Raw genomic sequence first — 57,671 nt, 5'->3', positions numbered from 1 at the left:
TACCGCGAGGGACTACGGCACCGGGGAATGTGTGTCCTGACGCTGCAGTACCAATCATAGGATCAATATAGTTTAAAACGCCCATATCAATAATGGGTGTTGCCGGTAGGGTGACTTCAGCTTGGGTTTGATTATTGTTGTCGTTATTACACCCAAATAAGCCTAATGACAAGACCAGTGAAATAGCAATTGGAGTCAATTTAAACGTCATAATGTTCCACCTAACAAATATGTAGTGCAGGAATTTTCACATCGACCAAGAGTGAACATTCTCAAGAGGTAAGAGTAATAAGATGCTGTGTTAATCGCATAGTAGGGGGGAATCACTGTGGTAGTAAGATGATAAAACAATCATTTACTGGACTTTTGTACCGATTAAATTGAAACGTGATACTGCTTCATGGGGCGTTTAAGCAGAAATAATGTTTCCTTGATGAATTATATTGTTCGTGTGGATAAACAATATAATGATCGTTTTGCGATCTAGTTCATATTCTTGTGGATAAGTTGCAATGTTTTTTCAATGCTTGTTTTAGATCAAATAGATTTTTAAAACAAAGGCGTAAAAATACCAAAGAGGAATTAGTTGGTAGTGCCATTAATTAAATATGTTTTATAAGAAAGACCAATTTGATAATGAGTATTTGAAAAATAAGGTAAGTTATTATGAGCAGTGCATTTTATATCCCAAGTGTTAATTTTATGGGTGCTGGTTGTTTAACAGAAGCGGCAGATGCAATTAAGGCACACGGCTTTAAAAAAGCATTAATCGTAACGGATAAAGTATTAAACGAAATTGGTGTGGTTTCGCAAGTTGCGGTGCTATTAACTGAGCGTGGAATTGATTCAGTTGTTTACGCTGGTACTCAACCAAACCCAACTATTACTAATGTTGATCAAGGTTTAACACTGTTAAAAGATAACGGCTGTGACTTTGTTATTTCATTAGGTGGCGGCTCTCCTCACGATTGTGCAAAAGGTATTGCGCTATTAGCCGCGAATGGTGGTCAAATTGGTGATTATGAAGGTGTTGACCGTTCTGCAAAACCACAACTACCTGTTGTCGCTATTAATACCACCGCGGGTACTGCTTCTGAAATGACCCGTTTCTGTATTATTACAGATGAAGCGCGTCATATTAAAATGGCCATTGTTGATAAGAACACCACGCCGCTAATGTCAGTTAATGATCCGAAATTAATGCTAGCAAAACCCGCATCATTAACCGCAGCAACGGGTATGGACGCATTAACTCACGCTATTGAAGCTTATGTTTCTATTGCTGCTACACCAATCACGGATGCTGTTGCTATTAAAGCAATAGAACTGATTGAAGCCAACTTACGTACCGCTGTTAAAGATGGTCAAAACTTAAATGCGCGTGAGCAAATGGCTTATGCACAATTTATGGCAGGTATGGCATTTAACAATGCATCACTAGGTTATGTTCACGCAATGGCGCACCAGTTAGGCGGTTTTTATAATCTGCCACACGGCGTATGTAACGCTGTATTGTTGCCACATGTTCAACGTTATAACGCACAAGTTTGTCCTGAGCGTTTACGTGATGTTGCTGCTGCTATGGGTGTGAATGTGAATGAAATGACACCACAACAAGGCGCAGATGCTGCAATTGATGCAATCATGGCACTATCTCAAGATGTAGGTATTCCTGCGGGCTTAAAAGAGCTTAATGTGAAAGCTGAAGATGTTTCATTGTTAGCGGATAATGCATTAAAAGATGCGTGTGGTTTTACTAATCCTAAGCAAGCAACACATGAAGAAATTTCACAAATCTTTATGGCTGCAATGTAGTAATTACAAATATTACTACACATAATGCATAAAAAACGCCTCACTAGTTGAGGCGTTTTTGTTTTTATGTTTAAGCTATTATCGATTTATTATCAGTACATTAACTGTATTATAATAATGGACTAAACATATAGAAGAAGCGTTCACCAAATTTATTACGTACTGAACGTTTTTCCCATTGCTCTTTATCTACAGGCTCTGAGTCGGCAATGTAACTTTGCTGCAATTGGCTTAGTTTATGAGTGAATTCAAGATTATCCACCGCCATTGTGACTTCAAAATTAAGCCATAAACTGCGCATATCAAGGTTAACCGTACCGATTAAGCAGTGAGTATCATCAATCACTACTGATTTAGTGTGTAATAGGCCGCCATGAAAACGATGAATATGTACCCCTGATTTCAATAAATCACTAAAGAAAGAACGACTTGCCCATTCAACCATAGTCGAATCGTTTTTATCGGGTAGTACAATATGAACATCAATATTACGTTCAGCGGCACCTTTCATTGCGTGCAATAAGTGTTCACTTGGCACAAAGTAAGGTGTGGTGATAACAATACTTTTCTTTGCTTGGTAAATACTTAATAGCAACACCTGATGGATAATGTCATCGGGCATACCCGGACCTGAAGGGATCACTTGTACAGTGTCATACTGTGGTTCGTCTTCAGTTGGTATTTGACACGTTGGTAATGGCGGTAAAAAACGTTGTCCCGTCTCAACTTCCCAATCCCATGCTTGAATACAATTAAGCACCGAAACCGTAGGGCCACTGATTCTTACCATGACATCGACCCATTGACCGACTCCTGCATCAACTTTAAAGAAAGCAGGATCAACTAAGTTCATTGAACCTGTATAAGCAATGTTGTCATCAATAACCACTATTTTGCGGTGTTGACGTAAATCTAGGCGGCGTAAGAACATGCGGAACGGTGAAACTGCCAGTGCTTCGATAAGTTCAATACCCGCACCGCGAATGAGTTTCGGCCAATGAGAACGGAAAAAACGCATGCTACCAGCAGAATCAAGCAATACGCGGACTCTAATACCACGCTTTGCCGCTTTGATCAGAGCCACACCCACTTCATCAGCAAGGCCGCCTGGATTCCAGATATAAAATTCTAAATGAATCGAATCTTGAGCGTTATTTATATCATCGATAAGCGCCCGTAAAATCTCATCGGTTGATGATTTTAATGATAGATGATTGCCGACTAAACCGGGTAATCCAAAACGATTTTCACACAGATCGTTGATTGGCTTTGCAACATCACTCATTTTTTGAGGCATGTGCCCAGGGCAATCAGTCAGGCATTGAAACCAGCTTTCAAACGGGAAAAACATTTCGCGCGCGCGTTCAGCCCGTTTTTTTCCTAAATTAAGTTCGCCAAATAGCAGGTAGGCAATAACACCACCAATAGGGACGATATAAATAATCATCATCCATGCGAGGGAGACACCAACAGCTCGACGTTTGAAGACTACGCGTACAGTGACAGCGGCAATTAACAGCCAATAGGCGAAAATGCCGATCCACGTTAAGATTTGATAAAACTGTTCCATCGAATGACTTCATCAATATATAAATACAATTTGTATGTATAGTGCATTGAAATGAGAAAAAAACCTAATATTCAGTGCTCATTAATGCTTATGTTGAATGATCAAGGTTATTTTTGAGGAATCATTACCATTTTGATATAAAAAATAGCTGCTTAATAATGGACCGATATTATTATCGGTTGTTGTCTTTGAATCTGATTAGTGTTCTATAATAAATCGAATATGGGTCGCAAGACTTTTCTTTTTTGAGTGGCTGGTTATACTCGCGCCATCTTTGTACCGTAAAGGCGTTATTTGCATTATGTTTGATCTTGTTTACCAGCACTCTGATTTCTTAGTTATTAATAAACACCCTGGGATCAGTGTTCATAAAGATGATAATGATCAGCCATTACTGGCCGCTGTTGCTGAACAAACAGGTGATGAAAAACTGTATCTCATTCATCGACTTGATAAAATGACGTCAGGGTTGCTATTACTTGGGCGTAATAAAACGGCTGCTGCTGCATTATGTGCTAATTTTGCTGAGCGTCGGGTTGAAAAGTTTTATGTAGCAATTGCGACGAAAAAACCAAAGAAAAAACAAGGTGTTGTTATTGGTGATATGACCCGTTCACGTCGTAGTAGTTGGAAATTAGAAACGACCAAAGTAAACCCTGCTATTACTCAGTTTTTTTCTGCTGCTGGTGGTGAAGGACGGCGTATCTTTTTATGCAAACCCCATACAGGCAAAACCCATCAAATTCGCGTGGCATTGCGCAGTGTTGGTTCTGGTATTACGGGTGATGATATTTATGGTAATGAAGCGGCAGATCGTGGCTATTTACATGCTTATGGTTTACGTTTTCCTTATCAAGGTGAGCTGCAACAATTTTTATGTCCGCCTAGTATCGGAGAATTATGGTCAACAGCAGAGGCGCAGCAAGCATTTACTGAATGGCAGCAGCCTTGGACGTTATCATGGCCAGTATTAGCCTGTAAAAAATAGTAGAGTGAGTAAAGTATCAACAGTTGACCTGTAATTGATGGTATTATCAGCAATCGATTGGTAAAACGTGGATGCGCATTTCTTTTTGGTATTGATAATTTATACTATATACAGAATGTATTAGTTAGAGGTTTACAATGCGCAGTGCTCATTCACGTACGCTGAAAATGCGAGTTTCTCAACAAAAACGTCAATCCCATCATCGTCGAAATCGTGCTCAACAATATTTGATATTACCTGAAACTACTCCGCGTCATTTCCTTTCATCATCAGCAACATTGACACTACATTCCACGAGTTTACTTGATTATTCAGCTGAATATGTCTTACGTGCTAAACCTGAGTAAATGATTCTATTTTCTCCTGCAGTTGGTATTCTGGAGCGCAACGTATAGAATAGCCCGCCTTAATTGACTACTTTGAATGATATTATGGAAATTAGCGCGTTACCTACTTTAGAAGCCCATTTATTAACGGCTTTAGCAACACCACCGTCAGAAGTTCGCCGATTGTTTCATGGCCGCGGTCGCTGTTGGCTAGGGCTGGAACAAATTACGGTTGATTGGCTTCAAGGGCAAGTACTGGTTTCCTTATTCAAAGAACCTGATGCTGATTTTATGCAAGCATTGACGGATTTGTTGGTTAAATTGACGCAAACAGAAGCTTGGCAAGCTAGCGGTGCCCGTTCTTTACTACTCCAACACCGTGATCGTCAAGGTTCGCCAATGGAAGTGTTGTGGGGACAAAGTTCTGATTATCAAGATGTCATTGAAAGTGGATTAACCTATAAATTAGATTTAGGGCGTAATCAAAATAACGGTCTATTTCTTGATATGCGCTATGGTCGTGATTGGGTGCGTGAGCATGCTGCGGGTAAACGAGTACTGAATTTATTTGCTTATACTTGTGGCTTTTCTGTGGCAGCCATTGCTGGTGGCGCAGATTATGTGGTGAATCTTGATATGGCCAAAGCGGCATTAAGTCGTGGTCGTGATAACCATCATTTAAACAACCATGATTTAAAGAAAGTGAGTTTCTTAGGCCATGAGTTATTTAAGTCATGGGGTAAAGTACGCAAGATGGGGCCTTATGATTTAATCATTATTGATCCGCCATCATTTCAAAAAGGCAGCTTTGCTCTGACTAAAGATTACCAAAAGATTTTACGTCGCTTGCCTGAATTATTAACTGCTGATGGTGTTGTTTTAGCCTGCGTTAATGATCCGACGTTAACCAGTCAATTTTTGATTGATGGCATGGCTGCTGAAGCGCCAGATATGGTGTTCTCTCATCGTTTAGAAAACCCGGCTGAATTTAAAGATATAGAACCAGAAGCAGGGCTTAAAGCCTTAGTTTTTGAGCGCCAGAGCTAAGTTTATAGCGATGATATAAATCGTTAAAATAAGAAATCCCTTATCGACTCCACTAGTTTTAGTTAAGAGTAAATAAGGGATTTTTTTATCTAAAATTAGCAGTGATTTGTTTATTAGAATGAATTATATGACCTTTATTGTGGTGTACTTGTTGCGTTTTGGAGTTTGGTGACAAATACTAAAATAAGTGATTAACAATAAGATCAATTGATTCTATTTGCAGTGCAAGGGGTGCACTTAATCAAAATACATTAAGGATGTGTAGTTATGTTTAAATCGTTCTTTCTCGATCGTCGGTGGTTTTTATGGTCGATTGTCGGTAGTGCCATTATTTTATATGTTACTTGGTATAAAGTGCAGATAGACGTAGAAGTGAATGAATGGTTTGGTAGTTTTTATGATCTTATTCAAAAGGCATTAGCTAAGCCCAATGCAGTGACATTTGATGAGTTTTTAGCGGGGTGTATTGAGTTTTTCAATATTGTGTCAGTGTATATCATTATTGCCGTTATTCTTGATTTCTTCGTTCGCCATTATGTTTTTCGTTGGCGTACCGCAATGAATGATTATTACATGAAGCATTGGGACAAAATTAGTCATATTGAAGGGGCATCTCAGCGAGTTCAAGAAGATACGATGCGTTTTGCACGTATAGTCGAAAGTCTAGGGGTGAGCTTTATGCGATCCTTAATGACGCTAGTTGCGTTTTTACCTATTCTATGGACGTTAAGTGAGAATGTTACTGAATTACCATGGATAGGCAGTGTTGATCGATCATTGGTATATTTAGCCATTATCTCAGCATTATTTGGCACAGTATTATTGGCGATTGTTGGTATTCGATTACCAGGGTTAGAATTTAAGAATCAAAAAGTAGAAGCCGCTTATCGTAAAGAACTCGTGTTTGGTGAAGATAACGCCCATCGCGCCAAACCTGAAACTGTAAAAGACCTCTTTTTTAATGTTCGTAAAAATTACTTTAATCTTTATCGTCATTATTTATATTTTGATATCGCAAAATGGTCATATATTCAATATACCGTGATAGTTCCTTATATCGCATTGGGCCCAGCTATTATTTCAGGCGCATTAACTTTGGGTGTATTACAACAGATACTCAGGGCGTTTGGAAAAGTAGAAGAGTCTTTTCAATTTTTGGTGCACTCATGGAGTACGATTGTTGAATTAATGTCGATTTATAAGCGGTTGCGTGCATTTGAAGTGCAGATTAATGATGCTATTGATGTAGAAAGTATTCCGGTAGAATAGTTATGGCGGGATAAAAAATAAAAAGCCCTAACCAGCAATGCTCAATTATATTGGAGCAATTCATTGGTTAGGGATTTTTATAATATACGGCGTAGATTATTTTAGTGCTTCACAAGATTGTTCTGAAATAGTTTGTGAGACTAACTGTCGGCCGCTGACATCACGGATAGTAATAAGATAATCAACGCCATGTTTAAATAGTGGCATTAATTCAGCGTTGTTACAGTAATTAGCACTGGCCGTTTTTATCGCTGTTGTCGGTTTTACACGCCCATTACCACCATAGATGATGTTGATTTTTACCGTGTTTTTACTCGCATAAGCTTGAGTGATTTGGTAAGCATCTATTTTAGGATAGGGTGCTTTACTATCAATCGCAGCTGCTCGTGATTGTGCTAATGATTCAGCGACCATTTGTTGATCGTGTGAAGCACAGCCACCAAGGATGAAAAGGCCAACAGCGGCGATAAGCCATTTTTTTGTTGTAGTTAGGTTCACTGGTTAATCCTGAATAGATTTAAGGTAAAACTTTTTTGAATGGTTTAACAAGAACATTGGCGTAGACACCGGCATCAATATACGGATCAGCATTGGCCCATTGTTGTGCTTGTTCTAGCGATTCAAATTTAGCAATGACCGTTGAACCAGTAAAGCCTGCCTCACCTGGATTTTCATCATCAATGGCAGGCATTGGTCCTGCGACTAATAAACGATCTTGTTGTTGAAGTTCTTTTAAGCGAGCTAGATGTTGTTCACGTACGCTCATGCGACGCTCTAAACTATTTTCAACGTCTTGAGAAAAAATTACATACCACATCGTCGGCATTCCCTATTTAGTTATGGTTTAAACAACGAATTATTCATCGTGTTGTTTTTAGTATTCCCCATACTAACTAAATATTGAACATGGACAAGTAGATTTAAGCAAATAATAAAAAGCACTAACCGTCGTTAGTGCTTAGTATTTATTACGTGCTTTTTTATTGAGAAGGATTATTGCGTAATTTCAATTTTACGCGGACGACCTTCACTGTTAATAGCAACATAATTAAATGTCGCTTCACAGACGCGGTAACGTTCACCGATGCCATCAACGGCAACAGGTTTTACCCATACCTCAAGGCCGACACTCATAGATGTATTACCGATGCGCTTACATTCACCGTGACAACAAACCACATCACCAACACCAACGGGGGCTTTAAATTCTATTTTATCAACCGAAACGGTAACCACACGACCGCGAGAAATCTCTTTGGCTAAAATAGCGCCTGCAAGATCCAGTTGCGACATGATCCAACCACCAAAAATATCACCATTTGCATTGGTATCGGCAGGCATCGCTAATGTACGAAGTAGAAGCTGTCCACGAGGGATATTGTTTTCAGTAGTCATCGGCTATACAACTTTATTTATCATCAGGGCTTTTAGGTAGGTGGCGATAAATATAGCCACCCGTCACAAAAGTAAATAGCAGCGTTAACGCTAATAAACCAAATACTTTGAAATCCACCCAGACATCAAGCGGAAAATTGAATGCAATATAAATGTTTACAATAGCACAAACAACAAAAAATATTGTCCATGCAAAATTGATACGTAACCAAACGTTATCAGGAAGGGTGATCTCTTTACCTAGCATCGATTTAATTAATGGTTTATGCATGATCTGACTGACAAGCAGTGCGAGAGCAAATAGACCATAGATAATGGTAACTTTCCATTTAATGAAGTTTTCATCATGCAAAAACAGTGTTAATCCACCAAAGATAGCGACCATCACAAAGGTGATTAACTGCATTTTTTCTATTTTTTTATAGATAAACCACGTAACGATCAATTGGATTGCCGTTGTAATAATTAATGCACCTGTCGCGACAAAAATACCATTAGTTTTAAATAATACAAAAAAGATCAGTAATGGAATAAATTCTATAATTTGTTTCATTGGTACCAACTCATTAAAGATAATTAACAGGAGTATACCTGTTCCATGAGCTTAATGAAAAAATCGATTTTGATGGGGATGATGATACCGCTGTCACCAATATTTGATTGATGACAGCGATGGGTAGCGGATTATAGGCTAGCGACGTGTTGCTGCTTTCATGTTGGTTATAAATGTACTCAGTGCTCTGAGCAGTGCTGGATGGTCATCAACATGGGTTTCAATAATTTTAACGATGGCTGAACCTGAAATTGCTCCAGCAGCGCCTGCTTTTATGGCTTCACTCACTTGCTCTGGGGTTGAAATACCAAACCCGAGTAATGCTGGTGGTGCATTATGGGCTTTTAATGCGGCTAATAATGGCTCAATTGGCATTTCTGCTTTCGTTTCTGCACCTGTGACGCCTGCGCGTGAAAGTAGGTAAGTATAACCACCGCTAAGCTCTGAGACTGTTTTTAAGGTTGCGGCATCAGCGTTAGGTGGTGCGATAAAAATAGGGTGAATACCCTGTGCTTCTGCTGCAACTCTAAACTCAAGAGATGCATTGACGGGTACATCTGCAATTAATACTGAATCAATGCCAGCATTCGCACAGCGACGATAAAAATGATCGATACCTGTAGCAAAAACCAAATTAGCGTACATCAGTAGTCCAATCGGCAATTGAGGATATTTCGCTCGAATTTGAGTTAGCATTTCAAAACAAATGGTCGGGGTAGTGTCTGCGGCAAGAGCACGAATATTGGCTCCTTGAATCGTTGGACCATCAGCCAATGGATCTGAAAAAGGGATCCCTAGCTCTAAGGCATCAGCGCCAGCGGCAACTAAAGTATCAATAATATCCATTGAGCGTTGTGGTGTTGGATCACCCAAGGTAACAAAAGGGACAAAGGCACCTTCATTACGGGCATTCAATTGAGTAAATAAATTGTGGTAGCGATCCATTATAGAACTCCTTTTGCCGTTAAAATATCGTGCACAGTGAAAATGTCTTTATCGCCTCGACCGGAAAGGTTAACCACCAGTAATTGCTCTTTTTCGGGGTCATCTGCAATTATTTTTAGTGCATAAGCCAATGCATGTGCAGATTCAAGTGCGGGAATAATGCCTTCTTTACGGGCTAATAGTTGAAATGCATCTAATGCTTCATCATCGGTTACTGCACCATATTCTGCGCGACCAATAGCGTTAAGGTGAGCATGTTGAGGCCCGACAGAAGGGAAATCTAACCCTGCGGAAACAGAGTAAGATTCTTCAACTTGACCATGTTCATCTTGCATTAGCGGCGCTTTCATACCAAAGAAAATACCGAGCTTGCCGTGTTTCAATGGCGCGCCATGCATGTCGGTATCTAAGCCTTTTCCTGCAGGCTCAACGCCAATTAAACGGACACTACTTTCTTCGATAAAGTCAGCGAACATACCAATTGCATTAGAGCCACCGCCAACACAGGCAATAACGGCATCTGGTAATCGACCTTCTTTAGCGATAATTTGGGTCTTGGTTTCTTCACCAATAATTTTTTGAAACTCACGCACTATGGTTGGGAATGGGTGAGGACCCGCGGCGGTACCTAATAGATAATGGGCTTTGTCATAGCTAGCAGACCAATCGCGCATCGCTTCATTACATGCATCTTTTAAGGTTGCTGAACCTGATGTTACGGGAATAACCGTCGCGCCCATTAATTTCATTCTAAAAACATTAGGACTTTGACGTTCAATATCTTTCGCGCCCATATAGATGCGGCACTTTAATCCGAGTAAAGCACAGGCTAATGCCGTAGCAACCCCGTGTTGACCAGCTCCTGTTTCTGCAATGATTTCAGTTTTACCCATGCGTTGTGCCAGTAAAGCTTGGCCTAAAACTTGGTTAGTTTTGTGTGCGCCACCGTGAAGTAGATCTTCTCGTTTGAGATAAAGCTTGGTCTTTGTACCTTGAGTTAAATTTTGACACAAGGTTAACGCCGTTGGTCGCCCCGCATATTCTTTTAATAACGTTATAAATTGATGTTGAAATTGTGAATCTTGTTGAGCTTCAATAAAAGCATCTTCAAGTTGGTCCAAGGCTGGTACTAGAATTTGAGGGACATATTGACCACCAAATTCACCAAAGTAGGCATTCAATTTACTCATGATTATTTATCGTCCTTAATATATTTGATTGCCGTAAAGGCTGCCGCTAATTTATGGGGATCTTTTTTACCTGGTGCGCTTTCTACACCGGAATTTAAATCTAAGCCGCTAAAACCAAGCGAGGCGGCATGGTGTATATTATCTGGGTTGAGCCCACCAGCAAGTAAGCTGTTTGATCTGTTTTCTGGTGTAATTAAAGACCAATCAAAGGTGATACCTGTGCCTCCACTTTTGCCTTTGACTTTACTGTCAAACAGGTGCTTGTCGACTGACCATTGAGTAAGATCTGGTACGCTATCAGTGATGGAGTGGGCTTTCCATATTTGGCAGGTAGCCGGTAGCTCTTCACGTAATTGCGCAATATATTGTGGTGATTCATTACCGTGTAATTGCACCGCAGCCAAGGCTAAAGTTGTTGCTGTAGTCACAATGTCTGTCAATGGACTGTTTTGAAATACACCGACAAAATTAAGAGGTACTGATGAGATAACGGTCAATGCTTGGTCGAGATTAATCGCTCGCGGTGATGATGGTACGAAAATCAAACCACCATAGGTTGCTCCTTGCTGGTAAGCTTGATGGGCGTCTTCATTTGAGGTTAATCCACAGACTTTATGCTCACCAAATAAGACTTTTCGAACCGCTAAATCAAGGTTGTCAGCTGCCATTAATGAACTACCAATTAAAAAACCATCAGCATAAGATGAAAGTTCACGTACTTGCTGGTGGGTATAAATCCCTGACTCAGAAATAACAATTGTGCCTTTAGGTAAATCGGGCGCGAGCTGTTTGGTACGATTTAAATCAATACTCAAATCACGTAAATTACGGTTGTTAATTCCGACAACTTTTGCTTTGAGTTTGATGGCGCGCGTGAGTTCGGCTTCATTACTCACTTCGGTTAAAACGCCAAGTTGAAGTGATTCAGCCACTGCGGCAAGTGTTTGGTATTGTTCGTCATCCAGTACCGATAGCATCAATAAAATCGCATTTGCCTGATAATGACGCGCCAAATAGACTTGGTAGCTATCAATCATAAAGTCTTTGCATAATACTGGTTGGGTAACTTGACTGCGTACCTTCGGTAAGAACTCAATATTGCCTTGAAAATATTTCTCGTCAGTTAATACTGAAATAGCACTGGCGTATTGGTTATAAACCATCGCAATATCATCTAAATTGAAATCTTCTCTAATTAAGCCTTTTGACGGTGATGCCTTTTTACATTCGAGAATGAAAGCAGGGCGATGGCATCCATGTCGGTCAGTATTGGCGAGTGCGTGGTAGAAATCACGATCACTTGGTGTAAGCTGGTGACGAAAACTGGCGAGAGGTTGCGCTTCTTTACGTGCATCGACCCAGATTTTTTTATCTGCGATAATTTTAGCAAGGACTGTTTCCATGATTAACCTCGTGCTGCCAGTTGTTCTACAAGTTGATATGCGCTACCTGAACGCATGGTGGTGATTGCGCGTTGAGTATTGGCTTTAAGATCGTGATGACCAAAAAGGCGCAATAAAAGTGCAACATTGACGGCAACGGCACCTTCTTGAGCGGGTGTTCCTTTACCCGTCAGAATATGTTCAATGATGGTACGGTTTTCATCTGGCTCACCGCCACGAATGGCTTCTAAAGGGTAGCTTTGAAGTCCAAAATCAGCCGGAGTAAGCGTATATTCACTAATGACACCATCAATAATTTCTGCCACATGGGTTTCACCATGAATGGCAACTTCATCAAGTCCGCTACCATGTACCACCGCAGCACGTTTTAATCCCATTGTTGCTAAGGTTTCAGCAATAGGGCGAACTAGAGCGAGATCATAAACCCCCATTAATTGAATATTAGGTTTGGCTGGGTTAATTAATGGTCCTAACACATTGAAAATCGTGCGAGTTTGTAATGTTTGTCGTACTGGCATCGCATGACGTACGCCTCCGTGATATTCCGGCGCAAATAAAAAACAGACCCCAAGATCATCTAACGCTTGGCGTGCCGTTTGAGCTGGCATGGCTAAATTAATCCCAAACTTATCTAATAAATCTGATGAGCCTGATTTGCTTGATACACCACGATTACCATGTTTAGCCACTTTGACCCCACAGGCGGCAGCGACAAAAGCGGCGGTAGTAGAAATGTTGATGGTATTCGCGCCATCGCCACCCGTGCCAACAATATCTGCGAAATCATAATTTGGACGTGGAAACGGGTTGGCATTTTTAACCAATGCTTTGGCGGCACCTGCAATTTCTGCGGGGGTTTCGCCTTTAATTTTTAATGCTGTTAATACGGCTGATAATACAATCGGTTCAACTTCACCGTTGATGATTGCATCAAAGAGAAAATGGCTTTCTTCTTCGCTCAAGGGGTGTTGGGCGTAGAGTTTATCGGCAAGTTTAGCAATAGTAGCGTTCATCATCATCTTCCTTAATGGGTATTTAGGCATGTAGTGGGTGCTTTCATAACCCAAGCCAGTGTATGAGTAAGTAGTTCTGCGCCTTGAGTAGTAAGGATAGATTCTGGGTGAAATTGAAAGCCACAGACTTTGTCGTGTTCATTAACTACCGCCATCACTAATCCATTTACATCAGCAATCGTTTCAAGACTCGTTGGAACATGAGTTGCGACCAAAGAATGATAACGGGCAACAGCGAGTGGGCTGGCAAGTTGACCAAAAACGGGGTGTTGATTGTGAGTCATCATCGCAGCTTTGCCATGGACGATATCGCCAGCGCCAGCGACGGTACCACCATAAGCTTCAACAATGGCTTGATGTCCTAAGCAAATACCCAACATTGGGATTTTGCCTTTTACTCGTTGAATAAGTTCAGGCATGCATCCGGCATCAGCTGGTGCGCCAGGGCCTGGTGATAACACTAATACCGGATTTTTATGCTCAAGCAATGCGTGTTCGATTTGTTGCGCTGATAAATGATTACGATAAATCGTGACCGGAAAACCCAGACTTCGAAATTGATCAACAAGGTTGTAAGTAAAAGAATCAAAGTTATCTAATAGCACAATATGGGCATTATGGTGATTTTTCGTGATGGTCATCTTGTGCTCCTTAACCTTGATGGGCGTGACGAATGGCATTGATTACCGCTTGTGCTTTTGATTTTGTTTCATCTGTTTCAGCTTGTGGTATCGAGTCATAAACCACCCCTGCACCGGCTTGAACACTGGCGATACCGTTTTCGACATAAGCGGAACGGATCACAATGCAGGTATCCATATCTCCATGTCCTGTAATATAACCAACCGCACCGCCATAGCTTCCACGGCGACGTTGTTCAACCTCACGAATAAGTTGCATGGCTCTAATTTTAGGTGCGCCCGTTAACGTTCCCATGTTCATACAAGCTTGATAAGCGTGCAGGGCATCAAGATCATGGCGCAATTGACCCACGACTCGCGACACTAAATGCATCACATGGCTATAACGATCAACATGTAATAAATCAGCTACGTGGCGGCTTCCTGCTTGGCTAATACGGGCGACATCATTACGGGCCAAATCAACTAGCATCATGTGCTCAGCATTTTCTTTGGTGTCACAGCGAAGTTCTAGTTCGATACGCGTATCAAGGTCGAGATTAATGGAACCATCTTTGTTTTTGCCGCGTTGACGTGTACCTGCAATTGGGTAAATTTCAACTTGGTTAGACTGGGTACAATATTTCAATGCGCTCTCTGGAGAGGCACCAAATAAGGTAAAGTCAGTATCATGCAGATAAAACATATACGGACTTGGGTTACCAATCTTCAATGCTTTATATGCGTTCAGTGGCGAGGGACACGGCAGCTTAAATTGTCGAGATGGCACGACTTGAAATACATCACCTCGAATAACAAATTGCTTCAAAGCGGCAACGGTTTGATTGAAATCATGATCCGTTATTGTTGGAACGGGGACACAGGTGGTGATAGCGGGTGCAACGGGTAATGACTGAGGATTAAGACAACGGGTTTTAAGTGTGACTAAACGTTGTTGAAGATCATCCGCAATTGCCGGGGTATCATGCTCAAACAGGGTCGCTTGTAAATGTGCTTGTTGATATTGATGATCGATAATCAATAATGTTTCAGCAATATAGAAAATATAATCAGGGCAGCTATTGTCCGCATCAACGGCGATAAGTGGTTCAAAGTCAGCCACTAAATCATAAGCAAATAAACCACCAATGAATAATGCATCGCGAGGATGATTTTCGGTATCAAAGGCATGTTGAATCAGTCGTAATGCATCAAAAGATGATGTTTGGCGTAGGCGAGAGTCTTCATCTAACGTCTGCACATGGGTTGGAAAATGTAACCGCAGCGTATCAGCATTATAGGTGGCTTTAATATCAGACTTGAGATGGCTGTTTAGAACATGCAGGATGCGTTGGCCATTGTTAGATTGGGCTTCTAATATCACCTCTTTACCACGACAGACAATGCGTACGGCAGCATCAATCAATAATAAGCTTTTAAGATCTTGCTTAGAATCGACTTCGGCTGATTCTAATAATAGATGGCAAGGGCTATCACCACAGAGCGTAAAATAAGCATCAGTAGGGTCAGCCATGTAGGGTACATCAAGGTTAAGTACCTTAATTGGATGTTGATTTTCTGGTGTCGTGTTATAGATATGCGATCCAATAGAGTGAGTTGTCACAGCGTTCTCCTTGCCGTTTGTACCAATACAATCCTGCTTTTATTGTTCGATAGTGGCGTAAACTGAGTATTTGAGCAAGACTAGTTTTTTACTTTTACCGATAATTATTAACAAAGTGTGTTGCGATATTTTATTTTGGTCAAATATATAATAATCAATGCATTGAGTTGTGATTAGCTATATGGAGAGGACCAAAAAAAAGCCTTCGATAATGATAGGCTTGAGTAAAAGTACAGAATGTTACTGTATTTTACCGTTGCCATAACATTGCTTGCCACTCGTAAATAATCAAGAAAGGCGGTCGTTGTGTACTAATTTGCTGTAACATGGCGCTATCCTATTTGTCTGCTGCTATATCCAAGGATTACCAAGGTGTATAGCGGTGAATTGGTTTAAACTAGCTAAAGGTTATGATGTTAGAAGCCATATCACTCCTAGTAATTACGTACTAGTAAACTAGTTCATAAAAACAAAGTCAAGAAGTAAAGTTATGTTGTTTGATTTACATTGTCATACTACAGCGTCAGACGGCCGCTTATCGCCGCAAGATCTTGTTCGACGCGCCGTGGATATGCGGGTTGATGTGTTGGCAATTACCGATCACGATACGATTGATGGCCTAGCACAAGCGCATGCTGTTATTGAACAAGAACAATTACCGATTACATTAATTAATGGTATTGAGATATCAACGGTGTGGCAAAACTTTGATATTCATATTGTTGGGCTTAATATAGATCCTAATCATCCTGAGTTAATTTCATTTATTAACGCCCAAGCCGAACATCGACTTGCACGTGCAAAAGAGATTGGCGCACGGTTAGAAAAGAACAAAATGCCAGGTGCTTTTGAAGGTGCGATGGCATTAGCGGGCGACGCTTCGATTACGCGTGCGCATTTTGCTCGTTGGTTGGTTGAACAAGGTTATGCCAAAACTATGCAGGCGGTGTTTAAGAAATTCTTAACCCGAGGTAATCCTGGTTATGTGCCACCAAGTTGGTGCTCAATTGCCGATGCTGTAACCGTGATTCATGCCGCTGGTGGTCAAGCTGTTATTGCTCATCCCGGTCGTTACCAAATGACGGCAAAATGGATCAAGCGCTTAATTCAGCATTTTATTGACGCAAAAGGCGACGGTATTGAAGTTGCTCAACCTCAACAAGCACCGCAAGAACGACGTACTTTTGGGGATTACGCCATCCAATATAATTTACTCGCTTCACAAGGGTCTGATTTTCATTATCCATCCCCATGGACCGAATTAGGCCGCAATTTGTGGTTACCGAAAGATGTAGTGCCGTTATGGCAGAATTGGACGGTAGAGAAAAAGCGAGTAGAGGCAGAAATAACCACGGAGTTATCTGCCTCGAAGGAGGAAAAATGAGTCAGTTTTTTTATGTTCATCCAGAAACACCGCAAACGCGTTTAATCAATCAAGCGGTTGATATTATTAAAAATGGTGGGGTTGTAGTTTATCCTACCGACTCAGGTTATGCTCTGGGTTGTCAGATGGAAAACAAACAAGCGCTGGAGCGTATTTGTCAAATACGACGTTTAAACGATAAGCATAATTTTACCTTGTTATGCCGTGATTTATCTGAACTATCGTTATATACCCGCGTTGACAATATTGCGTTTCGTTTATTGCGAAATAATACTCCAGGTGCTTATACCTTTATCTTTAAAGGCACCAAGGAAGTCCCACGTCGATTAATGAACGCTAAGCGTAAAACGATTGGTATTCGTGTTCCTGATAATAATATTGCTTTAGCGCTGCTTGAAGCTTTGGGTGAACCAATGATGTCGACCAGTTTGATTTTACCTGGTAAAGAGACCACAGAAGCGGATCCTGATGAGATTCGTGACCAATTAGAACATGCTGTTGATCTAATCATGCACGGTGGTTATCTCAGTGAGCAGCCAACAACCGTTATCGATTTTAGTGACGGTAACATTGATATTGTACGTATTGGTGCTGGTGATATTACGCCGTTTGAATAAAATCGTTTAATTTCCACAGTAAATGCATTGGCGGTATATGCATTTTTATAAACGTATCATATTGTTTATGATACGTTTTTTTTATCGCTATTTTTATGGTAAATAACCGTTAGATTTGCGATAATAATCGGCTACATATCTAGCATGATAGATAATTGATTATCACGCTAGAATCCAAATTATTGCTATTCGCATTATTTCCCCTCACTTTCTTTTTTTGCGCAATCATTGCAACAATAAAAAGAGAACTGAGAAGAGGACTTTGATGAGAATTTCGACGCCTGTGAAGGCGACAAAGGTTTGTTTACAATGAGCGAAAAATTACAAAAAGTATTAGCGCGTGCAGGACAAGGATCACGTCGTGAAATCGAATTGATGATCCAAAACGGCCGTGTGAGCGTTGATGGTGTTGTTGCTAAACTTGGCGATCGTCTTGATGATCTTAGCGTTAGTGTACGCATTGATGGCCACAATATTGCATTAATTTCGTCAGATGAAGAAATCTGCCGTATTTTGGCCTACAACAAGCCAGAAGGTGAGTTATGTACTCGTCATGATCCTGAAGGTCGTCGTACTGTTTTTGATCGTTTACCACGTCTAACAACAGGCCGTTGGGTTTCAGTTGGTCGTCTAGATGCTAACACCTCAGGTTTATTACTTTTCACTACTGATGGTGAATTAGCTAACCGTTTAATGCACCCAAGCCGTACTGTTGAACGTGAGTACATGGTGCGTGTATTTGGTGAAGTAAACGAGCAGATGATTAAGAATGTCGTTAAAGGCGTTGAGCTGGAAGACGGCGTAGCACGCTTTGAAGATGTTGTTTATTCTGGCGGTGAAGGTATGAACCATACTTTCTACGTAGTGATCACTGAAGGTCGTAACCGTGAGGTTCGTCGTTTATGGGATTCTCAGGGTGTAACGGTTAGCCGTCTGAAACGTGTTCGTTATGGTGATGTTTACTTAACGAAAGACATGCCTCGTGGCGGTTGGAGCGAGCTAGAACTAAAAGAAGTGAATGAACTTCGTGCTACCGTTGAGCTACCACCTGAAACTGAAACAGTATTAACTGTTGAAGGTCAGAAGCGCAAAAAAGGTATTCGTCAAATTCGTCGTGCTGTTCGTCGTCATGAAGAGCGTGTAGAAACAACGGGTACGGGTGGTCGTCGCGGTCGTAATAATGATCGTCGTGCACCATCAAGTGCAAGCCGTAATGCTGAAGTTGATTCACAACAACAAGAGCAACGTGGTGGTCGTGGCCGTGCTAAACCAGCACCAACAGGCCGCGATAACGCTAAGCCTCGTTCAGATCGTGCTAAAGGTAAACCTGTACATATTGCAGGTAAGCCAAGAGATGATGAGAAGAAGCCTTATAATTCATCAGATAAGCCACAAAATGGTTCTGGCAAGCGTAAGCCTTCTGGCAATGCGGCAAATCGTCGTAACCCATTAGCAAATAAGCCCGCTAAACCTCGTACACGTAAGTAAGTGTTTAAACGCGACTAATGCATAAAGTGCACAATTGATATTAAAATGCCGACAGCGATGTCGGCTTTTTTATAACTACTATTTATTGTTCATTGCTAATGCCGGGCTTACGCTTAGGCTGAGCATCAAGACATTGCCCCGAGATATGGCGGCTTTCAGGTCCCATGAGATATAGGTAAAGTGGCATAATATCTAACGGTGTTTTGAGTAAACGAGCATCTTCCGCGGGAAAGGCTTGTGCTCGCATACCTGTACGGGTTCCACCAGGATTGATGGCATTGACCTTAATTGAAGTATCACTTAGCTCATCGGCTAAGACTTGCATCATGCCTTCTGTGGCAAATTTAGATATTGCGTAGGTTCCCCAAAAAGCGCGTCCAATGTGACCTACGGTAGACGAGGTAAAGATAATTCGACCATCCGGTGATTGTTTTATTAATGGTAAAATTGCCTGAGTAAGTAATAATTGTGCTTTTACGTTAACTTGCATCACATCGTCAAAAACGGATTCTTCAATATGATCAAGTGGGCTTAATGCGCCTAATAATCCTGCATTGTGTAGTACGCCATCTAAGCGCCCAAATTGCTGCTGAATGGTATTTGCCATATCAATGTAGTGTTGTTTAGTTGCACCCATTAAATCTAATGGAATAATCGCGGCTTGCTTGCTGCCATTTTTTTCTATTTCATCATAAACAGCTTCAAGCTTAGCGACAGTTCTGCCTAACAGGATCACGGTCGCACCATGAGCAGCATATTGGAGTGCGGCTTCTCGGCCGATACCATCACCAGCCCCAGTTACTAATATCACGCGATCTTTTAAATTATCCGCAGCAATTTGATAATCCACAGTAGCTTCCTTTTAAATAGTGTCTTTTTGTCGATATTTGAGTGTTTTTTCATCTAAGAACGCATCAAGTCTTGAGCTTGACTGTAATATCGATTACTACTAAAACATATCAGAATTTATATTCTGAGAGAATGTAGTTTTATGTGAATATCGTGTCGATGATATTGATTTATTATAAAGATAAATCGAACTAAGAATGGCGATAGTTAGTACATTTTTACAATAAATTATGGCGCTTTTTCTTGCCTAATAGAGGATTGAATCTTGGAATTTTTGTTTGAATATGGTTTGTTTTTCGCCAAAATAGCGACAGTTGTTATTGCGATTGTGGGTGTATTGGTATTAACAAAAGCGTTAAATGGTCGTCATGGTTCTCAAAAAGGTGAACTAGAAGTTACCGATTTGACTGAACAATATAAAGAGACCGTTGAGCAGTTAGAATCTCATTTATTTGACAAAGCATTATTAAAAGCCCGTGATAAAGCGGATAAAAAATCAGATAAAGAACAAGATAAAGCGCGCCAAAATGAAGTAAAACAAGCGGTGAAAAATGGTAATTTAACCACAACCCGTGATCCTCGTTTATTTGTTATTGATTTTCACGGCAGTATTGATGCACGTGAAGTCTCGTCATTACGTCAAGAAATTAGCGCTATTTTAGCCATTGCAATTGAAGGTGATGAAGTATTGCTACGTTTAGAAACAGGTGGCGGTATGGTACATGCTTATGGTTTAGCATCATCACAACTTGACCGTTTAAAAGCGGCTGGTATTACGTTAACGATAGCTGTTGATAAAGTCGCGGCAAGTGGTGGTTATATGATGGCGTGTGTTGCGGATAAAATTGTCTCAGCACCGTTTGCTATTGTGGGCTCTATTGGCGTTATTGCACAACTACCAAACTTTAGTAAGGTATTGAAGAAAAACGATATTGAGTTTGAACAAATTACGGCAGGTGAGTTTAAACGTACCTTAACTATGTTTGGTGAAAACTCAGATAAAGCGCGTGAAAAATTCAAAGAAGAGATTGAAGAAACACACGGTTTATTTAAACAATTTATTGCTGTTCATCGCCCTGAACTTGACTTAAATAAAGTGGCAACAGGTGAGCATTGGTTTGGTCAACAAGCCCTTGAATTAGGCTTAGTGGATCAGATTAGCACCAGTGATGATTTGATCACCGAAGCTTGTAAAGCGCGTGAAGTATTACAGGTTAAATATGTACGTCGCAAGAAGTTAATCGAGAAGCTTTCTGGTGCGTCAAGTGAAGCGGCAGATACGTTATTAATGAAGTGGGTTGCGCGTGGTCAGCGTCCATTTATGTAATAATGGTTAACCCCGTGAGATGAAAAAACCCGCCGTGATCGCGGGTTTTTTTGTTTAAATTTTGCTTAAACAAGTAATGTGTTTAGTGTGAACTCTGGTGATAATTTATGAGCCAAGAACTTAAACATATTAAATACAGCCGTTGTTTTAGCCGTTGGTAAGCCCTCATCATCAAGGAAGTATTCGCCTTTGAAGATTAATACGCCATCTTTTTCTATTACTGATGTCGCGCGCATACCTTCAACGTAATCTTTGTGATCTTGAATGATTTGATTGGCGATCATTAATAGCTCATTGATCGAAATTTCAGCTTTATTAGCCATGATAAATACTCATTGATAGTAGAATAAACACAGTCTAAGTAAGTTGCTATGAGAAAACAAATAACAGGGTTGTTAATTGGTTAATATCTATTCAAATATGGGCGGGTATTATATTAAAAAGCATAAATACTGTGATTAAATGCAAAAAAAATTAGTAAAGCTGACCAAATAATTCTATATCAATGATATTGATGATGCGGATTTTTGTTATTGCAGAGACAATAAAGCATCAAAGTGATTGTCATATAAGGTAAATTTTAATTTTATCATTTTGATTATCAGTACGTTGAAAGGGCTGTAAATGTTGCTTTTTGAATATTCACAACTTAATAACAAGTGCGGAAGGTACAACCAAATAGACGAAATTAATTAAAAAGCAGTTGACCTTCTTGTTTTCTAGCCCAATATGTAAAGAGTATTTTACGTAAATGAAGTGCAATAATTAATTGCAAATATGTATCATTCTCAAATTGTAACTCATCATATTAATTCACTGCTCTTAAATTTTTCGATTAGTGACTTAATGAGATTGGTCGAATGTTGTGGCGCTAATGATTAGCTAAGCAGTTATTTATATTTTTAGAATTAGCGAGCACGAGGACGTAATAGGGTCATTATGGGTAAATCTCTCGTTATCGTGGAGTCCCCAGCCAAGGCGAAAACAATCAATAAGTACTTGGGTAAGGATTTCATTGTAAAATCAAGCGTTGGTCACGTACGTGATTTGCCAACGGGCGCCCGCAGTGGCGGTAAAAAAGCTGTAGCAACATCGACTAAAGGGTTGAGTGTTGAAGAAAAAGCAGCAATTAAACAGAAGAAAGATCGTAAAGCGCTAATCAGTAAAATGGGTGTTGATCCCTATGATGATTGGAATGCGCATTATGAAATACTTCCTGGCAAAGAAAAAGTTGTTAGTGAACTTCAAAAATTAGCTGAAGATGCTGATTGTATCTATCTCGCAACGGATTTAGACCGCGAAGGAGAAGCCATTGCGTGGCACCTTCGTGAGATCATCGGCGGCGATGAATCACGCTATAAACGAGTTGTCTTTAACGAAATCACTAAAAATGCTATTCAACAAGCATTTGAACAACCAGGTGAATTGAATATTGATGGCGTGAATGCGCAACAAGCACGTCGCTTCCTCGATCGTGTTGTTGGCTTCATGGTATCACCACTATTGTGGAAAAAAGTTGCCCGTGGTCTATCTGCTGGTCGTGTACAGTCAGTTGCGGTAAAACTGATTGTTGAGCGCGAACATGAAATCAATGCATTTGATCCCGAAGAGTTCTGGGATATTCATGCAGATACACTAACGGTAGGCAAAGACGCTTTACGGTTAATGGTTGCACAACAGGCGGGTAAAGCATTCCGTCCTGAAAATAAAGTCGATACGATGGCTGCCCATGCGCTACTTGAAAAAGCAGCGTATGAAGTGATTGAGCGTGAAGATCGCCCAACTAGCAGCAAGCCCTCTGCGCCTTATATCACCTCTACACTTCAGCAGGCGGCAAGTACACGTCTAGGTTATGGTGTTAAGCGCACTATGGGCCTTGCACAGCGCCTATATGAAGCAGGTTATATTACTTACATGCGTACTGACTCGACTAACCTTTCAAAAGAGGCCGTTGAAGCAGCGCGTGAGCTAATTGGTAATGAGTATGGTAATGAGTATTTACCTGAAAATGCCAATGTTTATGGCAGTAAGAAAAATGCGCAAGAAGCGCACGAAGCAATTCGTCCTTCAAACGTAGAAGTGAAAGCTGAAAATTTAGAAGGCATGGATCAAGATGCAGTTAAGTTGTATGACTTAATTTGGCGTCAATTTGTGTCTTGTCAGATGATGCCAGCAAAATATGACTCAAGTACAATCAACGTTAAAGCAGGGGATTTCTTGCTAAAAGCGAAAGGCCGTACTTTACGTTTTGCTGGTTGGACATTAGTACAGCGTCCGTCAGGTAAAAATGAAGATACAACATTACCTGAAGTTAACGTAGGCGATGTACTGAAGTTAGAGCAACTTGAGCCTAAGCAACACTTTACTAAGCCGCCAGCACGCTTTACAGAAGCAGCATTGGTTAAAGAACTTGAAAAGCGTGGCATTGGTCGTCCATCAACGTATGCGTCGATCATTTCAACCATTCAAGATCGTGGTTATGTACGTGTTGATCAACGTCGTTTCTATGCAGAAAAGATGGGTGAGATTGTTTCTGACCGTTTAGACAATAGTTTTCCTGATTTGATGGATTTTGATTTTACTGCCCGTATGGAAGGTAATCTTGATAAAATTGCTGAAGGTGAGAAAAACTGGAAGAAAGTACTCGATGAGTTCTTCTCTGATTTCACGGCCGAGCTTCAAAAAGCAGAGCTAGATGAAGCAGAAGGTGGTATGCAGCCTAATAATATCGTGCTAACGGATATTCAATGTCCGACATGTTCACGACCTATGGGTATTCGTACTGCATCAACAGGTGTTTTCCTTGGTTGTTCTGGCTATGCATTGCCACCTAAAGAGCGTTGTAAAACAACGATCAACTTAGGCAGTGAAGAAGGCATTGTTAATGTTCTAGAGGAAGACGTTGAAACAGCTGCATTACGCGCTAAAAAACGTTGTCCTATTTGTAACACGGCAATGGATGCTTACCTTATTGATCAAGATCGTAAGCTGCACGTTTGTGGTAATAACCCAAGTTGTGATGGTTACATTGTTGAAAAAGGTGAGTTCAAGCTTAAAGGCTATGAAGGCCCGCTGATTGAATGCGACAAGTGTGGTTCTGATATGGAACTGAAGAACGGTCGTTTTGGTAAGTACATGGGGTGTACTAACGAAGAGTGTAAGAATACCCGTAAGATTCTAAAGAATGGCGAAGTTGCGCCACCAAAAGAAGATCCTGTACATTTGCCAGAAATTCCATGTACACAAGACACCAACGCGTACTTCGTTTTACGTGATGGTGCATCTGGTTTGTTCATGGCAGCGAGTACGTTCCCTAAGTCACGTGAAACACGTGCACCGTTAGTGGAAGAGCTTGTACGCTTTAAAGAGCGTTTATCACCTAAGTTCTTATACTTAACCGATGCGCCAGTGGCTGACCCTGATGGTCTACCAACAGTGATTCGCTTCTCACGTAAAACTAAAGAGAATTACGTGCGTTCAGAAGTAGACGGTAAGCCAACAGGCTGGACGGGTCTATTTGTGGACGGTAAGTGGGAAATTACCGATAAGCGTAAAAAGCCTAAAAAAGAAAAATCAGCAGAAGAAGAGTAATTCGTTATTCTGTGATTAAAAAAAACCGCCAAATATGGCGGTTTTTTTGTAGGTGTTAGTGATCTTATGATTTTAAACACAAGCGATAGCGGTGATAGGAATACCACTGTGAAAACGGAAAGTATCATCAGGAGTGGTAATTAACTCTGCTTCTTTGCTGCCAATTACTCGAATACGATCGGCAATATTTGTTCCCGCAATTTTTTCAGCCAGAGTTAGGTAATCTTGATAATGGCGCGCTTCTGAGCGCAATAATGAGATATAAAACTTCTTCAGTTCTGAATCTAAATAAGGGGCAAGTTTGGCAAATCGCTCACAAGAGCGTGCTTCTATGTATGCACCTACAATCAGTTTATCAATTAAGGTTGCTGGCTCATGAGTACGTACGGCTTTCATTAACCCTTTAGCATAACGTCCTGCATGAAGGTTACTATAAGGAATGCCACGCTTATCCATGATCTCTAACACTTGCTCAAAATGATGAAACTCTTCTTTAATTAATCGTACCATTTTATCGATTAATTCTTGGCCATGAGAAAAATCACTGCGCGGTGTTAGTGGGGCGAGTAGGCCATTTTTTTTACTGTGAAACTGGGCTGTTGAGCGGTTATGTCCACCGTAAACAAAATCTTCATAAGGTTTTGCCCATGCCATTAGTGCTTCACCACTCTGTTTGTCTACAGCGTATTTACGCACCATAAACATCGCAGTCTGACTTGCTTTTAATTCACAATTACAGTGATCGACTAATAATGGGATCAAATTCTCAGGTTTAATGGCTTCATTAATCCAGCTATCAGGGGTCTCACATTGAAGAAATTGGTTAATAGGCTTGAGTAATTCCTTAACCACTTGTTGAGTGTTGTCGTTATCCATAAGGCATGTCTTTATTTATTATTATCGAAGGCGTAAAAAAGGCCGCGATGGCGACCTTTATCGTTGAGCTAGTGTAAGACAAAGAGAATTAAATCACCATTTCCGTTTTGGCTGAAATAACACATCTAATTCATCATTATCTTTGTCGAGTAATTGTTGTCGTTCTTGTTCACTACTGACACTCATATTATTATCAATTTCATTGAGCATGTATTGAAGTTTCTGCTGCGCTTTTGTTGCATACTCATCATTACGAGAAGATAGAACATCAATCCCTTTCTTTAGTAATTGTTTAGCTGTACCAAATTGACGTTTTAAGCGAGCATCATTAGCGCGCTTAACGACGTTTTCAATATTAATTCTTAATTGCATGTTTTCTAAGCGCGTATTTTCAAGCACATAGGCTTGAGTGGCAATACGACCTTTACCATGCTCTCCTTTAATTACACTCTTTAAACGCTTTACGAGCTGTAACATACCAATGGCTTGGCGATCTGAATTAGGCACTTGGAAAGGGACAACATTGGTTTGATCAAAGTGTGTTTCTAAATGTGATATTTGTTCGGTTACATGATGGATGCGTTGTTTCAATGAACGATCTTTAGTGTCAACTTCAGCAATAGTTTCAAGTGCATAAAGAATGCGTTTATTGAGACAAACTAAGAGCTCTTTACTATAAGGTAAATGACTCGCATTACTAATGAGTTCTTCTGTGGCGTCAATGATTGCGACTTGCTTTGCCAATTCTTGCTGTTTAGCATTTTCTAGCCGTTGCCGGTATTGAATGATAATGCTGTAGCCAATAACTAGAATTAGCAGAAGACTGATTAAGCCAATAACGAGAGGGATACTCATAAAGTGTGTCTATCTTCCATGGTTGATGTATTACTTAGGAAGATACACTATCTCGTTGTTTGGTGGTAGTTTGTTAGTAAAAAATGCTAACTAAATAACGTGATAGAGAAAGATATGGTTTTTTAATTTAAATGCTTTGTTTTTATGCTGAAATTACTTCAACATGCAGCATTACAACGTAACAATGAGTGTTATTTTCCGGCAATAAAAAAGACTTGGAATATAAAGTTTTAACATTGCTTCATGCTTATTTGATGATGAAATAGTATTTTTATGGTGTAAAGTAAATAAATACTATGAAACAACGTTAATTCAATATATAAAATATTTATTACATGGTTGCACGATCATGCTTTGAGATGAAAATCAGTTGAAGATTTTAGGACTAAGTATGAAAGGTAACGGATTATTGATTGGGCGAGACCATGAAATTACAACAATTACGTTATATTGTTGAGGTCGTAAATCATAACCTCAATGTTTCATCTACCGCAGAGAGTTTATATACGTCTCAACCGGGTATTAGTAAGCAAGTACGTTTATTGGAAGATGAATTAGGTATTCAGATTTTTGAACGTAGTGGTAAACATTTAACGAAAGTAACATCAGCTGGCGAAGATATCGTACGCATTTCACGTGATATTTTATCTCGTGTTGAAAGTATTAAAGCGGTTGCGAGTGAGCATACTCATCCGGAAATGGGAACGCTAAATATTGCGACGACACATACTCAAGCACGCTATGCATTGCCTGATGTGATTCAAGGTTTTACAACGAGATTTCCTAAAGTTTCATTACACATGCATCAAGGAACGCCAAGTCAAATTGCAGATGCTGTGGGTAAAGGAAATTCTGATTTCGCTATAGCAACAGAAGCGCTACATTTATATCAAGATATGATTATGTTGCCTTGTTATTATTGGAATCGCTCAATTGTGGTACGTAAAGATCATCCTCTTGCGACTAAACCTACTATTACTATTCACGATTTAGCTGCTTATTCATTAGTTACTTATGTGTTTGGCTTTACTGGCCGTTCTGAACTTGATAGTGCATTTAACCGCTCAGGTCTAACACCAAGAATTGTATTTACAGCAACAGATGCCGATGTGATTAAAACCTATGTTCGTTTAGGCTTAGGTGTCGGTGTGATTGCAAGTATGGCAATGGATCCTAATGCTGATGATGATTTAGTTGCTCTGGATGCGAGTCATATTTTTGATTCAAGTACGACCATGATAGGCTTCAAAAAAGGGACATTCTTACGTACTTATATGTATGATTTTATGGAACGTTTTGCACCTCATCTTACTCGCAATGTTGTTGATCAGGCTATCGCATTAAAAAATGCTGCAGAAATAAATGATATGTTTGCTTCAATGGAATTACCGGTTAGATAACGTCTGAGTTGTTATTAATATAATTGAAACCGCTAGTGATAGCGGTTTTTTTATTTGGTTAATGTGTCAAACGTAAGCTTGATATACACTAGCCCCCAATTTTAGGTCGGTTAATGGTTGTTTATGTCTAACTACGTTGAGCTTTTTCGTCGTCTCGATGCTTTATTGGTAAAAAACAGGCAGTTTTGGCAGTTTATGCCTTTTGTTGAACGTGGCTTTGTTTGGCATCAAAATTTGCCATTTTGCCAATGGTTAACAGCTTTAGATGACAACCAGTTACAGGTATTAAGTTATGATATCAATGCCTTAACAACAGCTTTAATGCCCTGGATTGATGATGCAGAAGTATTAACTCAACTTGTTAGTAAAATCCAACCTTTAACGCGTACTGACAGATCAGTACCACAAGGGTTTGATAGTGGTATTCCTGGTCGCAAGTGGCAGCAAATTATCGCTTTTAATGAGGTGTTACCACCTTTAGGATTGCCATGGTTAGAGTGGTGTGCGGGTAAGGGGTATCTAGGACGTGTATTGGCTGCATCGCACCAACAGCCAGTGACGAGCCTTGAATGGCAATCACAATTATGCATTGATGGTGAAAAAGCGGCAAAGCAATTGGGGTTAGCGATTAATTTTATTCATGCGGATGCATTTAGTCGTGAGAGTGATAACGCAATCACGACTCGGCAACATGCTGTTGCATTACATGCTTGTGGTGATTTGCATGTATCATTACTGCAACGGGTCGCTGCTAATAAAGGGGCTGCAGTGAGTATTTCACCGTGCTGTTATCACCTCATTCGTCAATCACATTATCAACCAATGTCTACGATTGCGAAAACAAGTACCTTGGTTCTATCTAAGCATGATTTACGACTTCCTTTGCAAGAAACCGTTACTGCAGGTAATCGAGTTAAGCAACTGCGCTTTGTGGAAGTGAGCTTTCGATTAGGGTTTGATTTATTACAGCGAGAAGTTAGCCAAACTGAGACATACCTTTCTGTACCAAATGTACAAAAAGCATTGCTTAACCAAGGGTTTGAAGCCTTTTGTGTGTGGGCTGCCGCAAGAAGGGGTGTACAGTTACCTGAGAATATTGATTTTGATAAGTGGCAGCGCCAAGGTGAAAAACGATTTGCTATTATTGAACGAATGGAATTAGTTCGACAATTATTTCGACGACCACTTGAAATTTGGCTAGCACTTGATCGCGTTTGTTTTCTTGAAGAGCAGGGTTATGAGGTTGTGCTTGGTACTTTTTGTGATAAACCAATAACGCCACGTAATTTATTAATTCATGCTGAGCGACGGGATATCGCCTAGACGACATAGTAAGTTCCCTATCAAATTAATGATAGGGAATAGTATATTACTATGATTGTGCGGCCATGCTCATTTCAGGGGTGTGAAAATACTTTTCTTCAAGTTCATAAACCGGCAGAGGTCTGCTAAAGAAATATCCCTGACAATAATCAAAACCACATTGGTTGATATAATTAAGCTGTGCCTGCGTTTCTACCCCCTCTGCCACTATTTTTAAATTGAGTTTGTCACAAATAGCTTTGGTTGCTTCAATGATCACTTTATTGCTGGAGTGTTCGCCCTGGATAAAACTTTGATCAAGCTTCACCGTACTAATTGGTAACTCATGTAATTGTGATAAAGAAGAATAGCCTGTACCAAAATCATCTAAATAGAGTTCAATTCCCATTGCAGCTAATGCATCTAAGCAGGGCTTGGTTTCACAATAATCTTGTAGCATGGTAGATTCAGTAATCTCTAAAGCAAGCTGAGATGGATTGACATTATATTGACGAATGATTTGTTCAATTGTCTGGGCAATATTTGGCTGTAATTGTGCACGTGAGAGGTTAATGCTAATAATAAATGGCTGAGCATACCGTTGGGTCCAATAGGCTAGTTGTTGACAGGCACTGTGTAATATCCAGAGCCCTAACGGTACTATTTGGCCCGTTTCTTCAGCTAATGGAATAAATTCTGCTGGTGAAACTTGACCGAGTAATTCATCATGCCAACGGATTAATGCTTCAAATCCTTTTAATTGTTGGCTATTTAAATCAATAATTGGCTGATAATATAGTTCAAAATCATGGTTTTCGAGAGCTTGAGATAAATGATGACGTAAGGTCATTTTACGATATAGCGCATCGGCCATTTCTTGTAAAAAAGGATAATAGCAATTACGGCCTCTTTGTTTTGCCCGGTGCATTGCCATATCTGCTTGAGTGATAAGCGTATCAAAATTATTAGCGTCATCGGGATAATTTGCAGTACCAATACTGCAGCTGATAGAGAGTTCACCAATATCTTTAATATGGAAAGGGCGACTTAATGTTTTTATTATTTGATCGGTAAAGTTTTCGATGGTGGTATAATTACGCTTCTCTATTTGAATTATAAATTCATCACCACCAAAACGAGCGACAAGACCTTTATCTTTCACGACGTTTAATAGACGGATAGCGACTGCTCGAAGTAATTTATCGCCTGCAGCATGGCCATAAGAATCATTAACAAGTTTAAAACCATCAAGATCAAGAAATAATAAACTGTAATGGGAACGATGGTGATGACTAGCTTTTAATGCAGCAGAAATACCACGTCGGTTCATTAATCCCGTTAGAAAATCATGCTCAGCATTATATTTTTCTTTATTCAGTTTTTCTTTATCTTTGGTGACATTCACTAGTTGTAATAATAATTGTGAATTATCGTTTAACCATTTTGCTTCAATATCAAACCAATTGTGGCGTTGACCTGTCCAACATAAGCGATTGCACTTAAAACTATTATTTTTTTTAGCATTTTCTAGCCATTGTTGTGCAATGGCAATATCACCAATGAACTCTGAAAGATCAACTAAATTTTTACCATAACAACTTGAAAAAGCAGCGTTTGAACTAATAAAAGTGCCATCTCCATTAAACAAAAGAGCTAAATTTGAACAATCAGAAAAGGCCAAATCTCGACGTAGAGAGGATTCATCAGCAATCACTTCTACAAGCATAGCCATGCGGCCATCAGTTAGTGGAATACCTGAAAATAAGCACAACATATTTTTAGTTATTTGTTTAGGATTGAATCGCCACCATGTTTTAATTGTTTTATTTAATTTAAATGTTTGTTGGTATTCTAATAATGTTGCAGCGGCGGCTGCAGACATATCTTGACCTAAATCACGATTTAAAAGTTCTTCAATAGATGTCGCTTCCCATAAACGTAATGATTTATCATTTGCCCATAGAATTTTTTTATTATCAACATCAAATACCCAGATTGGGTTTTGGAGATAATAGAGCGGTGAGAATGGATCCATCTCCAAGTTCTTTCTTTTTATTAAGGTGTTAGTTTTAAAATAGTAGCTGAAATGGAAAAATTAAACATGATATTATGATAACTACGTGATATTAGTCCATGTTTTGATATATAAATACTGTATTTATTAATGTAACCGATGATTACTATTGATATTTAGCCAAGGTTAATAATTTCTCTGGTATCAGTGTTGATTTTGCACGATATTTAATCAGTGTATGAAGATGTCTTCAACTAGGTACTGATTATTAAATCTAAAACAGAATTCACCAAGATAACGAGGATATGTTTTTCTCTAATTGCGTGATATGTCCCTTTTATCGAATTTTTAATATGACTAATTATAATATATATCCATGAAATGTGGCTTCATATTAATAGAGAATGTTATTATTTTAATACAGATTAAATGATGTTCTCTACATTGTTTTTTAATTCTGTATATTTGCATAAATTCGAGCATAGAGATGCTTTTATAAAATTGGATTATGTTATTAGATGTTGTTTTAATTATATGTTACAAGCTGTTAATACATGGAAGATTATTTAATTATGGCTATTAAATAATGCTAATAGCCGGCTTGTGTTGCCTTGTTTTTATTTGATTTTTAATGTTAATTTAGAATGATAGATATTAATGGGTTTATGAATATTGTGCATGAATTAAATGCAGATGTATCATTTTACTATAAGCTATCCCTGTAGTAATTTTATTCATTATTACTTAATTGCTTCAGTTCTTATTTCAAAAATCACTTAAAGCTATTTGTATATTTAGTGATTTTTTATATAAGTATTAAATTATATTGGAATATGAATCAGTGAATAATTTAACAGATGAAATTCAATTAGGCTTATCACAAGCAAAACTTAAAAATCGCATTGTTATGGCTCCTATGACCATTCAATCTGCTTTTTTTGATGGTGGTGTTACGCAAGAAATGATCAACTATTATTCTGCTCGCTCAGGCGATGCTGGTGCAGTTATTGTTGAAAGTGCGTTTGTCGAAAATTACGGAAGAGCATTTCCCGGTGCATTGGGCATCAATACCGATAGTAAGATCGCTGGGCTTAAGAAGTTAGCATCAGCAATTAAAGAGAAAGGCTCAAAGGCCATTCTTCAGATCTATCATGCTGGTCGTATGGCAAACGGCGAATACAATGGTGGTCATCAACCTATTTCTGCAAGCCCTATTGCTGCGCTTCGTGATAATGCAGAAACACCACTTGAGATGACGAAAGAGCAAATTGGCTTTATGATTGACGCTTTTTCTAATGCTGTTAATCGTGCAATCGTTGCGGGTTTTGATGGGGTTGAGATCCATGGCGCTAATACATACATTATTCAGCAGTTCTTCTCTCCGCACTCAAACCGTCGAAATGATAAATGGGGCGGTGATATTGAAAAGCGTACTGCATTTCCTCTTGCTGTTTTAAATGGAGCGAAAAAAGTTGTCGCTGATCATCAACGCGATGATTTTATTATTGGTTACCGTTTTTCTCCTGAAGAAATCGAAGAGCCTGGTATTCGTTTCGAAGATACCATGTACTTGCTTGATAAGTTGGCGATGAGTGGTCTTGATTATTTTCATTTTTCTATGGGGAATTATGCTCGCAATTCGATTGTAACCCCTGAAGATAAAGAACTACTTATTCGTAAATACCATGCGCTTGAGTCTGAAAATGTTGCCAAAATCCCTGTAATAGGTGTTGGTGGTATCGCTCAGCGTTCTGATGCTAATCAAGCCTTAGCGCAAGGCTACGACATGGTGAGTGTGGGTAAAGGTTTCCTTGTTGAGCCAACATGGGCGACAAAAGCAATCAATGGTGAAGAATGTGCCGAATTCGCTGATATCGAGCAACAATATCAACTAAAGATCCCAACACCACTTTGGGAAATCATGGACTACATGATTGTTGATAGTAAGGCTGAGGCATTAAAGCACCAGCGTATTAAAGAATTACAAAACGTTGAGATCAGCTTTGAGCCTGGTGAGTACATCGCTTATGGCTACGGACACAATGGCAAACTACCGGTAACAGTAACGTTCTCAGACGACAAGATCCTCGATATTATCGTTGATTCTTCAAAAGAGTCAGACGGTATTGCTAACCCTGCGTTTGAGCGTATTCCGCAACAGATTATGGAAGGCCAAACTCTCAATATTGATGTAATTTCTGGTGCGACAGTGAGTAGCCAAGCGGTTATTGACGGTGTCTCTGATGCTGTTGATTTAGCGGGTGGTAACTCTGAAGCGCTTCGTTGTAAAGCACGTGAAGCGGTTGAATGGTCAACAGAAGTTATCGAAAAAACTGTCGATGTTGTTGTTGTTGGTGGCGGTGGCGCAGGTTTAAGTGCAGCGCTTACCGCTTTAGATAATGGCAAATCTGTTATTCTGCTTGAAAAATTCCCGGCTGTTGGTGGTAACACTGTACGTACAGGCGGTTGGGTGAATGCAGCAGAGCCTAAGTGGGTAAAAGATTTCCCTGCGATTGCTGGTGAAGTGGATTACCTTAAAGCGATTGCCGCTACACCTGAGTCAGACATTGCAGAAGAATATCTTGCCGATTTCCGTACACTGAAAGATCAATTGGCAAATTATTTCCTTGATACTGAAAGTGGGAAAAATTACCTGTTTGATTCAGTTGAACTGCACCTAATTCAGACATACCTAGGTGGTAAACGCACTAACCTTAATGGTGAGTTAATTCACGGTCAATACGATTTGGTACAGACGTTAACAAGTCGTGCGATGGAATCGATTGATTGGTTAACTGAAAAAGGTATCGACTTTAACCGTGGCATGGTGGATATCGCTGTTGGTGCTTTATGGCGCCGTGCGCACAAACCGAATCGTCCTAAAGGTGTTGAGTTTGTCGAAAAACTTCAAAAGCAAGTGATTGCCCAAGGTGGACATATCATTACGGATGCGCGAGCTGAAGAATTGATTGTTGATAATGGAAAAGTAGTTGGTATTAAAGCAACTCATTCAGACGGTACAAAATATGTATTGACCACTAATTGTGGTGTTGTACTGGCTTCTGGTGGTTTTGGTGCAAATACGAAAATGCTGCAAAAATACAATAACTACTGGAACGAGATTGCTGATGATATTAAAACAACCAACTCACCTGCACTTATTGGTGATGGTATTGAAATCGGTGAAAAAGTAGGTGCTGATTTAGTGGGTATGGAATATGTTCAGTTAATGCCTATTGGTGATCCTAAATCTGGTGCGTTATTAACAGGTCTTATTGTTCCACCTGAAAACTTTGTTTTTGTTAACAATCAAGGCAAGCGCTTTGTCGATGAATGTGAAAGTCGAGACGTGCTTTCTCGCTCGTTCTTCGATAATGGCGGTGTTGTTTACATGATTGCCGATGAAGCTATCCGTAAAACGGCGGCTAACACCACAGATGAAACCATTGAGCGTGAGATCGAAGAAGGTATTATTATTAAAGCGGATTCAATTGAAGAATTAGCTCAGAAAATTAATGTGCCGACGGAAGCGTTAATAGAAACAATTCGCCGTTATAACAGCTACGTTGATGAAGGGCGTGATCCTGAATTCCACAAAGGTGCACTTGGCTTAAAAGTGGGAAAAGCACCGTTCTATGCAACGCCACGTAAGCCATCGGTTCACCATACGATGGGTGGCTTAAAGATCAATACTAAAGCGTGTGTATTGGATAAAACAGGGGCACCAATTTCTGGGCTATATGCCGCGGGTGAAGTAACAGGTGGTATTCATGCTGGTAACCGTTTAGGTGGTAATGCGTTGATAGATATCTTCACGTATGGCCGTATAGCCGGTGATAGCGTATCTAACCGCGTTTAATGAGACAAAAGGGAAGCATGTGCTTCCCTTTTTACTATTTAACGAGTATAGACTTAATGCACTGTTATAAAACGCGTTTTCCTATGATGGGAACCTTTATTGATCTTGTGGTTCATAATGAACGTGGTGAAGGGTTGATCAAAGAATGTTATCTGCAACTTCAAGAGTTTACTCAACGTTTTACAGTTAATCAGGCGCAATCTGAACTTATGCGCGTCAACAACCACGCAGGCATTCGACCTGTCCGTGTAAAGCCGGATCTTTATGCGCTGATTAAGAAATCAAAATCGATCAGTGTCGATCCTCTAAATCCGTTTAATGTGGCGATTAGACCACTGGTAAAAGCATGGCATATTGGTTTTAAAGATGCCAAGTTTCCCACTGATGCGGAGCTTGCGGAAAAATTACAACTTGTTGATCCATCGAAAATTATCCTAGATGATGACTATCAGTCGGTATACCTTTCTCAAGCTGGTATGCAGATAGATTTAGGTGCTATCGCCAAGGGGTATTTTGCTGATCGGATAAAAGATTTTCTTACTGCTAACGGGGTCGAGCACGGCTTTATTAATCTTGGTGGTAATGTACTGACCATTGGTTATTCGCCTGAGAATATCTCTCAAACATGGAATGTTGGTATTCAAAACCCGCTGGCTACTTCGCGTGGTGATATCTGTCGAGTTGTACCTTTACGAGATTACTCAATGGTAACGTCTGGCATTAATGAACGATATTTTGAATATAATGGTCAGCGATACCATCACCTTCTTGATGGACAAACAGGGAGGCCTATCTCAAGCAATATCGCGAGTGTGACGATTATTTCAAAGCTGTCTGTTGATGGTGAAATATGGAGTACCGCAGGCTTTTTACCCTCTATAGATGATGCTCTCTTTTACCTTAATCATCAGGCTGATATTGAAGCTGTATTGATCTCAAATCAAGGTAAAGTATTTATAACGAATGGACTCACTGATAATGGTCGCGTTGTTAAATATAAATAATGTTTAGTCTTACTTGATTATCATTGTGACTCAGTCAATGTTAATAACTTCTTTGGTATCGGTGGTGATTGTGTACCGCATTTAATCAGTGAATTGAATATATCGTTAACTTGGCGCCGATAATTAAATCTTAAACAGAACTGGTCAAGGTGAAGAGGAATATGTTGTTCTCTAATCACGTGATATGTCTCTTTTATCGAGCTTTTAACAGCCATTGTATCTACTCAATGAAATGTAGCTTCATATAGATGGAGCGTTTTCCCATTTCTTACGTAGATTAAATAAACGTTATTTATATCATTTTTTCGCTCGTATAAATTTGCAGATAGACAGGCCTTCCTGAAATTAGATTATATTTTTAAATATGACGTTGCTCCTATACTTCAATATATTAAAGTATAGGAGCCTATCTGACGATTACTGTTAAATAGTGATAATTAAGTAATATAATTAACCAACAGCTGGTATTACTCCAACCATTTGCAATAACTGAGCGGTAATAATAATAATACCGATAATGGTTATTATCCCCAAAGAAAATGAACCACCTTTAACAATATAGCCTGATACAGTATTTGTTGCATGTTGTGCTTGTCGTTGTGCACGAACCATCGCTACAGGTAAAAAGATAGCCAAAATCACGAGGGAAATAGCAGCATAACCTAATGCCATAATAAACCCTTGAGGGTAGAACACAGCAAAAGCTAGTGGAGGCAAAAATGTGATTAAAGCGGTTTGCCCACGGCCTGAAAGATGATTACCACGATTAAGTGTGTCAGCTAAAAAATCAAACAAACCTAAACTTACACCAAGAAAAGATGTTGCTAGAGCAAGGTCTGCAAAGATAGAAACTGATTGTCCCACCATTGGATTATGAAGTAATTCACTTAAGCTACCAATAAATGCACCAAGCGTACTATTCGCCATTAATTGTGGTTGCCCCATAATGCCTTGGCTGGCTAACTGCCATAAGATATATACGGTGAGTGGCAATGCAGATCCAAAGATCATGATTTTCTTCAATGCTTTGATATCAATGCCAATGTAACGAACAATTGAAGGAATGCTACCGTGAAAGCCAAAAGAAGTGAAAATAACAGGCAAGGCTGACAGAATTAATCCTTTCTCTACTGGCATCTCAACCAGATGCTGTCCTTGAACGTAGGGCAGTAATAACCCCAACATGACTGCAAGAGCAATGACTTTTGCTGTAAATAGAACACGGTTAACCATATCAACACTGTGTGTTCCGATTGATACTACACTGGCAATCGCAATCGTGAAAATAACGGCACCAATTTGAGGAGCAATTGTCGTGCCTGACCAGCTTGATAATTTTTCACTTAATTGGCTACCACCACCAGCAATGTAAGCGGCACATAATGCGTAGAATAAGAAAAACATTGCTAATGTTGCGATGGTTTGCCCTTTACGACCCAATAATTCGTAAGCGAGCGTATTTAAAGTTGCAGAAGGATCTGCATGTTGATGGACTTCTAGCATTAATAATGCGGTGTAGGTCATTAATGCCCAAATACCCACCATAATCATAGTGGCGGTGGTAAATCCTAACCCAGCAGATGCCAGAGGAAGGGCTAACATACCTGCACCTATCGTGGTGCCTGCAATAATCAGCATACTGCCGAATGTTTTATTTAAAGACATGATTATGTCGCTCCCTGAAGGATAAAAATTTAACTTGGGAGGGGGTATAAATACACCTGTGGTCGCTCCCTATATATAAAGCAGGCCACAATGGCATAATCGAGATGAAGTGTTATAAAATGTTTACACCTAGATTTAGCCACTGTGGCTATCGATAGGCTGTATTAGGATGGGTAATTCGCACGTTTACTCTCTCTAAGCTGAATCTAATCGTAAATTAACGGTAATTTGCTGCTAAGTGCTACATTAACGATAGAGATTATGACTGTCAACTTATCTTTATTGTGTAAATATTTATTTACACTTGGTTTGGTGATGTGAAAAATAAATCAATAATAATGATGATGCATAATATTCTGTCCATGGCGTGATGTTCAGCATAAACTGTAATTAATTCATAATCTTTTATAGGACATAATAACCATGCTCAGTGTAGTGATGATCAGTACAGGTGAAGAAGTATTGTATGGCGATATTACCGATACTAATGCGGCATGGTTATCGGCACAGTTTTTTGAACAAGGCTTTGCGATGACACGCCGAGTTACTGTGGGTGATAACTATGAAGCATTAGCCAAAGAAATAGAAATGTGCAGCCTTAGTGCTGATATTGTGATTGTGAATGGTGGTTTAGGGCCAACATCAGATGATCTTACAGCAGCGTCTGCGGCAATGGCTGCCAATGTTGGTTTGGAACAATCAAATGCTTGGGTGGCTGAAATGACAGCCAAATATCAACAAGTGGGACGTGTTATGCCTGCTGCTAATCTTAAACAAGCGATGTTACCTGAAGGTGCTGAGCTAATTGATAACCCTGTTGGTACTGCATGTGGGTTTATGATGCAGTTAAATCGTGCATGGTTATTTTTCACTCCGGGTGTACCGAGTGAATTTAAGATTATGGTGAGTGAACAAATTTTGCCGCGTTTGAAAACTATGTTTACTGTGTCAGATAGTAAAGTTTGTCATCGTCTGTACACTTATGGCTTATCTGAATCGGGTATTAGTGATTTGTTTCAAGCGTTAACGTTGCCTGAAACATGCAGCTTAGGTTATCGCTCATCATTGCCTTTTATCGAAATAAAATTATTTGCACCACAAAATGACACTCAGGTGCCGATATTGTTGGCACAAATGGCTGAACTGCTTGGTGATAATGTTGTAGCTGAAGGCGAGGGTTTACTGAACGCCATTGCTGACTTATTAGCTGATGATGCAACGTTAGCATTATCAGAACAAAGCTCAGGTGGATTTGCAATTAATTGGCTTCAAGATGTACCTTCATTGAGTGCTCGATTAGCGGTGAGTGAAGTGATGGCTGATGATATTGACGATAATGCGTGTGCTGCTGAATTCTCAACATTGATAGCATTACGAGGTCAACGATTACATTTGCATGCACCTGCAACATATACATTAACAACAGGACCATCATCAACGGAAGGTGGGTTTATGTTAGGCCTTACAACGCCTGATGGTTGTTGGTGTCAGCAGCTAATATTTAAGCGTCAATATAGTAATTATAATCGACGTTGGATCATCTCAACGGTCATGTTTGATATGTTGCGCCGCTATTTACAAGGCAAAGAAATATTTGGGTGTTATGAGTCACTAGATCGTGTTGCAAGTGAGCATCTATAGCATGGTTATTTTATAATTACTGCGACTATGTATGCTTTTTTGTTATTTTGAATGCTGTATTATTGCAAAGATAAGTGCTAACATTCAATCAACTTAGTGGCTAATCATCGCTTGTACAATTAAAAATAAGCTTATATTGATGATGAGTCACTCAAAAATAAGCAACGTAATTTCTTCAAATAAGCATATGTAAATTTAAGGAAAAATAATGGCTTTCAAACTAAAAAAAGTAGTATTAGCAACATCAGTAATATTATCAGCACTGATGCTTCAAGCATGTAATGATAATGAAGCAACGGTAAAGGCCCCTCAGCAACCTACAGCTGTTGTTAAAGCAGAAAAAGCCGATATGAAACCATTAGAAGTCAGTGTTATCTATTTAGATCGCCGTATGTTACCACCAGGTGCGGTGCTGAATGTTGCTCTTGAAGATGTGTCTCTTGCAGATGCACCATCAGTAACATTGAGTACTGAATCAATGGATATTGCAGGTGCGCCACCTTATCCCGTTACGTTAAATTATGACGCAAATAAAATACAAGCGAATCACCGTTATAATGTACGTGCCACAGTAAAAGTTGATGATAAATTAATCATGACTTCAACGTCGGCTATGGATCCGTTTGCAACTGATGCAAAACAACCATTAGAAGTTAAATTAGATCGTGTAGCTCCCCCACAGAATGCTGCTCCGCAAGCTAATCAACCAACACTTGCTGGTCCACAATGGCAACTAGTGACATTATCTGGTCAAACGGTACAGCCTGGTGCTGGTGGTAATAATGCCTTTATTCAGTTTGATGCTACAACACACAGTGATGGGTAATTCCATTTTAATAATATGGTTTTAAATATAATTAATTAAGCTATAAGGTAGTTTACACTATGAGTTCAAATAGTAACAAAATGGGACTAATGGGATTAACGACCATAGTTACCGTTAATATGATGGGATCGGGGATAATATTATTGCCCTCCAGTTTAGCTGCCACAGGAGGGATCGCACTACTTGCTTGGGTTGTTACAGCCATTGGAGCTTTAGCCATTGCCTATGCATTTGCTAAATGTGGTATGTATTGTACTGACGATGGCGGTATGTCTGCTTATGCTGAAAAAGCGCATGGTAAATCCAGTTTTTTTATTGCCTCTTATACTTACTATGTGTGTCTTGTTATTAGTGCTGTCGCTATTGCAGTGTCGTGTGTTGGTTACTTGGAATACTTTATTCCGTGGTTAAAAGAAACTCCGATTCATACTTTTGTCGGTGTGATTTCCATTTTAATTATTACTATGTTTGCCAATGTGAAAGGCGCTAAGATCACTGGGCAAATATCTACAATTACAGTGTGGGGTATTATCATTCCGGTACTGGGATTATCAATTATTGGTTGGTTTTGGTTTGATGCAAAAGTTTTTGAAGAAGCTTGGAACCCGCATGATATCTCGGTTGGTAGTGCGATCTATTCAGGTATGGCACTGACGTTGTGGGCTTTTTTAGGTATTGAATCCGCAGGTGCTAACTCAGGTACAGTAGAAAACCCCAAACGTAATGTTCCTCTTGCATGTATGTTGGCCACGGTGTTTTCAGCGGCGACTTATATTGCTTCTACAACAGTTATTCAAGGCATTATTCCTAATGAGATTTTAGCAAAATCGGACTCTCCTTTTGGACTTGTTTTTGCTCAAATGTTTAGTCCATTAGTTGGTGAAATTATTACGGCTATGGCGATTATGGCTTGTGTAGGATCGCTACTAGGTTGGCAATTTACTAATGCTCAAGTATCGAAAGTTGCCGCAGATATGCGTTTATTCCCTAAAATCTTTGGTGATGTAAATAAGTATGACGCGCCATTTAAAGGCATGATGATTATGCTAGCCTTTGAATTGTTACTTGCCGTTATGACTATTTCACCAACACTATTAAAGCAATTTAACGTATTAGTGAATTTAGCCGTATTTATAAATATGGTGCCTTATGTATTAGCATTAACAGCGCTCGGAATAATTATGAGGCAAAGTAATGTTGATCAAAAAGAATATAAGAACGGTATTATTATTGGGTCGGTAGCAGTGCTCTATAGTATATATGGTGCTTATTCTACTGGTGAGGAAGCGGTATTTTATGGCGCTATCATCACTTTAATTGGTTATTTCTTCTATGGGTTTATTGCTAGTCGAGAAGCGTTAAATAATAAAGTGTCATCGTGAATTTTATAGTATTAACGAAATTTTAATTATTATTCTGATATTAAAGGATTGTATATGTTGAATTATGGTAAGCATATGAGAGTGCTAATTTTTGATAACTCTCAAGCTACAGGTGTGGTTGCAAATGCTATCGATCGATTAGTTGAACAATTTGAAGATGAATCGATTATTGTTGCCAAAGCATCTACTTACGATGATTGTTATTCGATGCTAAACGTTAATATGGCCATTGATTGCTTTATGTTGACATCGAGCATGACGGGGCAGCAACAAGAAGAGAATGATATGTTCTTTTCTTTGATTGAAAAATTAAACCAACGCCAACAAGGAGTCCCTGTTTTCTTACTCGCGGAACGTAAGAAAATGACCTTAACCGTCGATCGTCACTTGATGTCATTAGTGAGTGAGTTTGCATGGATTTTAGAAGATACCTCTGATTTTATGGCTGGGCGTGCGATTGCAGCGATGCAACGTTACCGTGATCAGCTATTACCACCATTGGCAAATGCCATGATGAAATATGACAGTGTTCATGAATATTCATGGGCGGCTCCCGGTCATCAGGGCGGTGTCGGTTTTCTTAAAACACCAGAAGGTCAGCGGTTTTATAATTATTATGGTGAAGGGCTGTTCCGTTCAGATATGGGGATTGAGCGAGGTTCTTTAGGATCATTACTTGATCATACGGGGGCTTTTGGTGAAAGTGAAGACTATGCCGCCAAAGTCTTTGGTGCTGATAAATCTTATTCCTTGGTAACGGGTACGTCTGGTGCAAACCGTACCATTATGCAAATTTGTATGAGAGAAAATACCTTAGCGATTTGTGATCGAAATTGCCATAAATCGATTGAGCAAGGGTTGATGTTAACCGGGGCATTGCCTGTTTATATGGTGCCAACCCGAAATCGCTACGGCATTATTGGTCCGATTTATCCCGATCAAATGTCACCTGAAGGGTTAAAAAAATCGGCACAAAGTAGCGAACTAACAAAAGATCTTGCGGGTGGAATGGCCACATATGCTGTTGTTACAAATTGTACTTATGATGGTTTATGTTACAACGCAAAGCGTGCACAAGATATTTTAAGTGAGAGTAGTAACCGTATTCACTTTGATGAAGCATGGTATGGCTATGCACGTTTCAACCCTATTTATACCGATCATTTTGCTATGCGAGGTGAGCCTCAAGAAATGCCAGATGACGGGCCAACGGTTTTTGCCACTCATTCAACCCATAAATTATTAAATGCGCTTTCTCAAGCATCATGGATTCATGTACGCTATGGTAAAGATCATATTAATTTTGAACGCTTTAATCAGTCATACATGATGCATGCAACTACATCGCCACTATATGCTATTAGTGTTTCAAATGATATTGCAGTGTCACAAATGGCGGGTAACCGTGGTGAATCATTAACCAATGAAGTTATCAAAGAAGCGGTAGATTATCGTCAGGCAATGGGACGTTTACACCGTGAGTTTGTCGCTGATGGTGATTGGTTCTTTAAACCATGGAATGCAGAATCTATTATTGATCCTGATACTGGGATTGAATATGGTTTTGAGGATGCTCCTGCAGAATTATTAGCAACAACACAAGATTTTTGGATCATGAAACCGGGCGATAAGTGGCATGGTTTTGACGATATTCCTAAAGATTGGTGCATGCTCGATCCGATTAAGGTCAGTATCTTAGCGCCAGGAATGGGGGATGATGGCAAGTTACTTGATACTGGTGTTCCCGCCGCGTTAGTGACCCAATATTTAACCCGTTTTGGTATTGTGCCAACCCGTACCACGGATTTTCAAGTGATGTTCTTATTCTCAATGGGGATAACCAAAGGTAAGTGGGCGACTTTAGTTAATACCTTGCTGAGTTTCAAAACCCATTATGACAACAATACCCCATTAAAATCAGTGTTACCTGATTTGGCTGCGAGTCATCCGAAAGTGTATGGTGATTTAGGGCTGAAAGATTTGGGTGACAAAATGTTTACTTATTTAAAAACCCATACCCCATCAGAAATGTTGAATGCGGCTTATTCGACGTTACCCAAAGCGGATATTACTCCTCGTGCTGCATTTGAAGCTATTGTGGATGATAATGTAGAAATGGTGCCATCCAATAAACTGCAAGGGCGTATTGCTGCAAATGCTGTTATTCCGTATCCACCGGGTATTCCGATGCTAATGTCTGGTGAGAATTTTGGTGATGCCAATAGCCCTCAAATCGGTTATTTGCACAGTTTAGAAATTTGGGATAAAGAATTCCCAGGCTTTGAACATGAAACGGAAGGGACTGAAGTTGAAGATGGTGTTTATCATGTAATGTGTGTGAAGTAGTTAGTTACGCCACTTACAAACAATAAAAAATAGCTCTTTATTGTTTATCTTGATCTAAATAATCAGATAACGTTAAAGGGCTATTTTAGTTTTAAAAGGTTGTTGAGTATTTAATTGGTAATCAAAATTAATTTCAATATTTTGTTGTGGTATTGAACAACAACTTAAAACTTCATTTGGGCCAACAAAAGCCAATGTTTCTGGTTGAGTTACTGTGCCTGAAACGAGTTTGCAACGACAAGCGCCACACATGCCATTGCGACATTGATATTCAGGTTTAATACCGGCTTTTTCTAACTGGGTTAATAAAGGTTCGTGGCGATTACCACAAACCTTAATACCGTTAACCGTAATGGTTAGTTGACTCACAACTCAAAGTCACCAAGATCATCAGCGCTAATATCATTGTCGATTTGACCAACAAGATAGGAGCTGATTTCGGCTTCTTGAGGTGCAACTTGTACGTTATCTGACGATAACCAAGAGTTGATCCATGGAATTGGATTTTGGTTGGCACCATCATAAGCAGAGCGTAAACCAACTGCTGCCATACGTAGATTTGTGATGTACTCAACGTATTGACACAAAATCTCTTTGTTTAGGCCAATCATAGAGCCATCTTTGAACAGGTATTCAGCCCACTCTTTTTCTTGCTCAGCTGCGGCTTTAAAGATGCTAAAACATTCTTCTTCACATTCTGCTGCAATGATTGCCATTTGTGGATCGTCATGGCCATTACGCAACAAGTTCAACATATGTTGAGTACCTGTTAGGTGTAATGCTTCATCACGTGCAATTAGCTTTATAATTTTTGCATTGCCTTCCATCACTTCACGTTCAGCAAAAGCAAATGAACATGCAAAGCTGACATAGAAACGGATCGCTTCTAATGCATTGACTGACATTAGGCACAAGTACAGTTTCTTTTTGATTTCATGTAAATCAACAGTGAAAGCAATACCATCGGCAGAATGCTGACCTTCACCGTAACGATGATAGTCATTGGTTGCTGTGATTAAATCATCATAGTATTTAGAAATGTCACCAGCACGCTTAATGATGTGTTCGTTACGAACAATATCATCAAAAATAATCGACGGATTATTCACAATGTTACGAATAATATGTGTGTAAGAGCGTGAGTGGATCGTTTCTGAAAACGACCATGTTTCAATCCATGTTTCTAATTCTGGCAGTGAAACGATTGGCAATAATGCGACGTTTGGGCTACGTCCTTGAATAGAATCAAGTAATGTTTGGTATTTTAAATTACTGATGAAAATATGTTTTTCATGATCGGGTAAATTATTGTAATCAATGCGATCACCCGATACATCAACTTCCTCTGGACGCCAAAAGAAAGATAACTGTTTTTCGATAAGTTTTTCAAAAATTTCAAATTTTTGCTGGTCATAACGCGCAACATTAACAGATTGCCCAAAGAACATTGGTTCTTTAAGTTGATCGTTGCTTGTTTGACAAAAAGTACTGTAGGCCATGATATCCTCAAATCAAAGGGGAGCCATCGGCTCCCTTTTAATATTTAAATTTTACAACTTGTACAATCATCATCACTTAGATCGCTTTGGCTGTCTGCTGCGCCATCGCGAGTGTTATGGTAGTACAGTGTCTTAACACCTAATTTATAAGCATTTAGCAGATCTTTTAATAGCAGTTTCATTGGAACTCTGCCGCCAGGTTGCTTACTTGGGTCATAGTTCGTATTTGCTGAAATAGCCTGATCAATAAACTTCTGCATAATGCCAACAAGTTGTAGGTAGCCATCGTTGCTGCCAATGTTCCAAAGTAACTCATAGTTGTCTTTGTATTTAGCAAACTCAGGAACAACTTGCTTGAGGATACCATCTTTCGATGCTTTAACGGAAACGTATCCACGTGGCGGCTCAATACCATTAGTCGCATTTGAAATCTGCGATGATGTTTCTGATGGCATAAGTGCAGAAAGGGTTGAGTTACGCAGACCATGAGTTTTGATCTCTTCGCGTAATGTTTCCCAATCATAATGTAAGTCGGCACTGCAAATATTATCGATTTCTTTTTTATAAGTATCGATAGGTAAAATACCCTGGGCATAGGTCGTTTCGTTAAATAACGGACATGGACCTTGCTCTTTGGCTAAATTTACCGATGCTTTCAATAAGTAATATTGAATTGCTTCAAAAGCTTCATGGGTTAGATTATTCGCACTACCATCAGAGTAACGTACGCCATGTTTAGCGAGGTAGTAAGCGAAGTTAATTACACCAACACCTAAAGTACGGCGATTCATGGTCGAACGGCGTGCTGCTGGTAATGGGTAGTCTTGATAATCTAATAGTGCATCAAGTGCACGAACCGTCAGCTCTGCTAGTTCTTCTAAGTCATCTAAGCTATCAATCGCACCTAAGTTAAATGCAGATAATGTACATAATGCGATCTCACCATTTTCGTCTTCAACATTCTTTAATGGCTTGGTTGGTAATGCAATCTCAAGGCATAAGTTTGATTGACGAATTGGCGCTATTGCAGGATCAAATGGACTGTGCGTATTACAGTGGTCAACGTTCTGAATATAGATGCGACCTGTTGAAGCACGCTCTTGCATCAATAATGAAAACAATTCGATTGCTTTGATCGATTGTTTTTTGATGCTGTCGTCTTGCTCATACAAGTTATATAGGCGTTCAAATTCAACTTGGTCTGCAAAAAACGCATCGTATAGCCCAGGAACATCAGAAGGAGAGAATAATGAAATATTCTGGCCTTTGATCAAACGGGTATACATTAGACGGTTGATTTGTACACCGTAGTCCATATGACGAACACGGTTTTCTTCAACACCACGGTTATTCTTTAACACTAATAGTGATTCAACTTCACGGTGCCAAATAGGGTAGAACAATGTTGCTGCACCACCACGAACACCACCTTGAGAACAGCATTTAACTGCTGTTTGGAAGTATTTGTAGAAAGGGATACAACCAGTGTGGAATGCTTCACCACCACGGATTTCAGATCCTAGTGCACGAATTCGACCTGCATTAATCCCAATCCCTGCCCGTTGTGATACATAGCGTACAATAGAGCTTGCTGTTGCGTTAATTGAGTCAAGGCTATCATCACATTCGATCAATACACATGAGCTAAATTGACGTGTAGGTGTACGTACACCAGACATAATCGGTGTAGGTAATGAAATTTTGAAGGTTGATGAAGCATCATAAAAACGCTTAATGTAATCAAGACGCGTTTCTTTTGGATATTTATTAAATAATGCAGCTGCAATTAATAAATACAGGAATTGTGCACTTTCAAAAATTTCACCAGATACTCGGTTTTGAACGAGGTATTTACCTTCAAGTTGTTTAACCGCAGCATAAGAAAAATTCATGTCACGCCAGTGATCGATAAACGTATCCATCACTGCAAATTCTTCTTCGGTGTAATCGTCAAGTAGATGACTATCGTACTTACCTTTTTCAACCAAGTTTTTTACATGGTTAAATAATGTTGGTGGCTCAAATTGACCATAGGCTTTTTTACGAAGGTGGAAAATTGCCAATCGAGCAGCAAGGTATTGGTAGTCTGGCGTTTCTTCTGAGATCAGATCTGCCGCAGCTTTAATGATAGTTTCGTGAATATCATCAGTACGAATACCGTCATAAAACTGGATGTGTGACTTGAGTTCGACTTGGGATACCGAGACATTTTCTAGGCCTTCTGCAGCCCAGTCTATAACACGGTGGATCTTGTCGAGATCTATAAGTTCTTTACGGCCGTTGCGCTTGGTAACTGTTAGTTGTTGAGTCATTTGTTATTATTTTCCCAGTTTTCCTTGCAGATGATATTTTTTTGCAATTTATCTATTAGATTAGCAAAGAATGTGATCTTTATTTTAAATATTGTTATTCAGCAAAAACACTACATGTTGGGGTGTTGAGCGAAAGTGCTTACAAGATAGTGGTGAATGCGTGGTTTTGCAAGATGGTATTTTTTGAGCAGCTGTGGATAACATGGGGATTTCAATAAAAAAGTTAGTACCAACTCACTGATGCAGCGAATAGCATCAAATAGATAGTAAAAATCAATGCTTTTTCAGTTATTTTTTTAGATAAATAAAATTTATTTTTATTGCTTTTTTAGAACGAATTTGAGTCAGTGAAATGGTGAATTTTTAGCTAAATAAGATATTAATAACCCTTGATCTTACTGGTTTTTTTTGGTCACTAGAATAATAAAGGCTTGGTGTTTGTTAGTAGAATGTAGCTAAAGGAGATAAACTGATCTCCTTTAATATTGATAGTGACATTAGTCGGGATTAATTACATTGGTTTAATTGTATGGACGATATAATTCACATCAACGTTATTACCTAGACTATAGATGTTAGTCAGAGGATTGTAGTGAAGTCCAATAATATGACGATCTTGTAATGGTGTTTTATCTACCATAGCGATGAGTTCTGATGGGCGAATAAACTTTTGATGATCATGGGTACCTTTCGGTACTAGTTTCATGACATGTTCAGCGCCAACAATTGCAAATAAATATGATTTAATATTACGGTTTAATGTAGAAAAGAACACATGCCCGCCAGGTTTGACCATTTTTGCACATGAAGCAATGACCGATGCGGGATCCGGAACATGTTCAAGCATTTCCATACAGGTAACGACATCGTAAGCTTGGTGATGATGCTCAGCATGCTCTTCTGCCGTACATTGAACATAGTCAAGTTTGGCACCTGTTTCTAAAGCATGTAACTTAGCGACCATTAATGGTTCTTTACCCATATCAAGTCCAGTTACATGGGCGCCTTCAATCGCCATGCTTTCAGCTAAAATGCCACCACCACAACCCACATCGAGGACTTTTTTGCCAAATAAACCATTAGCATGGTCAATGATATAATTTAAACGTAAAGGGTTAATTTGGTGAAGCGGTTTAAATTCACCTTCAAGATCCCACCAACGCGAAGCTATTTGTTCAAACTTTTCGATTTCTGCAAGGTCAACATTACGTGATTTGGTCATTTTAGTGGTGCCATTTTCCTTAATTGATAACGGCTATTATGCGAAATAAACGAGTCGATGCAAAGAATAACTGTAGTAAACACAAATAGAAAAATCTGATGACCATCATCGTTAGGATGCGGCTCGCCAAGCACAGTTGTATTACTTGGCGATATCACAAATTACTCATTAAAACTGCTAATTGTTGCAGGAATGAGTTCAGGTGAGAAAATACCGCCAAATAGGGTGGTAATCGCAAGTATGAGCATTAGAATGTATTTACCAATAATGATTGATAGACCAATCACATTAATTGCTGTACCCATGACTTTATCCTCAGTGACTCTATGCGAATGTGGCATAGAATGTTCAATTGAATGATATTGTTATTTGTAACATCAACATCTTTACTAGTATTAAAATATATTCGTGGTACTTATGTTTTATCATCGACAATAGTGTGCGCAATATTAATGATGAATAAATGGTCAAATGTCGCATTTTTGATTTTATTTTGTTAATTTTAAGCTGTTCCATATATAAAGCGGTGTTACATCTTGTTTTTACAAATGGTTACATACTCTGTAGGTTAAAAAGAGTAGTTTAAGATAGTTGGTATAATGAACAATAAATAAACAGTGATGTGTGATTAATCCTCAGATGTGACGATGTTTGTTTCTGTTTTCTATAAATTCCGCTAAATTACTCATAACATAAGTCGTGAAAGGTGTGCCTATTAGGGCTGAAATATGCTATATTATTGCACCTTGCACGTATAAAAATACGACAGAAATTACCTGAGGGATATTGGCTCCATGAGCGATCTTGCAAAAGAGATCACGCCCATAAATATTGAAGAGGAGCTGAAAAGCTCTTATCTCGACTATGCGATGTCAGTTATCGTTGGTCGTGCTCTTCCTGATGTGCGTGATGGCCTTAAGCCTGTGCACCGCCGCGTTTTATTCGCGATGAATGTGCTAGGCAATGACTGGAATAAAGCATATAAGAAATCTGCCCGTGTGGTAGGTGATGTTATCGGTAAGTATCACCCACACGGTGATAGTGCTGTATACGATACTATTGTACGTATGGCGCAACCGTTCTCACTTCGCTACATGCTCGTAGATGGTCAAGGTAACTTCGGTTCAATCGATGGCGACTCTGCCGCTGCGATGCGTTATACCGAAGTCCGTATGTCTAAAATTGCCCATGAATTATTGGCTGATTTAGACAAAGAAACGGTTGATTACGTTCCTAACTATGATGGAACCGAGCAAATACCAGCTGTTTTACCAACAAAGATCCCTAACTTATTAGTGAACGGTTCTTCTGGTATTGCGGTAGGTATGGCAACGAATATACCACCCCATAATCTTGGCGAAGTGATTGACGGTTGTTTAGCGTATATCAATGATGAGAGCATCACTATTGATCAGCTAATGGAATATATTCCAGGCCCTGACTTCCCAACTGCTGCGATGATCAATGGCCGTAAAGGTATTGTTGATGCTTACCATACTGGTCGCGGTAAAGTTTACATGCGCGCCAAAGCTGAAATCGAAACTGAAAAGAATGGTCGTGAAACCATTATTGTTCATGAGATTCCTTATCAAGTTAACAAAGCGCGTTTGATTGAAAAAATTGCTGAGCTTGTTAAAGATAAAAAAGTTGAAGGCATTAGCGCATTACGTGATGAGTCTGATAAAGACGGCATGCGTATTGTTATCGAATGTAAGCGTGATGCGGTTGGTGAAGTTGTTCTGAACAATCTTTATGCTCAAACGCAATTGCAAACAACATTTGGTATCAACATGGTTGCGCTTGATAATGGCCAACCAAAGATCTTTAACCTTAAAGAAATGATTAAGTGCTTCGTTAATCACCGCCGTGAAGTGGTGACGCGTCGTACTATTTTTGAATTGCGTAAAGCGCGTGATCGTGCTCATATTCTTGAAGGTTTAGCGCTTGCTCTTGCAAACATCGACGAAATTATTGAATTAGTTCGTAATGCAAATACACCAGCAGAAGCTAAAGCAGCACTTGTTGCTCGTGGCTGGCAGTTAGGTAATGTTGCAGCGATGCTTGAGCGTGCAGGTACTGATGCTGCGCGTCCAGATTGGCTAGAAGAGCAATTTGGTATTCGTGATAATCTATACCACTTAACTGAGCAACAAGCACAAGCTATTCTTGACCTTCGCTTACATAAGCTAACGGGTCTTGAGCACGGCAAAATTCTTGAAGAATATAAGCAACTTCTTGAAGAAATCGCTGAGCTTATGTTTATTCTATCAAGCTCTGAGCGTTTGATGGAAGTGATCCGTGAAGAATTAGAGCTAGTGAAAGAACAGTTTAACGATGAACGTCGTACTGAAATCACAGCGGCAAGCAATGATATTGATTTAGAAGATCTGATCACTAAAGAAGATGTTGTTGTTACGCTTTCTCACGAAGGTTATGTTAAGTATCAAATTCTAAGCGATTACGAAGCACAGCGTCGTGGTGGTAAAGGTAAAGCAGCAACGCGCATGAAGGAAGAAGACTTCATTGAACGTTTGTTGGTAGCTAACACCCATGACACGATTCTATGTTTCTCAAGCCGCGGTCGTATGTACTGGCTGAAGGTATACCAATTACCATTAGCGAGCCGTACTGCTCGTGGTAAGCCAATTGTGAATATTTTACCACTAGAAGAAGATGAGCGTATTACTGCGATTCTTCCTGTGCGTGAATACACAGAAGACAAGTTTGTCTTTATGGCAACCGCTGATGGTACGGTGAAGAAAACGCCATTAACCGACTTTAGTCGTCCTCGTAGTGCCGGTATTATTGCCGTAAACCTACGCGAAGGCGATTCATTGATTGGTGTTGATGTTACTGATGGTGACTGCGATATCATGCTGTTCTCAGCATACGGTAAAGTAGTGCGTTTCTACGAAAGCCCAGTGATTGATGCTGAAGGCAATGCGAAAGGTGGTGTTCGCGGCATGGGTCGTACTGCGGCTGGTGTGCGTGGTATCAAACTTGCAGAAGGCGATAAAGTTGTTTCGCTAATTGTGCCACACAACGAAGGCGATATTCTTACAGTAACTGAAAATGGTTATGGTAAGCGTACTGGCCTTGCTGAGTACCCGGCGAAGAGCCGTGCCACTCAAGGTGTAGTTTCAATTAAAGTCTCTGAGCGTAACGGTAGCGTTGTTGGTGCTGTTCAAGCTGAAGACGGCGACGAATTTATGATGATCACCAATGGTGGTACATTAGTTCGAACTCGTGTTGCTGAAGTTAGCCGTGTAGGTCGTAATACTCAAGGTGTTACACTTATTCGTACTGCTGAAGACGAAAAAGTTGTTGGCTTACAGCGTATTGATGAGCCAGCAGAAGTTGAATTAATTGAAGATGCTGAATTAGTTGATGGTGAGACTGTTGAAAATACAGAACTACCAGCAACAGATGCAGAATCAGGTGATTCAACCGAGCAAGAGTAAGCCCTATAGTGCTTTATTCTGAATAAGACGCAGCCAAATGGCTGCGTTTTTTTTTGCCCACATATTTATAAACAACGAATCGCTAATTAACACTTTAAAGTTGCGCAATAAAGGTGTAAAAATAAATAAATGATATCTGTCACAATGTTGAGATTTATCTTTACTGTCTGTTTTGTAATGCTAAAAGTAGTACCGATTGTGATGCTATTAGCTTTATGAAGCAGTTAATTTTTATTTTGTCACTCGAGCAGGAGCAAGTACAACATTATGGATAAGGTTTATAACTTTTGTGCCGGTCCGGCAATGATTCCCACAGATGTTATGGCGCAAGCCCAGCAAGAATTAATTAACTGGCAGGGTTTAGGCACTTCCGTTATGGAAATCAGCCACCGTAGTAAAGAGTTTCTTGCGGTTGCCGCTCAATCAGAACAAGATTTACGTGATTTACTGAATATTCCTGCTAATTACCATGTCTTATTTTGTCATGGTGGCGCACGTGGTCAATTTGCGGCTGTGCCTCTTAATTTATTAGGTGAAGCAACCACCGCAGATTATATGGATGGTGGTTTTTGGGCTCACAGTGCTGTTGAAGAAGCAGCAAAATATTGTCAGCCTAATAATGTTGATATCACCTGTATAAAAGAGGGCAAAAAAGCCATTTTACCTGCAATAGAATGGTCACTTTCTGATGATGCTGCGTTTGTGCATTTTTGCCCAAATGAAACTATCGATGGCATAGAAATTCGTGATTTACCGATAACGAACAAGCCGATTGTCGCTGATATGTCATCCACTATTTTATCTCGCCAAATTGATGTCTCTAAATATGGTGTTATTTATGCTGGTGCCCAAAAGAACATTGGTCCTGCAGGATTAACCATTGTTATTGTGCGTGATGATTTATTAGGCAAAGCTAAATCAATTTTACCGAGTATTTTAGATTATACGGTATTGGTTGATAAAGAATCGATGTTTAATACTCCACCGACGTTCGCATGGTATTTAGCGGGTGAAGTATTTAAATGGCTTAAAAGTGTAGGTGGTGTGGCTGCAATGGAACAACGTAATCTTGCGAAAGCAAAATTATTGTATGATTTTATTGATCACTCTCATTTCTACATTAATAATGTTCATGCGGATAACCGCTCAATCATGAATGTACCATTTCAATTGAAAAACTCGAATCTTGATGAGGCATTTTTAGCTCAAGCCGATGCCGCTGGCTTAAAAGCATTGAAAGGCCACCGTGTTGTCGGTGGTATGCGTGCTTCAATTTATAATGCGATGCCTTTAGAAGGCGTACAAGCATTGGTTGATTTTATGCAGAAGTTTGAAAAAAATAATGCGTAAACGCTAAACGCTAAACGCTAAACGCTAAACGCTAAACGCTAAACGCTATTGCTAGGTAGAATACACACATTATGTGTGTATTTTTTTAGCTTTATTTTAGAACCGTAATAACTCGTTACACTCTTTTTGCTTGAGCATTTACTATAGCTCTATATAATCCAGACCCCTTCTATTGTGACTGTGAATGTATGAGCAAAAGATCAATATTAAAATCATATTACAACGATTATATCCGTGATATTTCTATTGTTTTTTTATTGTTACTGCCTTTAATTATTTGTAATGCAATTACATTATTTGTTGGTTATGCATTAAAGTGGGTTGAGTTAAGTGAATTAGCGAATCATTTTTTTTATTTTTCTAATTTATTAATTGGCATCTACCCGATAGCACTATGCTTAATCACTAGTTATTATCTGGCCACCAAACATGGCGTTAATGCTATGGTTGTTGTGCCATATTCACTATTACTATTAATTGCAGTCTCCGTTCCCAATGGCTTAGTCTCTGATCATAACGGGTTGCCTAATAACCCACTTGTGGCACTGCTTTCAGCTATTATTTCTGCATCATGCTGTATTTCCTTTCGTCTTTTTCCGCTCGATCCTTCTCGATTAGATTTTGTTAGTACGCTGTATAAGCATGTATTACATTTTTTTTGTTTTCTTTTATTAACCGTAGGGTTAGAAGAATTAACTAAGATTGTGATCTCGTTTAGTCAAAATATACATAATTATATTGCTCCAAATCCATTGACATTTTATGGCGGCTTAGCCTATCAATTTATTTTGGGTTTATTAGGTGCAATTGGTATTAATGGACATAATTTTCTTTTTAGAACAAAGCAGCAATTATTTGAAGTTACTCAACAAAATATTGCTGATTGGCAAGCAGGAGAAGCCCCTTTAAATGTGCTAGGGCAGGGGTTTTATGATGCTTTCTTATCGATGGGCGGCTCTGGAAATATGATCAGTCTGCTGTTTTGTATTTTATTATTTTCAAAAGAAAGACGACATATCACATTAGCACTATCAGCATTGCCGTTGGTTATTTTTAATATCAATGAATTATTACTGTTTGGTTTGCCGATTATTTTTAATCCAATATTAATTGTCCCTTTTGTTTGCGTGCCTTTGGTAAGTTTTGTGGTGGTATATGGTGCTATATCATCTGGATTAGTACACCCAGTGACAACCATTGTGGAATGGATGACACCTCCTTTTCTTAGTGGTTATGTCGCCACTCAGCACAGTGTCTCTGGCGTGATATTACAGGTAATTGTGGTTGTTATTGGGATTATTATTTACCGCCCATTTTATCTGCATTATGCAGGGAAAAGTCGTTCTAATAATACCTCGATAAGTCAGCAATATGAGCTTGGACGTAGTACGCTTAAATCATTTTTGGGTGATGTGAATCAAGCCATGGCGAGTTATGTGAGTAAGCATGATATTAGCCGCCGTGTTAGTCGTATGTTGAGTCATGGTGAGTTTGTGATGTTTTATCAACCTCAAATTAATTTAAATGATGATAAAGGATTATCGTTTGAGTCACTGATTCGTTATAAAGATGTCGATGGTAAAATATTACCACCATTATTTATTCAAGATTTTCAACAAATCGGAGCGATGAAGCAACTGGATAAAATGGTTATTGATTTAGTGCTAAAAGACATGCAAAAAATGCCTCTTGATAATGGCTGCAAAATTGCAGTTAATATTTCTGCTGAAACAATGTCAGATAAACATATTATTGCCTATCTTGTGGAACGCTTAAGTTTTTATTCTATTTCACCGTTGAATTTAGAAATAGAAATAACAGAAGAAGCCATACTTGAAGATGACAAACAGGTATCAGAAAATATTGAGGTATTGCAAGGATTAGGAATAACGGTTGCCATTGATGATTTTGGTTCGGGTTATGCGTCTTTCCCTCATTTATTGAAGTTTAACTTTGATAAAGTAAAGTTAGATCGCGCTTTATTGGGCAATATCGAACACGATCGTGAAAAAAACTTATATCAGCTGCTGGCTAAAATAAGTGAAGTGACAGGTTGTATATTAGTTGCTGAAGGGGTTGAAAACGAAGCAGAAAAACAGTTTGTGCAGCAGTGTGGTATTCATATCTGCCAAGGATTCTATTTTGCTAAACCGATGGCATTTAATGATGCTTTAACATGGTTTAAAAATGTTTAGCTCAGTCACTTAAGCAAAACTTGATAAGAGTGCTTATCAATCTAAGCTTGCATTTGTTAAGTGTTAATTGTTCTTTATGGGTAAAAATAAAGTGTAGGATCTAAAAGGGAATTTCCCCTTATAAGAATGTTATGGATCCTGTTATTTTTATTACTTGCTTGCTGGTTTTTATTGGCGGGTGTTTCATTCAGAGTACGATTGGTTTTGGTATGGGGGTCCTTGTTGGTCCTTTTATTCTTCTGCTTGAACCACGATTAATGCCGTGCGCGATCATTTTTATTGGCATGTTTATGTCCGCAATTGTGTGGTATCAATATCGTCACGCTTTATCGCTTCGTTTTTTGGTTTTTGCTTTTTTAGGGCGTTTGCCCGGTATCTTTATTGCCGCTTATGTATTAATGGTGATCTCTACTGATCAATTGGAAATTATGCTGGGTGTAACGGTATTAGGGGCGGTTATATTGAGCTTTGCAAAGTTACGTTTAGCTCCCACACCTCGTAATTTATTTATTGGTGGTTTTATTTCAGGGATCACTGGCACTACTACAGGTATCGGTGGACCCGTTATTGCTTTACTGATGCAAAATGAAGAACCTGAAAAAATTCGAGCAAACTTAGCTGCATTTTTTTGTTTGACGAATATTGTATCACTGACTGCGCTACATTTCTCTGGCCGTTTTTCGATGGCTGATTTCAATACGATTGTCTGGTTGTTACCCGCACCTATTATAGCGAGCTTGCTTGCTTATCGTGTGCGTAATAAAGTTAAAAAACAAGTAATGCAATATGGTGTGTTAGGACTTTGCTCGTTATCTGCGGTTGTTGCATTATCACAAGGCTTTCATCTTTTTAATTAGGCATTAGCACAGTAATGCCTAATGTATTGATGAATATTAGTCGTTACTGATTTCTCTGTTATTGCTGTGGGTAAATGAGCTTCTTAATCTCAAATCCTGCAAGTTTAGCGCGATTAAGATAACGTTCGAGTATCACAGGATCGAGTTTTTTGCTTCGTGATAATATCCATAGATAGTCGTAATTATAGCTACTGACTAATGCGGCTGAATAATCATCTTCAAGTGCAAAGATAATATAGCTGCCATAAAAAGGGCCAAAGAAAGATACTTTAAGATGGCCAAGATTTGGTTGGTCAACAAATTTAGCTTTGCCTTGTGCCTGTTGCCATTGTTGATTAACACTATTAAAACCACTGTTTATAACTTTAATTGTATTATTAGCCTCTAAGCTGTAAGTGGCGGTAACACGGTCCAAATCACGTTCAAAACTATGGTCTAATCGTGCTATTTCATACCATTGTCCTAAATAACGATTAATATCAAAATTAGTTACGGGTTGAACATTATTGGGTTTACCTGTTGTACAGCCTGCCGTTATGCTTAATAAGATAACGCCACAAAACCATTTTATATAAGTAAGCATCCCTTCCT

Annotated in this window: 46 protein-coding genes and 2 pseudogenes (1 of these 48 only partly in view); 22 read left to right on the top strand and 26 right to left on the bottom strand. The window is 39.4% G+C overall.

From position 1 onward, the window contains the following. Positions 1 to 211 carry the 5' end (the start) of a GH92 family glycosyl hydrolase gene (locus ACJZU6_RS11200; protein WP_408900278.1) on the bottom strand. The gene continues 2,180 nt to the left of window position 1, outside the view, so only the first 211 of its 2,391 coding nucleotides appear in the window; the start codon lies at positions 209 to 211; its stop codon lies off the left edge, out of view. A 455-nt stretch (positions 212 to 666) separates the two neighbouring features. Between ACJZU6_RS11200 and yiaY the strand changes: the two genes are divergently transcribed. Next, the gene (gene yiaY / locus ACJZU6_RS11195; protein ID WP_080156774.1) at positions 667 to 1,815 is read left to right on the top strand and encodes an L-threonine dehydrogenase; all 1,149 of its coding nucleotides are present in this window, start codon (positions 667 to 669) and stop codon (positions 1,813 to 1,815) included. A 109-nt stretch (positions 1,816 to 1,924) separates the two neighbouring features. Here the strand turns inward: yiaY and cls are convergent, their stop codons facing one another. Further along, a complete protein-coding gene (gene cls / locus ACJZU6_RS11190; protein ID WP_080156773.1) occupies positions 1,925 to 3,385 on the bottom strand; it encodes a cardiolipin synthase in 1,461 nt (486 codons plus the stop codon). A 301-nt stretch (positions 3,386 to 3,686) separates the two neighbouring features. On the opposite strand from cls, the gene ACJZU6_RS11185 reads away from it, so the two are divergent. From ACJZU6_RS11185 to sbmA, 4 genes are all read left to right on the top strand, one after another. Further along, complete coding sequence (locus tag ACJZU6_RS11185) at positions 3,687 to 4,373, top strand: TIGR01621 family pseudouridine synthase (RefSeq protein ID WP_080156772.1); 687 nt, start codon at positions 3,687 to 3,689, stop codon at positions 4,371 to 4,373. A 137-nt stretch (positions 4,374 to 4,510) separates the two neighbouring features. Beyond that, the gene (locus ACJZU6_RS11180; protein WP_080156771.1) at positions 4,511 to 4,720 is read left to right on the top strand and encodes a hypothetical protein; all 210 of its coding nucleotides are present in this window, start codon (positions 4,511 to 4,513) and stop codon (positions 4,718 to 4,720) included. An 84-nt stretch (positions 4,721 to 4,804) separates the two neighbouring features. After that, a complete protein-coding gene (locus ACJZU6_RS11175; RefSeq protein ID WP_080156770.1) occupies positions 4,805 to 5,746 on the top strand; it encodes a class I SAM-dependent methyltransferase in 942 nt (313 codons plus the stop codon). Between the two features lie 267 nt (positions 5,747 to 6,013). Continuing rightward, positions 6,014 to 7,015, top strand: a complete 1,002-nt coding sequence (sbmA, locus tag ACJZU6_RS11170) for a peptide antibiotic transporter SbmA (RefSeq protein WP_080156769.1) — start codon at positions 6,014 to 6,016, stop codon at positions 7,013 to 7,015. Between the two features lie 96 nt (positions 7,016 to 7,111). On the opposite strand, the gene gspS2 is transcribed toward sbmA, so the two are convergent. The 10 genes from gspS2 to ACJZU6_RS11120 form a co-directional block, all read right to left on the bottom strand. Beyond that, complete coding sequence (gene gspS2, locus ACJZU6_RS11165; protein ID WP_080156768.1) at positions 7,112 to 7,513, bottom strand: type II secretion system pilot lipoprotein GspS-beta; 402 nt, start codon at positions 7,511 to 7,513, stop codon at positions 7,112 to 7,114. Between the two features lie 19 nt (positions 7,514 to 7,532). Further along, positions 7,533 to 7,832: a YciI family protein gene (locus tag ACJZU6_RS11160; RefSeq protein ID WP_408900277.1), complete on the bottom strand. Its 300-nt coding sequence runs from the start codon at positions 7,830 to 7,832 to the stop codon at positions 7,533 to 7,535. A 176-nt stretch (positions 7,833 to 8,008) separates the two neighbouring features. After that, positions 8,009 to 8,410: an acyl-CoA thioester hydrolase YciA gene (gene yciA, locus ACJZU6_RS11155; protein ID WP_080156766.1), complete on the bottom strand. Its 402-nt coding sequence runs from the start codon at positions 8,408 to 8,410 to the stop codon at positions 8,009 to 8,011. A 13-nt stretch (positions 8,411 to 8,423) separates the two neighbouring features. Then, positions 8,424 to 8,963: a septation protein A gene (locus ACJZU6_RS11150; protein WP_080156765.1), complete on the bottom strand. Its 540-nt coding sequence runs from the start codon at positions 8,961 to 8,963 to the stop codon at positions 8,424 to 8,426. Between the two features lie 138 nt (positions 8,964 to 9,101). Further along, positions 9,102 to 9,908 carry a tryptophan synthase subunit alpha gene (trpA, locus tag ACJZU6_RS11145; protein WP_080156764.1) on the bottom strand — a complete coding sequence of 269 codons (807 nt, stop codon included), beginning with the start codon at positions 9,906 to 9,908 and terminating at the stop codon, positions 9,102 to 9,104. Next, positions 9,908 to 11,098: a tryptophan synthase subunit beta gene (gene trpB / locus ACJZU6_RS11140; RefSeq protein ID WP_080156763.1), complete on the bottom strand. Its 1,191-nt coding sequence runs from the start codon at positions 11,096 to 11,098 to the stop codon at positions 9,908 to 9,910. The genes trpA and trpB overlap by 1 nt, the downstream gene beginning before the upstream one ends. A gap of 2 nt (positions 11,099 to 11,100) precedes the next feature. Then, positions 11,101 to 12,501, bottom strand: a complete 1,401-nt coding sequence (trpCF, locus tag ACJZU6_RS11135; protein ID WP_408900276.1) for a bifunctional indole-3-glycerol-phosphate synthase TrpC/phosphoribosylanthranilate isomerase TrpF — start codon at positions 12,499 to 12,501, stop codon at positions 11,101 to 11,103. A 2-nt stretch (positions 12,502 to 12,503) separates the two neighbouring features. Beyond that, positions 12,504 to 13,514, bottom strand: a complete 1,011-nt coding sequence (trpD, locus tag ACJZU6_RS11130; protein WP_408900944.1) for an anthranilate phosphoribosyltransferase — start codon at positions 13,512 to 13,514, stop codon at positions 12,504 to 12,506. Between the two features lie 11 nt (positions 13,515 to 13,525). Beyond that, positions 13,526 to 14,155, bottom strand: a complete 630-nt coding sequence (locus ACJZU6_RS11125) for an aminodeoxychorismate/anthranilate synthase component II (RefSeq protein WP_408900275.1) — start codon at positions 14,153 to 14,155, stop codon at positions 13,526 to 13,528. Positions 14,156 to 14,165: 10 nt separating this feature from the next. Next, positions 14,166 to 15,668 carry an anthranilate synthase component 1 gene (locus ACJZU6_RS11120; protein WP_107275449.1) on the bottom strand — a complete coding sequence of 501 codons (1,503 nt, stop codon included), beginning with the start codon at positions 15,666 to 15,668 and terminating at the stop codon, positions 14,166 to 14,168. A gap of 580 nt (positions 15,669 to 16,248) precedes the next feature. Here ACJZU6_RS11120 and rnm point away from each other — a divergent pair. From rnm to rluB, 3 genes are all read left to right on the top strand, one after another. Next, entirely contained in the window at positions 16,249 to 17,142 is an 894-nt protein-coding gene (rnm, locus tag ACJZU6_RS11115) for an RNase RNM (protein WP_080156758.1), read from the top strand. Next, positions 17,139 to 17,759, top strand: coding sequence for an L-threonylcarbamoyladenylate synthase (locus ACJZU6_RS11110; RefSeq protein WP_045035658.1), 621 nt, complete (start codon positions 17,139 to 17,141; stop codon positions 17,757 to 17,759). The genes rnm and ACJZU6_RS11110 overlap by 4 nt, the downstream gene beginning before the upstream one ends. 309 nt (positions 17,760 to 18,068) lie before the next feature. Next, positions 18,069 to 19,247: a 23S rRNA pseudouridine(2605) synthase RluB gene (rluB, locus tag ACJZU6_RS11105; protein WP_107275388.1), complete on the top strand. Its 1,179-nt coding sequence runs from the start codon at positions 18,069 to 18,071 to the stop codon at positions 19,245 to 19,247. Positions 19,248 to 19,329: 82 nt separating this feature from the next. On the opposite strand, the gene ACJZU6_RS11100 is transcribed toward rluB, so the two are convergent. Beyond that, on the bottom strand, positions 19,330 to 20,097 hold the full coding sequence (locus ACJZU6_RS11100; RefSeq protein WP_107275389.1) for a YciK family oxidoreductase: 768 nt from the start codon (positions 20,095 to 20,097) through the stop codon (positions 19,330 to 19,332). Between the two features lie 264 nt (positions 20,098 to 20,361). Here ACJZU6_RS11100 and sohB point away from each other — a divergent pair, with 264 nt between their 5' ends. After that, entirely contained in the window at positions 20,362 to 21,423 is a 1,062-nt protein-coding gene (sohB, locus tag ACJZU6_RS11095) for a protease SohB (protein WP_080156755.1), read from the top strand. 65 nt (positions 21,424 to 21,488) lie between these two features. On the opposite strand, the gene ACJZU6_RS11090 is transcribed toward sohB, so the two are convergent. Further along, positions 21,489 to 21,746, bottom strand: a complete 258-nt coding sequence (locus ACJZU6_RS11090; protein WP_080156754.1) for a DUF2498 family protein — start codon at positions 21,744 to 21,746, stop codon at positions 21,489 to 21,491. Positions 21,747 to 22,362: 616 nt separating this feature from the next. Here ACJZU6_RS11090 and topA point away from each other — a divergent pair. Continuing rightward, a complete protein-coding gene (gene topA / locus ACJZU6_RS11085; protein WP_080156753.1) occupies positions 22,363 to 25,014 on the top strand; it encodes a type I DNA topoisomerase in 2,652 nt (883 codons plus the stop codon). A 72-nt stretch (positions 25,015 to 25,086) separates the two neighbouring features. Here topA and miaE read toward each other — a convergent pair whose 3' ends face one another. Together miaE and ACJZU6_RS11075 are read right to left on the bottom strand one after the other, a co-directional pair. Continuing rightward, positions 25,087 to 25,890: a tRNA isopentenyl-2-thiomethyl-A-37 hydroxylase MiaE gene (gene miaE, locus ACJZU6_RS11080; protein ID WP_408900274.1), complete on the bottom strand. Its 804-nt coding sequence runs from the start codon at positions 25,888 to 25,890 to the stop codon at positions 25,087 to 25,089. A gap of 93 nt (positions 25,891 to 25,983) precedes the next feature. Continuing rightward, positions 25,984 to 26,745, bottom strand: a complete 762-nt coding sequence (locus ACJZU6_RS11075) for a DNA repair protein (protein ID WP_107275393.1) — start codon at positions 26,743 to 26,745, stop codon at positions 25,984 to 25,986. Between the two features lie 425 nt (positions 26,746 to 27,170). Between ACJZU6_RS11075 and cysB the strand changes: the two genes are divergently transcribed. Both cysB and ACJZU6_RS11065 read left to right on the top strand, forming a co-directional pair. After that, on the top strand, positions 27,171 to 28,145 hold the full coding sequence (cysB, locus tag ACJZU6_RS11070; protein WP_080156750.1) for an HTH-type transcriptional regulator CysB: 975 nt from the start codon (positions 27,171 to 27,173) through the stop codon (positions 28,143 to 28,145). Between the two features lie 123 nt (positions 28,146 to 28,268). Further along, complete coding sequence (locus tag ACJZU6_RS11065; RefSeq protein ID WP_408900273.1) at positions 28,269 to 29,468, top strand: methyltransferase; 1,200 nt, start codon at positions 28,269 to 28,271, stop codon at positions 29,466 to 29,468. A gap of 49 nt (positions 29,469 to 29,517) precedes the next feature. On the opposite strand, the gene ACJZU6_RS11060 is transcribed toward ACJZU6_RS11065, so the two are convergent. After that, a complete protein-coding gene (locus ACJZU6_RS11060; RefSeq protein WP_408900272.1) occupies positions 29,518 to 31,482 on the bottom strand; it encodes a putative bifunctional diguanylate cyclase/phosphodiesterase in 1,965 nt (654 codons plus the stop codon). A 145-nt stretch (positions 31,483 to 31,627) separates the two neighbouring features. Then, positions 31,628 to 31,823, bottom strand: a pseudogene (locus ACJZU6_RS11055) (transposase); the annotation flags it as partial. Positions 31,824 to 32,302: 479 nt separating this feature from the next. Here ACJZU6_RS11055 and ACJZU6_RS11050 point away from each other — a divergent pair. Both ACJZU6_RS11050 and ACJZU6_RS11045 read left to right on the top strand, forming a co-directional pair. Continuing rightward, positions 32,303 to 35,320, top strand: a complete 3,018-nt coding sequence (locus ACJZU6_RS11050) for a flavocytochrome c (RefSeq protein ID WP_408900271.1) — start codon at positions 32,303 to 32,305, stop codon at positions 35,318 to 35,320. A 56-nt stretch (positions 35,321 to 35,376) separates the two neighbouring features. Further along, positions 35,377 to 36,324, top strand: coding sequence for an FAD:protein FMN transferase (locus ACJZU6_RS11045; RefSeq protein ID WP_408900270.1), 948 nt, complete (start codon positions 35,377 to 35,379; stop codon positions 36,322 to 36,324). 20 nt (positions 36,325 to 36,344) lie between these two features. Here the strand turns inward: ACJZU6_RS11045 and ACJZU6_RS11040 are convergent. Then, positions 36,345 to 36,593: pseudogene (locus ACJZU6_RS11040) on the bottom strand (IS1595 family transposase); the annotation flags it as partial. A 181-nt stretch (positions 36,594 to 36,774) separates the two neighbouring features. Continuing rightward, positions 36,775 to 37,989, bottom strand: a complete 1,215-nt coding sequence (locus ACJZU6_RS11035; RefSeq protein ID WP_408900269.1) for an aromatic amino acid transport family protein — start codon at positions 37,987 to 37,989, stop codon at positions 36,775 to 36,777. A 423-nt stretch (positions 37,990 to 38,412) separates the two neighbouring features. Here ACJZU6_RS11035 and ACJZU6_RS11030 point away from each other — a divergent pair, with 423 nt between their 5' ends. The 4 genes from ACJZU6_RS11030 to adiA all read left to right on the top strand — a co-directional run bounded on the left by ACJZU6_RS11030 (position 38,413) and on the right by adiA (position 44,184). Continuing rightward, on the top strand, positions 38,413 to 39,630 hold the full coding sequence (locus ACJZU6_RS11030) for a CinA family nicotinamide mononucleotide deamidase-related protein (RefSeq protein WP_107275398.1): 1,218 nt from the start codon (positions 38,413 to 38,415) through the stop codon (positions 39,628 to 39,630). A 208-nt stretch (positions 39,631 to 39,838) separates the two neighbouring features. Continuing rightward, complete coding sequence (locus ACJZU6_RS11025) at positions 39,839 to 40,456, top strand: YbaY family lipoprotein (RefSeq protein WP_408900268.1); 618 nt, start codon at positions 39,839 to 39,841, stop codon at positions 40,454 to 40,456. A gap of 59 nt (positions 40,457 to 40,515) precedes the next feature. Beyond that, positions 40,516 to 41,838 (top strand): putrescine-ornithine antiporter, encoded by a 1,323-nt coding sequence (gene potE, locus ACJZU6_RS11020; RefSeq protein WP_080156742.1) that lies wholly within the window; start codon positions 40,516 to 40,518, stop codon positions 41,836 to 41,838. A gap of 54 nt (positions 41,839 to 41,892) precedes the next feature. Further along, complete coding sequence (gene adiA, locus ACJZU6_RS11015; protein WP_080156741.1) at positions 41,893 to 44,184, top strand: arginine decarboxylase; 2,292 nt, start codon at positions 41,893 to 41,895, stop codon at positions 44,182 to 44,184. Between the two features lie 72 nt (positions 44,185 to 44,256). Here adiA and yfaE read toward each other — a convergent pair whose 3' ends face one another. The 5 genes from yfaE to ACJZU6_RS10990 form a co-directional block, all read right to left on the bottom strand. After that, positions 44,257 to 44,553: a class I ribonucleotide reductase maintenance protein YfaE gene (gene yfaE / locus ACJZU6_RS11010; RefSeq protein WP_080156740.1), complete on the bottom strand. Its 297-nt coding sequence runs from the start codon at positions 44,551 to 44,553 to the stop codon at positions 44,257 to 44,259. Next, on the bottom strand, positions 44,550 to 45,683 hold the full coding sequence (nrdB, locus tag ACJZU6_RS11005; protein WP_080156739.1) for a class Ia ribonucleoside-diphosphate reductase subunit beta: 1,134 nt from the start codon (positions 45,681 to 45,683) through the stop codon (positions 44,550 to 44,552). The genes yfaE and nrdB overlap by 4 nt, the downstream gene beginning before the upstream one ends. Before the next feature lie 44 nt (positions 45,684 to 45,727). Next, entirely contained in the window at positions 45,728 to 47,995 is a 2,268-nt protein-coding gene (gene nrdA / locus ACJZU6_RS11000; protein ID WP_080156738.1) for a class 1a ribonucleoside-diphosphate reductase subunit alpha, read from the bottom strand. 511 nt (positions 47,996 to 48,506) lie between these two features. Next, positions 48,507 to 49,217, bottom strand: coding sequence for a bifunctional 2-polyprenyl-6-hydroxyphenol methylase/3-demethylubiquinol 3-O-methyltransferase UbiG (gene ubiG / locus ACJZU6_RS10995; protein ID WP_080156737.1), 711 nt, complete (start codon positions 49,215 to 49,217; stop codon positions 48,507 to 48,509). A 161-nt stretch (positions 49,218 to 49,378) separates the two neighbouring features. Beyond that, a complete protein-coding gene (locus ACJZU6_RS10990; RefSeq protein WP_162841596.1) occupies positions 49,379 to 49,522 on the bottom strand; it encodes a hypothetical protein in 144 nt (47 codons plus the stop codon). A gap of 489 nt (positions 49,523 to 50,011) precedes the next feature. On the opposite strand from ACJZU6_RS10990, the gene gyrA reads away from it, so the two are divergent. The 4 genes from gyrA (at position 50,012) to ACJZU6_RS10970 (ending at position 57,080) form a co-directional block, all read left to right on the top strand. Continuing rightward, positions 50,012 to 52,678 carry a DNA topoisomerase (ATP-hydrolyzing) subunit A gene (gene gyrA, locus ACJZU6_RS10985; RefSeq protein ID WP_080156736.1) on the top strand — a complete coding sequence of 889 codons (2,667 nt, stop codon included), beginning with the start codon at positions 50,012 to 50,014 and terminating at the stop codon, positions 52,676 to 52,678. A gap of 267 nt (positions 52,679 to 52,945) precedes the next feature. Next, positions 52,946 to 54,028, top strand: a complete 1,083-nt coding sequence (gene serC, locus ACJZU6_RS10980; RefSeq protein ID WP_408900267.1) for a 3-phosphoserine/phosphohydroxythreonine transaminase — start codon at positions 52,946 to 52,948, stop codon at positions 54,026 to 54,028. Positions 54,029 to 54,216: 188 nt separating this feature from the next. Next, positions 54,217 to 56,223 carry an EAL domain-containing protein gene (locus ACJZU6_RS10975; RefSeq protein WP_080156734.1) on the top strand — a complete coding sequence of 669 codons (2,007 nt, stop codon included), beginning with the start codon at positions 54,217 to 54,219 and terminating at the stop codon, positions 56,221 to 56,223. Positions 56,224 to 56,354: 131 nt separating this feature from the next. Beyond that, positions 56,355 to 57,080 carry a sulfite exporter TauE/SafE family protein gene (locus ACJZU6_RS10970; protein WP_080156733.1) on the top strand — a complete coding sequence of 242 codons (726 nt, stop codon included), beginning with the start codon at positions 56,355 to 56,357 and terminating at the stop codon, positions 57,078 to 57,080. 58 nt (positions 57,081 to 57,138) lie between these two features. Here the strand turns inward: ACJZU6_RS10970 and ACJZU6_RS10965 are convergent, their stop codons facing one another. Then, positions 57,139 to 57,663 carry a lipocalin family protein gene (locus tag ACJZU6_RS10965; protein ID WP_408900266.1) on the bottom strand — a complete coding sequence of 175 codons (525 nt, stop codon included), beginning with the start codon at positions 57,661 to 57,663 and terminating at the stop codon, positions 57,139 to 57,141. Positions 57,664 to 57,671: the final 8 nt, after the last annotated feature.

Origin of the sequence: Photobacterium piscicola, from assembly GCF_046058925.1 — a bacterium.
Lineage (GTDB): Bacteria > Pseudomonadota > Gammaproteobacteria > Enterobacterales > Vibrionaceae > Photobacterium > Photobacterium piscicola.
The sequence above is the reverse complement of the archived record's forward strand: the minus strand, read 5'-3'. Positions and strand labels throughout refer to the sequence as shown.

What these genes read in the sequence shown, in the direction of transcription:
- yiaY (WP_080156774.1), top strand. Translation starts at nt 667, where the DNA reads ATGAGCAGTGCATTTTATATCCCAAGTGTTAATTTTATGGGTGCTGGT.
- cls (WP_080156773.1), bottom strand. Translation starts at nt 3,385, where the DNA reads ATGGAACAGTTTTATCAAATCTTAACGTGGATCGGCATTTTCGCCTAT.
- ACJZU6_RS11185 (WP_080156772.1), top strand. Translation starts at nt 3,687, where the DNA reads ATGTTTGATCTTGTTTACCAGCACTCTGATTTCTTAGTTATTAATAAA.
- ACJZU6_RS11180 (WP_080156771.1), top strand. Translation starts at nt 4,511, where the DNA reads ATGCGCAGTGCTCATTCACGTACGCTGAAAATGCGAGTTTCTCAACAA.
- ACJZU6_RS11175 (WP_080156770.1), top strand. Translation starts at nt 4,805, where the DNA reads ATGGAAATTAGCGCGTTACCTACTTTAGAAGCCCATTTATTAACGGCT.
- sbmA (WP_080156769.1), top strand. Translation starts at nt 6,014, where the DNA reads ATGTTTAAATCGTTCTTTCTCGATCGTCGGTGGTTTTTATGGTCGATT.
- ACJZU6_RS11160 (WP_408900277.1), bottom strand. Translation starts at nt 7,832, where the DNA reads ATGTGGTATGTAATTTTTTCTCAAGACGTTGAAAATAGTTTAGAGCGT.
- yciA (WP_080156766.1), bottom strand. Translation starts at nt 8,410, where the DNA reads ATGACTACTGAAAACAATATCCCTCGTGGACAGCTTCTACTTCGTACA.
- ACJZU6_RS11150 (WP_080156765.1), bottom strand. Translation starts at nt 8,963, where the DNA reads ATGAAACAAATTATAGAATTTATTCCATTACTGATCTTTTTTGTATTA.
- trpA (WP_080156764.1), bottom strand. Translation starts at nt 9,908, where the DNA reads ATGGATCGCTACCACAATTTATTTACTCAATTGAATGCCCGTAATGAA.
- trpB (WP_080156763.1), bottom strand. Translation starts at nt 11,098, where the DNA reads ATGAGTAAATTGAATGCCTACTTTGGTGAATTTGGTGGTCAATATGTC.
- trpCF (WP_408900276.1), bottom strand. Translation starts at nt 12,501, where the DNA reads ATGGAAACAGTCCTTGCTAAAATTATCGCAGATAAAAAAATCTGGGTC.
- trpD (WP_408900944.1), bottom strand. Translation starts at nt 13,514, where the DNA reads ATGAACGCTACTATTGCTAAACTTGCCGATAAACTCTACGCCCAACAC.
- ACJZU6_RS11125 (WP_408900275.1), bottom strand. Translation starts at nt 14,155, where the DNA reads ATGACCATCACGAAAAATCACCATAATGCCCATATTGTGCTATTAGAT.
- ACJZU6_RS11120 (WP_107275449.1), bottom strand. Translation starts at nt 15,668, where the DNA reads ATGGCTGACCCTACTGATGCTTATTTTACGCTCTGTGGTGATAGCCCT.
- rnm (WP_080156758.1), top strand. Translation starts at nt 16,249, where the DNA reads ATGTTGTTTGATTTACATTGTCATACTACAGCGTCAGACGGCCGCTTA.
- ACJZU6_RS11110 (WP_045035658.1), top strand. Translation starts at nt 17,139, where the DNA reads ATGAGTCAGTTTTTTTATGTTCATCCAGAAACACCGCAAACGCGTTTA.
- rluB (WP_107275388.1), top strand. Translation starts at nt 18,069, where the DNA reads ATGAGCGAAAAATTACAAAAAGTATTAGCGCGTGCAGGACAAGGATCA.
- ACJZU6_RS11090 (WP_080156754.1), bottom strand. Translation starts at nt 21,746, where the DNA reads ATGGCTAATAAAGCTGAAATTTCGATCAATGAGCTATTAATGATCGCC.
- topA (WP_080156753.1), top strand. Translation starts at nt 22,363, where the DNA reads ATGGGTAAATCTCTCGTTATCGTGGAGTCCCCAGCCAAGGCGAAAACA.
- miaE (WP_408900274.1), bottom strand. Translation starts at nt 25,890, where the DNA reads ATGGATAACGACAACACTCAACAAGTGGTTAAGGAATTACTCAAGCCT.
- ACJZU6_RS11075 (WP_107275393.1), bottom strand. Translation starts at nt 26,745, where the DNA reads ATGAGTATCCCTCTCGTTATTGGCTTAATCAGTCTTCTGCTAATTCTA.
- cysB (WP_080156750.1), top strand. Translation starts at nt 27,171, where the DNA reads ATGAAATTACAACAATTACGTTATATTGTTGAGGTCGTAAATCATAAC.
- ACJZU6_RS11065 (WP_408900273.1), top strand. Translation starts at nt 28,269, where the DNA reads ATGTCTAACTACGTTGAGCTTTTTCGTCGTCTCGATGCTTTATTGGTA.
- ACJZU6_RS11060 (WP_408900272.1), bottom strand. Translation starts at nt 31,482, where the DNA reads ATGGATCCATTCTCACCGCTCTATTATCTCCAAAACCCAATCTGGGTA.
- ACJZU6_RS11045 (WP_408900270.1), top strand. Translation starts at nt 35,377, where the DNA reads ATGCACTGTTATAAAACGCGTTTTCCTATGATGGGAACCTTTATTGAT.
- ACJZU6_RS11035 (WP_408900269.1), bottom strand. Translation starts at nt 37,989, where the DNA reads ATGTCTTTAAATAAAACATTCGGCAGTATGCTGATTATTGCAGGCACC.
- ACJZU6_RS11030 (WP_107275398.1), top strand. Translation starts at nt 38,413, where the DNA reads ATGCTCAGTGTAGTGATGATCAGTACAGGTGAAGAAGTATTGTATGGC.
- ACJZU6_RS11025 (WP_408900268.1), top strand. Translation starts at nt 39,839, where the DNA reads ATGGCTTTCAAACTAAAAAAAGTAGTATTAGCAACATCAGTAATATTA.
- potE (WP_080156742.1), top strand. Translation starts at nt 40,516, where the DNA reads ATGAGTTCAAATAGTAACAAAATGGGACTAATGGGATTAACGACCATA.
- adiA (WP_080156741.1), top strand. Translation starts at nt 41,893, where the DNA reads ATGTTGAATTATGGTAAGCATATGAGAGTGCTAATTTTTGATAACTCT.
- nrdB (WP_080156739.1), bottom strand. Translation starts at nt 45,683, where the DNA reads ATGGCCTACAGTACTTTTTGTCAAACAAGCAACGATCAACTTAAAGAA.
- nrdA (WP_080156738.1), bottom strand. Translation starts at nt 47,995, where the DNA reads ATGACTCAACAACTAACAGTTACCAAGCGCAACGGCCGTAAAGAACTT.
- ubiG (WP_080156737.1), bottom strand. Translation starts at nt 49,217, where the DNA reads ATGACCAAATCACGTAATGTTGACCTTGCAGAAATCGAAAAGTTTGAA.
- ACJZU6_RS10990 (WP_162841596.1), bottom strand. Translation starts at nt 49,522, where the DNA reads ATGGGTACAGCAATTAATGTGATTGGTCTATCAATCATTATTGGTAAA.
- gyrA (WP_080156736.1), top strand. Translation starts at nt 50,012, where the DNA reads ATGAGCGATCTTGCAAAAGAGATCACGCCCATAAATATTGAAGAGGAG.
- serC (WP_408900267.1), top strand. Translation starts at nt 52,946, where the DNA reads ATGGATAAGGTTTATAACTTTTGTGCCGGTCCGGCAATGATTCCCACA.
- ACJZU6_RS10975 (WP_080156734.1), top strand. Translation starts at nt 54,217, where the DNA reads ATGAGCAAAAGATCAATATTAAAATCATATTACAACGATTATATCCGT.
- ACJZU6_RS10970 (WP_080156733.1), top strand. Translation starts at nt 56,355, where the DNA reads ATGGATCCTGTTATTTTTATTACTTGCTTGCTGGTTTTTATTGGCGGG.
- ACJZU6_RS10965 (WP_408900266.1), bottom strand. Translation starts at nt 57,663, where the DNA reads ATGCTTACTTATATAAAATGGTTTTGTGGCGTTATCTTATTAAGCATA.